Origin of the sequence: Kosakonia sp. CCTCC M2018092 (assembly GCF_003864115.1) — a bacterium.
In the GTDB taxonomy this organism is placed as follows: domain Bacteria; phylum Pseudomonadota; class Gammaproteobacteria; order Enterobacterales; family Enterobacteriaceae; genus Kosakonia; species Kosakonia cowanii.
Genome location: NZ_CP034225.1, coordinates 2,690,193 through 2,747,863 on the forward strand (window position 1 = coordinate 2,690,193; position 57,671 = coordinate 2,747,863).

At 51.2% G+C, this 57,671-nt stretch carries 53 protein-coding genes and 3 pseudogenes (2 of these 56 cut by a window edge); 22 read left to right on the forward strand and 34 right to left on the reverse strand.

Features of this window, described 5'->3' with window-relative positions; genetic code table 11:
• The 5 genes from rplT to fumD all read right to left on the reverse strand — a co-directional run.
• Positions 1-187 carry the 5' portion of a 50S ribosomal protein L20 gene (gene rplT / locus EH164_RS12810; protein ID WP_007374646.1) on the reverse strand. It extends 170 nt beyond the left edge of the window, so 187 of the gene's 357 nt are visible here — the first part of the coding sequence; the start codon lies at positions 185-187; the stop codon falls past the left edge of the window.
• Positions 188-232: 45 nt separating this feature from the next.
• On the reverse strand, positions 233-430 hold the full coding sequence (gene rpmI / locus EH164_RS12815; protein WP_001124225.1) for a 50S ribosomal protein L35: 198 nt from the start codon (positions 428-430) through the stop codon (positions 233-235).
• Between the two features lie 92 nt (positions 431-522).
• A complete protein-coding gene (gene infC / locus EH164_RS12820) occupies positions 523-1,065 on the reverse strand; it encodes a translation initiation factor IF-3 (protein WP_071789579.1) in 543 nt (180 codons plus the stop codon).
• Between the two features lie 3 nt (positions 1,066-1,068).
• On the reverse strand, positions 1,069-2,997 hold the full coding sequence (gene thrS, locus EH164_RS12825; protein WP_124968489.1) for a threonine--tRNA ligase: 1,929 nt from the start codon (positions 2,995-2,997) through the stop codon (positions 1,069-1,071).
• Positions 2,998-3,546: 549 nt separating this feature from the next.
• Positions 3,547-3,759, reverse strand: a complete 213-nt coding sequence (gene fumD, locus EH164_RS12830) for a fumarate hydratase FumD (protein WP_023481640.1) — start codon at positions 3,757-3,759, stop codon at positions 3,547-3,549.
• A 227-nt stretch (positions 3,760-3,986) separates the two neighbouring features.
• Between fumD and EH164_RS12835 the strand changes: the two genes are divergently transcribed.
• On the forward strand, positions 3,987-5,432 hold the full coding sequence (locus tag EH164_RS12835; RefSeq protein ID WP_124968490.1) for a flagellin: 1,446 nt from the start codon (positions 3,987-3,989) through the stop codon (positions 5,430-5,432).
• 163 nt (positions 5,433-5,595) lie between these two features.
• On the opposite strand, the gene EH164_RS12840 is transcribed toward EH164_RS12835, so the two are convergent.
• Entirely contained in the window at positions 5,596-5,799 is a 204-nt protein-coding gene (locus tag EH164_RS12840; RefSeq protein WP_023481611.1) for a hypothetical protein, read from the reverse strand.
• Positions 5,800-6,044: 245 nt separating this feature from the next.
• On the reverse strand, positions 6,045-6,800 hold the full coding sequence (locus EH164_RS12845) for a YdiY family protein (protein ID WP_023481849.1): 756 nt from the start codon (positions 6,798-6,800) through the stop codon (positions 6,045-6,047).
• Positions 6,801-7,086: 286 nt separating this feature from the next.
• Here EH164_RS12845 and pfkB point away from each other — a divergent pair, with 286 nt between their 5' ends.
• The 3 genes from pfkB to EH164_RS12860 all read left to right on the forward strand — a co-directional run bounded on the left by pfkB (position 7,087) and on the right by EH164_RS12860 (position 9,360).
• Positions 7,087-8,019 carry a 6-phosphofructokinase II gene (gene pfkB, locus EH164_RS12850; protein WP_124968491.1) on the forward strand — a complete coding sequence of 311 codons (933 nt, stop codon included), beginning with the start codon at positions 7,087-7,089 and terminating at the stop codon, positions 8,017-8,019.
• 84 nt (positions 8,020-8,103) lie between these two features.
• On the forward strand, positions 8,104-8,394 hold the full coding sequence (gene ghoS, locus EH164_RS12855; RefSeq protein ID WP_124968492.1) for a type V toxin-antitoxin system endoribonuclease antitoxin GhoS: 291 nt from the start codon (positions 8,104-8,106) through the stop codon (positions 8,392-8,394).
• Between the two features lie 105 nt (positions 8,395-8,499).
• Complete coding sequence (locus EH164_RS12860; protein WP_124968493.1) at positions 8,500-9,360, forward strand: fructosamine kinase family protein; 861 nt, start codon at positions 8,500-8,502, stop codon at positions 9,358-9,360.
• Between the two features lie 50 nt (positions 9,361-9,410).
• Here EH164_RS12860 and EH164_RS12865 read toward each other — a convergent pair whose 3' ends face one another.
• Positions 9,411-9,947, reverse strand: a complete 537-nt coding sequence (locus tag EH164_RS12865) for a YniB family protein (protein ID WP_023481664.1) — start codon at positions 9,945-9,947, stop codon at positions 9,411-9,413.
• Positions 9,948-10,093: 146 nt separating this feature from the next.
• On the opposite strand from EH164_RS12865, the gene hxpB reads away from it, so the two are divergent.
• The 4 genes from hxpB to EH164_RS12885 all read left to right on the forward strand — a co-directional run bounded on the left by hxpB (position 10,094) and on the right by EH164_RS12885 (position 13,878).
• Positions 10,094-10,762: a hexitol phosphatase HxpB gene (gene hxpB, locus EH164_RS12870; protein WP_124968494.1), complete on the forward strand. Its 669-nt coding sequence runs from the start codon at positions 10,094-10,096 to the stop codon at positions 10,760-10,762.
• A 146-nt stretch (positions 10,763-10,908) separates the two neighbouring features.
• Entirely contained in the window at positions 10,909-11,670 is a 762-nt protein-coding gene (gene kduD / locus EH164_RS12875) for a 2-dehydro-3-deoxy-D-gluconate 5-dehydrogenase KduD (RefSeq protein ID WP_124968495.1), read from the forward strand.
• Positions 11,671-11,767: 97 nt separating this feature from the next.
• Positions 11,768-12,358 carry a metal-dependent hydrolase gene (locus EH164_RS12880; protein WP_124968496.1) on the forward strand — a complete coding sequence of 197 codons (591 nt, stop codon included), beginning with the start codon at positions 11,768-11,770 and terminating at the stop codon, positions 12,356-12,358.
• Between the two features lie 128 nt (positions 12,359-12,486).
• Positions 12,487-13,878, forward strand: coding sequence for an L-cystine transporter (locus EH164_RS12885; RefSeq protein WP_023481542.1), 1,392 nt, complete (start codon positions 12,487-12,489; stop codon positions 13,876-13,878).
• Between the two features lie 46 nt (positions 13,879-13,924).
• Here EH164_RS12885 and cedA read toward each other — a convergent pair whose 3' ends face one another.
• Positions 13,925-14,164, reverse strand: coding sequence for a cell division activator CedA (cedA, locus tag EH164_RS12890; protein WP_023481475.1), 240 nt, complete (start codon positions 14,162-14,164; stop codon positions 13,925-13,927).
• A 209-nt stretch (positions 14,165-14,373) separates the two neighbouring features.
• On the opposite strand from cedA, the gene katE reads away from it, so the two are divergent.
• Positions 14,374-16,632 (forward strand): catalase HPII, encoded by a 2,259-nt coding sequence (gene katE, locus EH164_RS12895; RefSeq protein ID WP_124968497.1) that lies wholly within the window; start codon positions 14,374-14,376, stop codon positions 16,630-16,632.
• Between the two features lie 57 nt (positions 16,633-16,689).
• Here katE and osmE read toward each other — a convergent pair whose 3' ends face one another.
• Positions 16,690-17,058 carry an osmotically-inducible lipoprotein OsmE gene (gene osmE, locus EH164_RS12900; RefSeq protein WP_042716978.1) on the reverse strand — a complete coding sequence of 123 codons (369 nt, stop codon included), beginning with the start codon at positions 17,056-17,058 and terminating at the stop codon, positions 16,690-16,692.
• Between the two features lie 252 nt (positions 17,059-17,310).
• Here osmE and nadE point away from each other — a divergent pair, with 252 nt between their 5' ends.
• On the forward strand, positions 17,311-18,141 hold the full coding sequence (gene nadE / locus EH164_RS12905) for an ammonia-dependent NAD(+) synthetase (RefSeq protein WP_023481665.1): 831 nt from the start codon (positions 17,311-17,313) through the stop codon (positions 18,139-18,141).
• Between the two features lie 163 nt (positions 18,142-18,304).
• Complete coding sequence (cho, locus tag EH164_RS12910; protein WP_124968498.1) at positions 18,305-19,168, forward strand: excinuclease Cho; 864 nt, start codon at positions 18,305-18,307, stop codon at positions 19,166-19,168.
• On the opposite strand, the gene ves is transcribed toward cho, so the two are convergent.
• The 7 genes from ves to EH164_RS12945 form a co-directional block, all read right to left on the reverse strand.
• Positions 19,165-19,719, reverse strand: a complete 555-nt coding sequence (gene ves / locus EH164_RS12915; RefSeq protein WP_023481716.1) for an environmental stress-induced protein Ves — start codon at positions 19,717-19,719, stop codon at positions 19,165-19,167. The genes cho and ves overlap by 4 nt on opposite strands.
• 308 nt (positions 19,720-20,027) lie before the next feature.
• On the reverse strand, positions 20,028-20,510 hold the full coding sequence (spy, locus tag EH164_RS12920; protein ID WP_124968499.1) for an ATP-independent periplasmic protein-refolding chaperone Spy: 483 nt from the start codon (positions 20,508-20,510) through the stop codon (positions 20,028-20,030).
• A gap of 311 nt (positions 20,511-20,821) precedes the next feature.
• Positions 20,822-21,787, reverse strand: coding sequence for a succinylglutamate desuccinylase (astE, locus tag EH164_RS12925; protein WP_124968500.1), 966 nt, complete (start codon positions 21,785-21,787; stop codon positions 20,822-20,824).
• An 11-nt stretch (positions 21,788-21,798) separates the two neighbouring features.
• The gene (gene astB / locus EH164_RS12930; RefSeq protein WP_124968501.1) at positions 21,799-23,124 is read right to left on the reverse strand and encodes an N-succinylarginine dihydrolase; all 1,326 of its coding nucleotides are present in this window, start codon (positions 23,122-23,124) and stop codon (positions 21,799-21,801) included.
• Positions 23,121-24,599, reverse strand: coding sequence for a succinylglutamate-semialdehyde dehydrogenase (gene astD, locus EH164_RS12935; RefSeq protein WP_124968502.1), 1,479 nt, complete (start codon positions 24,597-24,599; stop codon positions 23,121-23,123). Before astD ends, astB begins: the two co-directional genes overlap by 4 nt.
• A complete protein-coding gene (gene astA, locus EH164_RS12940) occupies positions 24,596-25,645 on the reverse strand; it encodes an arginine N-succinyltransferase (RefSeq protein WP_124968503.1) in 1,050 nt (349 codons plus the stop codon). Before astA ends, astD begins: the two co-directional genes overlap by 4 nt.
• Entirely contained in the window at positions 25,642-26,862 is a 1,221-nt protein-coding gene (locus EH164_RS12945) for an aspartate aminotransferase family protein (RefSeq protein WP_124968504.1), read from the reverse strand. The genes astA and EH164_RS12945 overlap by 4 nt, the downstream gene beginning before the upstream one ends.
• 433 nt (positions 26,863-27,295) lie before the next feature.
• Here EH164_RS12945 and xthA point away from each other — a divergent pair, with 433 nt between their 5' ends.
• Together xthA and EH164_RS12955 are read left to right on the forward strand one after the other, a co-directional pair.
• Positions 27,296-28,102 (forward strand): exodeoxyribonuclease III, encoded by an 807-nt coding sequence (gene xthA / locus EH164_RS12950; protein ID WP_124968505.1) that lies wholly within the window; start codon positions 27,296-27,298, stop codon positions 28,100-28,102.
• Positions 28,102-28,521 (forward strand): pyrimidine (deoxy)nucleoside triphosphate diphosphatase, encoded by a 420-nt coding sequence (locus EH164_RS12955; protein ID WP_124968506.1) that lies wholly within the window; start codon positions 28,102-28,104, stop codon positions 28,519-28,521. Before xthA ends, EH164_RS12955 begins: the two co-directional genes overlap by 1 nt.
• Here EH164_RS12955 and EH164_RS12960 read toward each other — a convergent pair.
• A complete protein-coding gene (locus tag EH164_RS12960; RefSeq protein WP_023481322.1) occupies positions 28,487-28,774 on the reverse strand; it encodes a DUF1496 domain-containing protein in 288 nt (95 codons plus the stop codon). The genes EH164_RS12955 and EH164_RS12960 overlap by 35 nt on opposite strands.
• A 236-nt stretch (positions 28,775-29,010) precedes the next feature.
• On the opposite strand from EH164_RS12960, the gene gdhA reads away from it, so the two are divergent.
• Complete coding sequence (gene gdhA / locus EH164_RS12965) at positions 29,011-30,354, forward strand: NADP-specific glutamate dehydrogenase (protein ID WP_124968507.1); 1,344 nt, start codon at positions 29,011-29,013, stop codon at positions 30,352-30,354.
• A 432-nt stretch (positions 30,355-30,786) separates the two neighbouring features.
• On the opposite strand, the pseudogene EH164_RS12975 reads toward gdhA, so the two are convergent.
• From EH164_RS12975 to EH164_RS12990, 4 genes and pseudogenes are all read right to left on the reverse strand, one after another.
• Positions 30,787-32,406, reverse strand: a pseudogene (locus EH164_RS12975) (DNA topoisomerase III); the annotation flags it as partial.
• Positions 32,407-32,527: 121 nt separating this feature from the next.
• A complete protein-coding gene (locus tag EH164_RS12980; protein ID WP_124968509.1) occupies positions 32,528-33,709 on the reverse strand; it encodes a response regulator in 1,182 nt (393 codons plus the stop codon).
• Entirely contained in the window at positions 33,706-34,164 is a 459-nt protein-coding gene (locus tag EH164_RS12985) for a response regulator (protein WP_124968510.1), read from the reverse strand. The genes EH164_RS12980 and EH164_RS12985 overlap by 4 nt, the downstream gene beginning before the upstream one ends.
• Positions 34,154-37,441, reverse strand: coding sequence for a hypothetical protein (locus EH164_RS12990; RefSeq protein ID WP_124968511.1), 3,288 nt, complete (start codon positions 37,439-37,441; stop codon positions 34,154-34,156). The genes EH164_RS12985 and EH164_RS12990 overlap by 11 nt, the downstream gene beginning before the upstream one ends.
• 384 nt (positions 37,442-37,825) lie before the next feature.
• Between EH164_RS12990 and EH164_RS12995 the strand changes: the two are divergent.
• Positions 37,826-38,928 (forward strand): annotated as a pseudogene (locus EH164_RS12995) (IS3 family transposase).
• 69 nt (positions 38,929-38,997) lie between these two features.
• On the opposite strand, the gene EH164_RS13000 reads toward EH164_RS12995, so the two are convergent.
• The gene (locus EH164_RS13000; protein WP_124968512.1) at positions 38,998-39,321 is read right to left on the reverse strand and encodes a helix-turn-helix domain-containing protein; all 324 of its coding nucleotides are present in this window, start codon (positions 39,319-39,321) and stop codon (positions 38,998-39,000) included.
• A 103-nt stretch (positions 39,322-39,424) separates the two neighbouring features.
• On the opposite strand from EH164_RS13000, the gene EH164_RS13005 reads away from it, so the two are divergent.
• Positions 39,425-39,898 (forward strand): hypothetical protein, encoded by a 474-nt coding sequence (locus EH164_RS13005; RefSeq protein ID WP_124968513.1) that lies wholly within the window; start codon positions 39,425-39,427, stop codon positions 39,896-39,898.
• A gap of 58 nt (positions 39,899-39,956) precedes the next feature.
• On the opposite strand, the gene EH164_RS13010 is transcribed toward EH164_RS13005, so the two are convergent.
• The 7 genes and pseudogenes from EH164_RS13010 to selD all read right to left on the reverse strand — a co-directional run bounded on the left by EH164_RS13010 (position 39,957) and on the right by selD (position 48,791).
• Positions 39,957-41,879, reverse strand: a complete 1,923-nt coding sequence (locus EH164_RS13010; protein WP_124968514.1) for a DNA topoisomerase III — start codon at positions 41,877-41,879, stop codon at positions 39,957-39,959.
• On the reverse strand, positions 41,876-42,352 hold the full coding sequence (locus EH164_RS13015) for a hypothetical protein (protein WP_124968515.1): 477 nt from the start codon (positions 42,350-42,352) through the stop codon (positions 41,876-41,878). Before EH164_RS13015 ends, EH164_RS13010 begins: the two co-directional genes overlap by 4 nt.
• On the reverse strand, positions 42,349-44,226 hold the full coding sequence (locus EH164_RS13020; protein ID WP_124968516.1) for a site-specific integrase: 1,878 nt from the start codon (positions 44,224-44,226) through the stop codon (positions 42,349-42,351). The genes EH164_RS13015 and EH164_RS13020 overlap by 4 nt, the downstream gene beginning before the upstream one ends.
• Positions 44,226-46,010, reverse strand: coding sequence for a site-specific integrase (locus EH164_RS13025; protein ID WP_124968517.1), 1,785 nt, complete (start codon positions 46,008-46,010; stop codon positions 44,226-44,228). Before EH164_RS13025 ends, EH164_RS13020 begins: the two co-directional genes overlap by 1 nt.
• 2 nt (positions 46,011-46,012) lie before the next feature.
• A complete protein-coding gene (locus EH164_RS13030; protein ID WP_124968518.1) occupies positions 46,013-47,344 on the reverse strand; it encodes a site-specific integrase in 1,332 nt (443 codons plus the stop codon).
• A gap of 81 nt (positions 47,345-47,425) precedes the next feature.
• A pseudogene (locus EH164_RS13035) lies at positions 47,426-47,743 on the reverse strand (toprim domain-containing protein); the annotation flags it as partial.
• 4 nt (positions 47,744-47,747) lie between these two features.
• Entirely contained in the window at positions 47,748-48,791 is a 1,044-nt protein-coding gene (gene selD / locus EH164_RS13040) for a selenide, water dikinase SelD (RefSeq protein ID WP_124968519.1), read from the reverse strand.
• Between the two features lie 263 nt (positions 48,792-49,054).
• Here selD and phoC point away from each other — a divergent pair, with 263 nt between their 5' ends.
• Positions 49,055-49,801 carry an acid phosphatase PhoC gene (gene phoC / locus EH164_RS13045; RefSeq protein WP_124968520.1) on the forward strand — a complete coding sequence of 249 codons (747 nt, stop codon included), beginning with the start codon at positions 49,055-49,057 and terminating at the stop codon, positions 49,799-49,801.
• A gap of 99 nt (positions 49,802-49,900) precedes the next feature.
• Here phoC and EH164_RS13050 read toward each other — a convergent pair whose 3' ends face one another.
• On the reverse strand, positions 49,901-50,452 hold the full coding sequence (locus EH164_RS13050) for an NAD(P)H nitroreductase (protein WP_023481722.1): 552 nt from the start codon (positions 50,450-50,452) through the stop codon (positions 49,901-49,903).
• 162 nt (positions 50,453-50,614) lie between these two features.
• On the opposite strand from EH164_RS13050, the gene sppA reads away from it, so the two are divergent.
• From sppA to pncA, 3 genes are all read left to right on the forward strand, one after another.
• Positions 50,615-52,468, forward strand: coding sequence for a signal peptide peptidase SppA (gene sppA / locus EH164_RS13055; protein WP_023481306.1), 1,854 nt, complete (start codon positions 50,615-50,617; stop codon positions 52,466-52,468).
• 63 nt (positions 52,469-52,531) lie between these two features.
• Positions 52,532-53,548 carry an asparaginase gene (gene ansA / locus EH164_RS13060; RefSeq protein ID WP_124968521.1) on the forward strand — a complete coding sequence of 339 codons (1,017 nt, stop codon included), beginning with the start codon at positions 52,532-52,534 and terminating at the stop codon, positions 53,546-53,548.
• A 10-nt stretch (positions 53,549-53,558) separates the two neighbouring features.
• On the forward strand, positions 53,559-54,200 hold the full coding sequence (gene pncA, locus EH164_RS13065; RefSeq protein ID WP_124968522.1) for a bifunctional nicotinamidase/pyrazinamidase: 642 nt from the start codon (positions 53,559-53,561) through the stop codon (positions 54,198-54,200).
• 216 nt (positions 54,201-54,416) lie between these two features.
• Here the strand turns inward: pncA and EH164_RS13070 are convergent, their stop codons facing one another.
• A complete protein-coding gene (locus EH164_RS13070; RefSeq protein WP_023481791.1) occupies positions 54,417-54,692 on the reverse strand; it encodes a YeaC family protein in 276 nt (91 codons plus the stop codon).
• A gap of 38 nt (positions 54,693-54,730) precedes the next feature.
• A complete protein-coding gene (gene msrB, locus EH164_RS13075) occupies positions 54,731-55,144 on the reverse strand; it encodes a peptide-methionine (R)-S-oxide reductase MsrB (protein WP_054802950.1) in 414 nt (137 codons plus the stop codon).
• A 342-nt stretch (positions 55,145-55,486) separates the two neighbouring features.
• On the opposite strand from msrB, the gene gapA reads away from it, so the two are divergent.
• Together gapA and EH164_RS13085 are read left to right on the forward strand one after the other, a co-directional pair.
• Complete coding sequence (gapA, locus tag EH164_RS13080) at positions 55,487-56,482, forward strand: glyceraldehyde-3-phosphate dehydrogenase (RefSeq protein ID WP_023481291.1); 996 nt, start codon at positions 55,487-55,489, stop codon at positions 56,480-56,482.
• A 74-nt stretch (positions 56,483-56,556) separates the two neighbouring features.
• The gene (locus tag EH164_RS13085; RefSeq protein ID WP_124968523.1) at positions 56,557-57,441 is read left to right on the forward strand and encodes a D-hexose-6-phosphate mutarotase; all 885 of its coding nucleotides are present in this window, start codon (positions 56,557-56,559) and stop codon (positions 57,439-57,441) included.
• 44 nt (positions 57,442-57,485) lie between these two features.
• On the opposite strand, the gene EH164_RS13090 is transcribed toward EH164_RS13085, so the two are convergent.
• Positions 57,486-57,671: the end of an aldo/keto reductase gene (locus tag EH164_RS13090; protein ID WP_124968524.1), read on the reverse strand. 669 nt of this gene lie beyond the right edge of the window; the window shows 186 of its 855 coding nt (coding positions 670-855); its start codon lies off the right edge, out of view; its stop codon occupies positions 57,486-57,488.

A 57,671-nucleotide genomic window follows, 5' to 3' on the forward strand; every position in this document is an offset into this window, starting at 1 on the left:
CAATCCACAGCTGACGGAACTGACGCTTTTTCTGACGACGGTCACGATAAGCGTACTGACCAGCTTTGATAACAGCCTGGAAGGCAACACGGTAAACGCGTGAACGCGCGCCGTAGTAGCCTTTAGCTTGTTTCAAAATTTTCTTATGACGTGCACGTGCAATCACACCACGTTTTACGCGAGCCATATGCTCTCCTGTATATTCTAATTAAAAAGTTAAAAGGTTAACGACTTATGCGTACGGCAGGCACGCGATGACCAGGCCCAGATCGCCTTTAGAAACCATGGCTTTCGGACGCAGGTGACGTTTACGCTTGGTAGCTTTTTTGGTCAGAATATGACGCAGGTTAGCATGCTTGTGCTTAAAACCACCTTTACCGGTTTTTTTGAAGCGCTTAGCAGCACCGCGTACGGTTTTGATCTTTGGCATTTTTCAATTTCCACTTCGCATTGTTAATAAACGAAACAAAGGCGAACTAAACCCGCGAGCACGAGGCCCACAGGTTTAATTACTTGATGGCCTTACTGTTTCTTCTTAGGAGCAAGCACCATAATCATCTGGCGGCCTTCGATCTTCGTAGGGAAGGATTCGACAACTGCCAGTTCGACCAGATCTTCTTTCACGCGGTTAAGCACTTCCATACCGATCTGTTGGTGGGCCATCTCACGACCGCGGAAACGCAGCGTGATCTTGGCCTTATCGCCCTCTTCAAGAAAGCGAATCAGGCTGCGGAGTTTTACCTGATAGTCGCCTTCATCTGTACCAGGTCGGAATTTGATTTCCTTGACCTGAATAACTTTTTGCTTCTTCTTCTGTTCCTTAGAAGATTTGCTCTTTTCATAGAGGAACTTGCCGTAGTCCATTATACGGCAAACGGGCGGCTCGGCGTTAGGGCTAATTTCGACTAAATCAACCCCGGCTTCTTCAGCTTTTTCCAGAGCTTCTCGCAGACTCACAATACCAAGCTGCTCGCCTTCCAGACCAGTTAAGCGAACTTCCAGGGCGCGGATCTCGCCATTAATACGATTGGGACGCGCCGTTTGAACTCGTTTTCCGCCTTTAATACCTTATTCCTCCAGTTGTTTAAGACTGCGGCTGCGAATCTCTTGTTGCAGCTTCTCGATAACTTCATTTACGTCAAGGCTACCCAGGTCTTTACCGCGACGGGTACGCACAGCAACTTTGCCGGCTTCAACCTCTTTGTCACCACAAACAAGCATATAAGGGACACGACGTAAAGTGTGCTCGCGGATTTTAAAGCCTATCTTCTCGTTTCTCAAGTCTGCTTTTACACGAATGCCCGCATTTTGCAGTTTCTGGGTCAATTCGTTGACATATTCAGACTGTGAATCAGTAATGTTCATGACTACGACCTGCACCGGCGCGAGCCAGGTCGGGAAGAAGCCAGCGAACTCTTCAGTCAGGATGCCGATAAAGCGCTCCAGTGACCCAAGAATTGCGCGGTGAATCATAACTGGAACCTGACGCTCGTTGCTTTCGCCTACATAAGAGGCGTTCAGACGAGCCGGCAGGGAGAAGTCCAGCTGTACCGTTCCGCACTGCCATGCACGATCGAGGCAGTCATAAAGGGTAAATTCAATTTTCGGACCGTAGAATGCGCCTTCACCCAGTTGATATTCAAATGGGATATTGTTCTCTTCCAGCGCAACTGCCAGATCCGCCTCAGCACGATCCCACATCTCGTCACTACCGATACGTTTCTCGGGACGGGTGGAGAGTTTAACAACGATTTTTTCGAAGCCAAACGTGCTGTACATATCGTAGACCATACGGATGCAGGCGTTCACTTCATCGCGAACCTGCTCTTCCGTACAGAAAATGTGCGCATCATCTTGCGTAAAACCGCGCACACGCATCAGACCGTGCAACGCGCCCGAAGGTTCATTACGGTGGCAGCTACCGAACTCCGCCATACGCAGCGGCAGGTCGCGGTAGGATTTCAACCCCTGGTTGAAAATCTGCACATGTCCCGGGCAGTTCATCGGTTTGATGCAGTACTCACGATTCTCTGACGATGTCGTAAACATAGCATCTTTGTAGTTGTCCCAGTGGCCGGTTTTTTCCCACAGCACACGGTCCATCATAAACGGGCCTTTCACTTCCTGGTACTGATACGCTTTCAGCTTAGAGCGTACGAACGTTTCCAGTTCACGGAAAATGGTCCAGCCATCGTTGTGCCAGAAGACCATACCCGGCGCTTCTTCCTGCATATGGTACAGGTCAAGCTGCTTACCGATTTTACGGTGGTCGCGTTTTGCGGCTTCTTCCAGACGCAGCAGATAAGCGTTAAGCGCTTTTTTATCTGCCCATGCGGTACCGTAAATACGCTGCAGCATCTTGTTGTTGCTGTCGCCGCGCCAGTAAGCGCCCGCCGTTTTCATCAGTTTGAAGTGGTGGCAGAAACGCATATTCGGTACGTGCGGACCACGGCACATATCGACGTATTCTTCATGATGATACAAGCCTGGCTTGTCATCATGGGCAATGTTTTCATCAAGAATGGAGACTTTGTAGTTTTCACCGCGTGCGACAAACGTTTCACGCGCTTCCTGCCAGCTCACTTTCTTCTTGATAACGTCATAGTTGGATTCGGCGAGCTCGTGCATACGTTTTTCGAGCGCGTCGATATCTTCCTGAGTCAGGGTGTGGTCGAGATCAACGTCATAATAGAAGCCATTGTCGATAACCGGACCAATCGCCATTTTAGTATGCGGCCACAGCTGCTTGATCGCATGGCCCAACAGATGCGCACAGGAGTGGCGGATAATCTCCAGCCCTTCCTCATCTTTTGCGGTGATGATAGCAAGGCTTGCATCACTGTCGATGATATCTGAAGCATCGACCAGTTCACCGTTGACACGCCCGGCGATGCAGGCTTTCGCCAGACCAGGGCCAATATCAAGCGCAACATCCAGGGGACTTACGGCGTGGTCATAATGGCGTTGACTGCCATCAGGAAGCGTAATTACAGGCATTTCATTTCCTTAATTTGCAGTGGTGCGCCACACGAAAGAGCACATGCAAAATGAGATTTCAAAGATATAACAGCAACTTAGATAAGTTTTCTCGCTTCACTCTGCGGAATATGTATCGAACGGTGATGACCGCACTTTACCCTTACCCGCTGCTGTTAAGTACCCGACAATAGTACACATTTGCACTCGGCGTTGAAAGGGCTAGTGTGACGGGGATCATTTTTGCGCCCTTTTCCGTCGCTATGGAGCAGAGTCGCCATTTAAGCGTGGTTGCGCAACGAAGGTATTATCTGATTTTTCGTTTACATCTTGACACAACAGGGGTAGAAGCAGTCTATTTGGCTTCCCAGCAACCCCTAACCCACTGATAAATCATGGTAATAGTTTATATCTTAGCCATTATTCTGTTGATTGCTATCGTTATTTTTGCCTTCTACAAACACAGCAAAGTGAAATATTCACAAACCCTTCCGGTTTCACCGAGAAAACGACGCTAGGGCTTTCGCTTCTCCCGGGCACGCAGCAATGCGTGCCCTGTTGAAATCCGGCTCAGGCGTCAAAACCAAGGGCACGGATCACCTCTTCCATCGCCGCTTCTGTTAGTTCGCTACGTTTAATTCTCTGATTAGCCAGCATGGTTCTCACCACACCCGCGATAACAATATGCTTAGGCTCCTGCCCCAGGTCACGCATCTCAAGCACCACCTTGCCCACTACCCGGCACATCTCATCGTACAGTGCCGCATCATTTAACTTGCCCATATTGCCCCACTTTTTTCATTAGAAAGCCTTGAGTAACACGCAACCTGTCCTTATACCCGTTGCCCGTAAGTGTGCCACAACACAGCAAATCTATAGTGAAAATGTAAAAGGACTTGTTTTTTATACAGTTGCACAAAGTTAAATTTCCTTATCGATTTACCTTAAAGAAACTCGCTACTGTTGCCGATAAATAGAGCATTCGTGGTTTGAATGATATAGCGACGGTAATGCAAGCGATCAATTACAACGAGATGACGGGATTGAACCTGACGGTTCGCAAAACAACCTCATCGACTCTGCAGGAGTCAATTGAGCGTTTATCGTCAGGCTTACGAATCAATGGCGCAAAAGACGATGCGGCAGGCCAGGCCATTGCTAATCGTATGCGTTCAAACAGTAACGCAGACACCGTGGTTTCCCGCGGGCTTGATGACGCCATCAGCATGGCGCAGACCGCCGATGGCGGCCTGAGTACGATTAGCGAACGGCTGATCCGCGCTAAAAGTCTGGCTATCCAGGCCGGTAACAGTACGCTTTCTGAAAGTGACAGACAAAGTATCCAGAACGAATACAAAAGTATTCTCGATACCATTCAGTCGATTTCCGAAGGCACCGAAATTTTCGGCTCTTATCCCCTGGCAACGGACGCCCCGGAACTTCCACCAGCGCTTATCGGCGATGTTCCGCCGCTGAGTACTAAATTTCCGGTGAGCGGAACGGACTATTCGTTCAGCTCCGGTATCGTCTCGCTGGCCTATATTCCGGCGGGGGCGAAAAATATTGCTATTACCATCGACTCATTGGGCCTTGATGACGACATCCAGCTCTTTACGCGCGACGGTAAACATCTGGCGGGCACGCCAATTAACGGTAGCGATCCGGATTACACCTGGAAAAGCCGCGGCATCACAGATTCAGCGAAGGCGACCAGCCGCGTATTGACCGCATCGAATGGTTTTAAGAGTGGTGCCACTTACGATGACTCGCTGTTGATTGAAGGGGGTTCTTCCTGGGCATTAAATGGCAGTGCAACGCTCTCCTACAACGGTATGACCATCAAATACAGTGGCGATGGCGATCGTTATGAATCCGCTGCGGCCTACAATGACGGCAGCAACGGTTCGAACCGCCTTGAGCGATTAAAGATTGATGACGTTACCGAAGATCTTGTCGTCATGGTCGTCGGTAGCGGCTCTTTTACCAGCAACCTGACCTGGGGCGATCTGCCAAAACCGACCATCACACCGGAAGAGCCGCCTAAGCAGAGCAGGCCGTGGGAAGTGGTGACCAGCGCCACTGTCGGGGATGAGATCAAATCAACGACCATTCCAGCCACGCCCGCAGATGTTAAATCTCTCGGCTTAACCAGCACGGATCTGCTGTCGGAAACCACCGCTGGCATGACGATGGGTAAACTCGACCAGGCGCTGGAGAAAGTGAGCGGGTATCGGGCGCAATATGGCGCTTTTATTAACCGTTTTGAATCAAACAAATCGGTGCTGGCGCAGCAAAGTGTCGCCACGCAGGCGGCAAGAAGCCGGATAGAAGATGCGGATTATGCGCTGGAAGCGAGCAAGATGGCCAAAGCGCAGCTTTTACAGCAGGGCCAGGATGCCGTATTAAAAGTGGCTAACCAGGCGGCGGAGAATATTCTCTCGCTCCTGCGTAGTTGATGGTCTGAGATTTAACGCAACCAGAAATAAGCGTTATTAGCGCACCTTTTGCAAATAAGCTGTCAGAAACAACTCATTCTTAAACCTCTCTTGCCAACTTTAAAAACCGGTACCACACAATCCGGTTTTTAAAATAAGCAGATGAAACGGCTAAGAATAATCTTTATTCCCACTCACCGGCTACCAGCGTATGCGCATTAAAAGCAGCGGCGTTAGAGCCGTTTACTGCATGCGTACCGGGGATCATGTTTGAACCCGCTTCGATGGTGGTGACGTGATTAGTAGATTGTGCAGGCTGTGCCGCGAATACGCTAAAAGAGAGCGCAGAAATAACCAGCGCGGCTGCGGTTGTTTTGATTGTTTTCATGATCAAATTCTCTTGCTTAAATAGATTTAACTGGCCGGGCAGCAAAATGCCCACAGCAAGAATTGTAGATCTGGATCACACTTTTTCCCAGTCAATTTATTTAGCCGTTCGTGTCAAATAAACTGAATATGTTTCTTAAAGAGGAAATGTGGAGAGAAAATGCAGGAGCGGACTTAAATAAAACTAACTGACGAACTGCGCACTTCACGTAAATAAAAACGGGCCGGATAACCCGGCCCGTCCAATTAAATTTTGTAGCCTAAGGTAATCGACGTTCTGCGATCGGTATGATCCGGTGCCGATGACGGCGGCTCAGAGTTCCAGGTCACGTTATAGGCGACCTTCAACGCGAAGTGGGAGTTAATCGCCACGTTCAGCGCGGTTTCGGAGTTGACGGTAGTATCGTCCGCACCAAATACCGAAACGCCCTGGGTAAATTTCGCATTGTCAGAGAACTGCCACGCGTAGGTACCAGACGCATAGCCCAGCGCCGTCGTTTTGGTATCGCCGTTTGTGTACTTGTCATAACGCACACCCGGACCGAATTCGAGACGGAAGCTGTGAACCGGGCCATTCAGGAACTGACGACCATAACCGGCGGTAGCGATGTCACGGGCATGGTAACCGTTGTAGCGATCGGTCAACCAGCTCGCCTGGCCGAACAGGTAGTCGTAGTCAGTCATGTTATAACGGCTACGGCCACCAACAGCATACTTCTCGGAAGAACGTTCGTCGTTAGACGAGGTATTACTGGCGTTGCCCCACAGGGACCAGGCCGTAGAATCGCCATACCATGTCAGGGTAGAGTCGGCCGTCAAAGAGGAACTCTTTGTGTTGCCTGACTGACCGAGATAGCCACCGTTGACATTACCTTCAAACGGTTTTTTCGCGGAGGCGGGGTCATCCATGACAGTAAAAACGGTATCATCTGCGACAGCATTCATCGACGCAAGCACGCCCGCAGCCATAACCAGCGCGGGTACTGTCTTAAAAAGCTTCATTTTTTTAAATCCGTACAGTAAATGAGACCAACACGGTCCCGGAAACTTTCTTATGGATCAATGACCAACGGTCCGCAGAAAGGTAACAAATTATAAAAAGACCGCTTAAACATATCAATGAAATCTTATTTGATTTTTTGAATAAGAGAGATCTCAGAATAATTGTTATAGATTCCGAAATATCACTATAAAAATAATATCGTATTTAAAATCATACTGTTATTTACTTTCCCTTCACTGTAAATGGTGCCAGGCTTACTGCACGCTACGTAACAGGAGGTCAAATATGGTACCGATTTATACGCTTACGCTCGCGCCATCCCTCGATAGCGCGACAATAACGCCGCAAATTTATCCGGAAGGAAAACTCCGTTGCACCTCGCCGGTATTTGAACCGGGCGGCGGCGGCATTAATGTTGCCCGCGCCATTGCCCACCTCGGGGGAAAAGCCACCGCGATTTTTCCGGCGGGCGGCGCAACCGGTGAACACCTGACTGCCCTGCTCGCCGACGAACATGTCCCGACCCTCAGCGTGCAGACCGCCGACTGGACGCGACAAAACCTGCATGTGCACGTTGAGGCGAGCGGCGAGCAGTATCGCTTTGTGATGCCCGGTGCCGCCCTCAGCGAAGATGAGTTCCGCCAGATTGAAGAGAAAGTGCTGACCATAGAGAGCGGCGCGATTCTGGTCATCAGCGGCAGCCTTCCGCCGGGTGTCCAGCTTGAAAAGCTGACGCAGTTGATTACCGTCGCGCAAAAACAGGGGATTCGCTGCATTATCGACAGCTCTGGCGACGCGCTGGCCGCTGCGCTGGAGATTGGCAATATCGAACTGGTCAAACCTAACCAGAAAGAGCTCAGCGCGCTGGTGGGCAGACCGCTCAACCAACCCCATGACGTGCTGCGCGCGGCGCAGGAGATCATTACCAGCGGCAAAGCGCGTCGCGTGGTGGTCTCGCTCGGGCCGCAAGGCGCGCTGGGGGTGGATCGACAGGGCCATGTGCAGGTTGTGCCGCCACCAATGAAAAGCCAGAGCACCGTTGGCGCGGGCGACAGCATGGTCGGTGCCATGACCCTTAAGCTTGCCGAAGATGCTCCGCTCGACGATATGGTGCGCTTTGGCGTCGCGGCTGGCAGCGCGGCCACCATCAATCAGGGCACCCGCCTGTGCGCCAGCGAAGATACGCAGAAAATCTACGACTATCTACGCGGTGCTTAAGCGCAGCGGAATCTGCGGCATCCAGTCGACAAATATTTGTCGCCGACTATGCTAAAAAAATTTGCATTAACAACGAGGTGAAATATGAGTAACGATGGCATCACCCGCTACGTCGTGACGGTGAAATTTCACGATGAGACGTTAACGGACATTAATGAGCTAAATAACCACTTTACACTTGCGGGCTTTCTTATCACCATGGCGGACGACGATGGCAAGGTGCACGATCTCGGCACTAACACCTTCGGCTTGATTAGCGCCTTAAATGAGCAAGAGGTTCATGAGCTTGCCAGCGGCCTGGCGGAAAGTGCCGTCGGGCGAAAAACAGACGTTACGGTTTCCACCTGGGAGACGTGGCGGCAACAAGAGCAATAAGTGCCATCCTGCGCCGTGCGTGCGCCTGGTGTGCGTTAAGTCGAATTTTTTCACAGCTTTAGTGCGCTAACCTAATGATCTGGCTGATTACATGGGAGAAATATCATGTGGCAAGCGATAAGTGGTCTGTTAAGCGAGCAACTGGGTGAAGGCGAAATTGAACAACGCGATGAGCTACCGGGCGGTGAAATTCACGCTGCATGGCGCATACGTTACGCAGGACGCGACTGTTTCGTTAAATGTGATGAACGCGCCCTGCTTCCCATCTTCACTGCCGAAGCCGATCAGTTGGCGCTGCTGGCGCGCAGCAATACGGTAAGGGTGCCTGAGGTGTGGGCAGTCGGCAGCGACCGCGACTACAGCTTCCTGGTGATGGAGTATCTTCACGCCCGCCCGCTTGATGTGCATAGCGCCTTTTTACTGGGTCAGCAGCTTGCCCGGCTCCATCAGTGGAGCGATCAGCCGCAGTTCGGTCTCGACTTCGATAACGATCTCTCCACCACGCCGCAGCCCAACGCATGGCAGCGCCGCTGGTCGACCTTTTTCGCCGAGCAGCGTATCGGCTGGCAGCTTGAGCTGGCAGCGGAGAAAGGGCTACAGTTCGGCAATATCGACGCGATTGTTGAGCATGTTCAGCAGCGTTTAGCTGGCCACCAGCCGCAGGCCTCTTTACTGCATGGCGATCTCTGGTCCGCCAACTGCGCGCTCGGCCCGGACGGCCCCTATATTTACGATCCCGCCTGCTACTGGGGCGACAGGGAGTGCGATCTGGCGATGCTGCCGCTCCATCCGGATCAGCCGCCGCAGATCTACGACGGTTACCAGTCCATCTCCCCGCTCCCGCCCGACTTCCTTGACCGCCAACCGATTTACCAGCTTTACACCCTTTTCAACCGCGCCATTCTCTTCGGCGGTGAACATTTAATGAATGCACAGAAGGCGCTGGATCGGGTATTGGCCGCGTAAAAGTGAAAGGCTAACAAGCCCGATCGCGAATGCCATCGGGCGCTGTAACTTTACAGAAAGCCGAGCAGCTTAAAGAAGAAGTAGCCCGCCACGATAATGATCGCTGGCAGCACGTAAAGCGGGAAAATCTGCAGGAAAATGGTGTGGTTTGGCACGTTAATGCGCGCTTCGATCTGCTCGCGGCTAAGCCCCTCATCGCCTTTGGCTTTTTCGAGGATCAGCTGGTTTTCCACCCCTTCGCGCACAAAGCGCGCCTGGCGGCTCATGCGCGCGCCGGAAGCCTGTAGAGCCAGGCCAACAAAGATCAAGGCGAAGATAATCCAGAAGAGAACGTTCAGGCCCTGCTGAAAATGGGGCGTCGGCGAGTTGTACCAGAAGAGATTGAGGAATGGCGTATTGAACCGCATCATCTCAATCATTACATGGGCAAAATCGAGCATCACGGCGTTAATGCCGGGCTGTTTATCACTATGCTCATACATAAACTTCAGGATCGAAATAACGGTCGAAATAACGGCCGGAATAAAAATCACCCAACCCAGAACGCGTTTCAGTACGGCGATGCGTCCAGCTTGTTGATACGTCATGGATTCCCCTTGTTGTTGACGCACTGTTTGTGCCTTAGTCTACCTGCTGATAACTATTTTCGCCTGATTTTTAAAGACGCCAGGGTGAACGCATTGCCATACTCACTACCTTCACCCTGTTTTATTTCGCTAACCGGAGAGGTGTTATGTCTGCCCCGCGCCAAACAGTTGCAGCAATTTTTGATATGGATGGTTTATTAATTAATTCGGAACCGCTGTGGGATCGCGCCGAACTTGAGGTGATCTCAAGCCTCGGCGTCGACATCTCGCGCCGCGGCGAGCTGCCTGACACGCTGGGCCTGCGCATCGATATGGTGGTTGATTTGTGGTATGCGCAACAGCCGTGGAGCGGCCCGTCCCGCCAGCAAGTGACCGCACAAATTATTGAGCGCGCTATTGCGCTGGTAGAAGCAGAGCGTCCGCTGCTGCCGGGCGTGCGTGAAGCGCTGGCGCTTTGCAAAGCGAACGGTCTGCGCGTTGGGCTGGCCTCCGCATCGCCGCTACATATGCTGGAGAAAGTGCTGGCGATGTTCGACCTGCGTGACAGCTTCGATGCACTGGCCTCCGCCGAAAGCCTGCCTTACAGCAAACCGCACCCGCAGGTTTATCTCGACTGCGCAGCGAAACTCGGTGTCGATCCCTTAGCCTGCGTGGCGCTGGAGGATTCCGTTAACGGGATGATTGCCAGCAAAGCGGCGCGTATGCGTTCGATTGTCGTTCCTGATGAGGAGCATCGCGCCGATCCGCGCTATGTGCTGGCGAACGTCAAACTCGAAAGCTTGCAGCAACTGACTGCCGCCCATCTGCTCGGTTAAAAATGTGCAGGAGCGGTGCAAAGCCGCTCCTGCATCACAAAAATATTGAAACATCATTTCATTTGTTTGTATTTTGCGCTCCCGCCTTCTATTCTGATCCGCAGGCATTGACGCCCGTCACGACATGACATCACGCCGGAGTAGATATGATACTGGATGCTTTTAAGCTAACGGGTAAGGTGGCTCTTGTAACCGGATGCGATACCGGTCTGGGCCAGGGAATGGCAACAGGGCTGGCGGAAGCGGGCTGCGATATTGTCGGTGTTAACCGGAAAATCCCCCATGAAACGGCACAACGCGTCGAGGCGCTTGGTCGGCGTTTTCATGCGATTCAGGCCGACCTGCGCGACCATCAGCAACTGACGTCGATTGTCGATGAAGCGGTAGCGAAGATGGGGCACCTCGATATTCTCATCAATAACGCCGGAACAATCCGCCGCTGCGACGCCATCGATTTCAGTGAAAAGGACTGGGATGAGGTGATGGATCTCAACCTCAAATCGCTCTTCTTCCTCTCGCAGGCTGTCGCCCGGCAATTTATCGCCCAGCGCAGCGGCGGCAAAATTATCAATATCGCCTCAATGCTTTCATATCAGGGCGGCATCCGCGTTCCCTCTTATACCGCCTCAAAAAGCGGCGTGATGGGACTGACGCGTCTGCTGGCAAACGAGTGGGCGAAGCACAATATCAACGTCAACGCGATTGCGCCCGGCTATATGGCGACCAACAACACCCAGCAACTGCGCGAAGATGCAGAACGCAATCAGGAGATCCTTGATCGCATTCCCGCGGGCCGCTGGGGTACGCCGGAGGATTTGCAGGGCGCGGCGGTTTTTCTCGCCTCTTCAGCGGCGGACTACATAAATGGTTACACGCTGGCGGTCGATGGCGGCTGGCTGGCGCGTTAAATTAGCAGGATTGTGACAAAGAGTTACACCGTCACCTCTTTCGCCTACTGTACAAACATCCTATACTGTATGCATCGACAGTTTAGCGAGTTTGATCATGACGGCGGAAGGACACCTGCTTTTCTCCATAGCCTGCGCGGTGTTTACCAAGAATGCCGAATTGACGCCCGTGCTTGCACAGGGCGACTGGTGGCATATTGTGCCTTCAGCCATTCTCACCTGCCTGCTGCCGGACATCGATCACCCGAAATCCTTCCTCGGCCAGCGGCTAAAGTGGATCTCAAAACCCGTTGCGCGCGCCTTTGGTCACCGCGGGTTCACCCATAGCCTGCTGGCGGTTTTTCTTGCGCTTACCCTCTTTGCCTTAAAAGTGCCTGACAGCTGGATCCTGCCGGCGGATGCGCTGCAGGGGATGGTGATCGGCTATCTCAGCCATATCGTTGCAGATATGCTCACACCCGCCGGTGTGCCGCTGCTGTGGCCCTGCCGCTGGCGCTTTCGCCTGCCGATCCTCGCGTCGCAAAAAGGTAATCAGATGGAGCGTGTACTCTGCATGGCGCTGCTCACCTATGCCGTATGGATGCCGCAAACCCTGCCCGAAAATGGTGCAATCCGCTGGTCATCTGAAGCGATAAATATCCTGCAAAGTGAGTTCAATCGCTTTATTGATCGCCAGTCTGCACGATAAATAGTCGATTTCGAACACTTCGCTATAAAGCATTCCATTTGGATATAAGCCGCCCCGGGCACTTCTGCTAACCTTGCGCCACAGGATGACCTCGATGTCATCAATATAATGAAATCAGGAGAACGGGGATGAATTTTCCATTAATCGCGAACGTTGTCGTGTTCGCAGCACTGCTGCTTTTGCTGGCGCAGGCGCGCCACAAACAGTGGAGCCTGGCAAAAAAAGTACTGGTTGGTCTCGGGCTTGGCGTGGCGTTCGGCCTCGCGCTGCAGGCCATTTACGGAGCCGATAATCCGGTGCTGAAAGAGTCTATTCAGTGGTTTAACGTCGTCGGTAACGGCTATGTGCAACTGCTGCAAATGATTGTGATGCCGCTGGTTTTCGCCTCGATCCTCAGCGCCGTTGCGCGCCTGCACAACGCGTCGCAGCTGGGCAAAATCAGTTTCCTTACCATCGGCACGCTGCTGTTTACCACCCTTATCGCCGCGCTGGTCGGTGTGCTGGTGACCAATCTGTTTGGTCTTACCGCTGAAGGACTGGTGCAGGGCAGCGCGGAAACCGCGCGTCTGAATGCCATTCAGAGCAACTACGTTGGAAAGCTGGCCGATCTGACCGTGCCGCAGCTGCTGCTGTCGTTTGTGCCGAAAAATCCGTTTGCCGATCTGACTGGCGCAAGCCCGACGTCGATCATCAGCATCGTTATCTTTGCCGCTTTCCTCGGCGTTGCCGCGCTGAAGCTGCTGAAAGATGATGCGCCGAAGGGCCAGCGCGTGCTGACCGCCATCGACACGCTGCAGAGCTGGGTGATGAAGCTGGTACGTCTGGTGATGCAGCTGACGCCGTACGGCGTGCTGGCGCTGATGACCAAAGTGGTTGCGGGCTCCAACATCCACGACATCATCAAGCTGGGCAGCTTTGTTATCGCCTCTTACCTCGGCCTCGGCATTATGTTCGTGGTACATGGCGTGCTGCTGGGCGTGAATGGCGTAAGCCCGCTGAAGTTCTTCCGTAAAGTATGGCCGGTGCTGACCTTTGCCTTTACCAGCCGCTCCAGCGCAGCCTCTATTCCGCTGAATGTGGAAGCGCAGACCCGTCGCCTTGGCGTACCGGAGTCGATCGCCAGCTTCTCCGCCTCCTTTGGTGCGACCATCGGCCAGAATGGCTGCGCCGGTCTCTACCCGGCAATGCTGGCGGTAATGGTAGCGCCGACAGTTGGCATCAACCCGCTGGATCCGATGTGGATTGCAACGCTGGTCGGCATCGTCACCATCAGCTCTGCCGGTGTGGCGGGCGTGGGCGGCGGTGCAACGTTCGCCGCGCTGATTGTGCTGCCGGCGCTTGGCCTGCCGGTTACGCTGGTTGCGCTGCTGATCTCCGTTGAACCGCTGATCGATATGGGCCGTACCGCGCTGAACGTCAGCGGCTCAATGACCGCCGGGACGCTGACCAGCCAGTGGCTGAAGCAGACGGATAAAACCATTCTCGATAGCGAAGAGCACGCAGAACTGGCACATCGCTAAGCTTCCCGCGTAAAAACAAAAACGCCTGCACACTGCAGGCGTTTTTTTATTCCTCTATCTCGCCTTCCTGGCGCATCTGCGTCGCCCAGCGCTGCGCCGCATCAGGCGTAGTGAAAGTCGGCGAGCGGCGAAAATGCTCGCCCATCAACACAAACGCGACATATTTAGCGCGCAGCCTCCAGACATCACGATAACCTTCGACCTTTGACGCATGGTCGGGTGGCGCCGGTTCGACGCGCGGGACATAGCTGATAATGACTCGATTCTGTTGACGAAGCGTTTTCATAAGCGATGCATTCACTAAAGACAAATTTCACACACACACGAAATCCAATGATAGCCGATTGTGACCCCGCGCGTCGCGCCCGGCGTGAGCTTCTGCGCGTTTTCCAGGCGCGGCCGGTAAACGGGCGCGGGCGGGACATTGTTCTATAGTTAGAAGGGTTAATGGCAACAACCTGCCTTTTTAGTCATGGAAAACAGGAGACGAATTCAATGTCGCAGCATGAGAAAGAGACGCAACCTTCCCGCGCCCCGGTTGATGATGAAAACGAAGCCCGCCCGGGACTGGACTCCCTCGCACCATCCGATAATTCCCACCGCCCTTCGCCAAAACCGACCGCACCCGGCGAAGAGCCCACCGCCCCAGGCAGCCTGAAATCACCCGATACCGCCAATGAGAAATTGAATGCGCTGGAGCCGTTCCGCAAGGGCGGCGAGAATGCCGCGCTAACCACTAACCAGGGCGTGCGCATCAGCGACGATCAGAACTCGTTGCGCGCAGGCTCACGCGGCCCGACGCTGCTGGAAGATTTTATTCTGCGCGAGAAGATCACCCATTTTGACCATGAGCGCATCCCTGAACGTATCGTGCATGCGCGCGGCTCGGCGGCGCACGGTTACTTCCAGCCCTACCGCAGCCTGCAAGATGTCACCAAAGCCGATTTCCTCTCCGACCCGGAGAAGATCACCCCGGTGTTTGTGCGCTTCTCAACGGTACAGGGTGGTGCCGGTTCAGCGGATACCGTGCGTGATATTCGCGGTTTCGCCACTAAGTTCTACACCGAAGAGGGTATCTTCGATCTGGTCGGCAATAACACGCCGATCTTCTTCTTGCAGGATGCGCACAAATTCCCCGACTTTGTCCATGCGGTGAAACCGGAGCCACACTGGGCTATTCCGCAGGGCCAGAGCGCGCACGACACCTTCTGGGATTATGTCTCCCTGCAACCGGAAACGCTGCATAATGTGATGTGGGCGATGTCCGACCGCGGCATTCCGCGCAGCTATCGCACCATGGAAGGGTTTGGTATCCATACCTTCCGCCTGATTAACGCTGAAGGAAAAGCGACCTTTGTGCGCTTCCACTGGAAACCGCTGGCGGGTAAAGCCTCGCTGGTGTGGGACGAGTCGCAGAAGCTGACCGGGCGCGATCCGGACTTCCACCGCCGTGAACTGTGGGAAGCGATTGAAGCGGGCGACTACCCGGAATATGAACTGGGGCTGCAACTGATCCCGGAAGAGGACGAATTCAAGTTTGATTTCGACCTGCTCGACCCGACCAAGCTGATCCCGGAAGCGCTGGTGCCGGTGCAGCGGGTCGGCAAAATGGTGCTCAATCGCAACCCGGATAACTTCTTTGCGGAAAACGAACAGGTTGCCTTCCATCCGGGCCATATTGTGCCAGGGCTGGATTTCACCAACGATCCGCTGTTGCAGGGGCGTCTCTTCTCCTATACCGATACGCAGATCAGCCGTCTCGGCGGACCAAACTTCCACGAGATTCCGATTAACCGCCCGACCTGCCCGTACCACAATTTCCAGCGTGACGGCATGCACCGGATGGATATCGACACCAATCCGGCCAACTATGAGCCGAACTCGATCAACGATAACTGGCCGCGCGAAACGCCGCCGGGGCCGAAACGCGGCGGGTTTGAGAGCTATCAGGAGCGTGTTGAAGGGCATAAAGTGCGCGAGCGCAGCCCCTCATTTGGTGAGTACTACGCCCATCCGCGCCTCTTCTGGCTGAGCCAGACGCCGTTTGAACAACGCCATATCGTCGATGCCTTCAGCTTTGAGTTAAGCAAAGTGGCGCGTCCCTATATCCGTGAGCGCGTGGTCGACTTGCTGGCGCATATTGATGTCAACCTGGCGCAGTCCGTTGCCGAAAACCTGGGTATTACCCTGACGGAAGAGCAGTGCAACATTACGCCGCCGCCTGCGGTAAATGGCGTGGAGAAAGATCCCTCCCTCAGCCTGTATGCCATTCCGGATGGCGATGTGAAGGGCCGTGTGGTCGCAGTGCTGCTGCATGACAATGTTCGCGCGCAGGATGTGCTGACTCTGTTGCAAGGGCTGAAGAATAAAGGCGTGCACGCCAAACTGCTCTACTCGCGCATGGGCGAAGTAATGGCTGATGATGGCTCCCGCCTGCCGGTGGCGGCAACGTTCGCCGGTTCGCCGTCGCTGACGGTGGATGGCGTCTTTGTGCCCGGCGGCGATATCAGCACGCTGCTGCAAAACGGCGATGCGAAATACTACCTACTGGAAGCCTATAAGCACCTCAAGACTATCGGTCTTGCCGGTGATGCCCGCCAGTTTAAAGGGGTGATCCACGTCAACCCGCAGGGTGAAGAGGGCATTATCGAAGGCGATATCGCCTCGACCGCGCTGGTGGAGGATTTTATCGAGCAGCTTTCAGCGCACCGTGTCTGGTCACGTATCAGCAAGATCGATAACGTGCCGGCATAAGGCATAAAAAAACCGGCCAGTTGGCCGGTTTTTTGTGTGCTCAGGCGAATCAAAAAATTACTGGAAAGGTTTTTTCTGCTGAGACTGCTGCTGCGGTGCCTGCGGGTCGGTGTCGTATTCAGAACAGGTCTGATAACCCGAGTTCAGCACGTGACCGGTTTCGTCCAGTGCAACGAAGTAGGTTTCAGTTTTGCCGTTACGCTGGCCCAGGATATAGGTCTGGCAGGTACCACGTGCGTGAACCATGCTCACTTCTGATGACGGACGGCCTGCAATCTGCATTACCTGCTGGCGGCTCATCCCTTTTTTCACATCTTTAACGACCGGCTGACTAACCTGATCTTTCGCGCGATCGTAAGCGGTACAACCTGCCAGCATAGTCAGTACTGCTGCGGCGCCCAGAATTCCTGCGATATTCTTATTCATATTCCATCCTCTTTAGTATCCGCTTCTGTATCAGCGTGTTAACTAAGCCTGGAATATAATATTGGAATTTTCAACTCAGGACAGAAAATGATATATCTTTCAGAAAAATCTAATAAAAGTGCGTAAACGACCTGAATCGGCGCAAATTACGGCACGTAAAACTGTGAACCTTGTCGTTTTCCCACGAAGGGGTTAGCTTTAATGAATAACAATTTGCAACCTGCACAGCAGGATTCAACAACGGAGGGGTTAATGGCTCTGCAACAAGAGATTATTCAGGCACTGGGCGTCAAGCCAACCATCAATGCCGAAGAAGAAGTTCGCCGCAGCGTGGATTTTCTGAAAACGTATCTGAAAACCTATCCCTTTATCAAATCACTGGTGCTCGGCATCAGCGGTGGCCAGGACTCGACGCTGGCGGGGAAAATCTCCCAGTTAGCCATCTCGGAACTGCGTGAAGAGAGCGGCGACAGCGAGTTACAGTTTATCGCCGTGCGTCTACCCTACGGCGCGCAGGCGGATGAGCAGGATTGCCAGGACGCAATTGCGTTTATCAAACCTGACCGCGTGTTGACCGTCAATATCAAAGCATCAGTGCTGGCAAGCGAGCAGGCGCTGCGCGATACCGGTATTGAGCTGAGCGACTTTGTGCGCGGGAATGAGAAAGCGCGCGAGCGTATGAAAGCGCAGTACAGCATCGCCGGGATGTGCAAAGGGATTGTTGTCGGAACTGACCACGCGGCTGAAGCGGTCACCGGCTTCTACACCAAGTATGGCGATGGCGGTACCGATATTAACCCGCTGTTCCGCCTGAATAAGCGTCAGGGCAAACAGCTGCTGGCGCACCTTGGCTGCCCGGAGCATCTCTATAAAAAAGCACCAACTGCCGATCTGGAAGATGACCGCCCTTCTCTACCCGATGAAGCCGCGCTCGGCGTAACCTACGAGAATATCGACGATTATCTGGAAGGCAAAACGCTGGATGAAGCAACCGCCCGCATTATTGAGGGCTGGTATGTGAAGACCGAGCACAAGCGCCGTCCGCCGATCACCATTTTCGATGATTTCTGGAAAAAACAGTAAATCGTGACGCCCGCTCAGGCCTACAGATCTGCTGTAGGCCTGCTAAGCGAAGCGGTGACTGCTCTCACCTTCCGCCCGCACTTACCAGATCTTTCCAAATGTTTCTTTTTTAACCTGAAGTAGCCTGCTATACTGTACAAGTAACCAGTATCAGGAGTTCCGTGTGGCAAGGCGTCAATCAGCCCCGCGTCTTTCATTTGAGGCGGCGGCAATCTATGAATACCCCGAACATCTGCGTCAGTGGCTTGAGGCGATGCCTAAGCACCCTGGCGTTTATATTTTTCATGGTGACAGCGAGGCGATGCCGCTTTATATCGGCAAAAGCGTCAATATTCGCAGCCGGGTGATGTCCCATTTCCGCACCCCGGATGAAGCTTCCATGCTGCGCCAGTCCCGGCGCGTTAGCTGGATCTGCACTGCCGGTGAGATTGGCGCGCTGCTGCTGGAAGCCAGGCTTATTAAAGAGCAGCAACCGCTGTTTAATAAACGCCTGCGCCGTAACCGCCAGCTCTGCTCACTGCGCGTGGAGGAAGGTAAGCCGCAGATGGTTTACGCCCGCGAAGTGGATTTCTCCTCTTCTCCCCATCTTTTTGGTCTGTTTGCCAACCGGCGCACGGCGCTGCAATCGCTGCAAGCCATCGCCGATGAGGAGAAGCTCTGTTACGGCTTGCTCGGGCTTGAGCCGCTCAGCCGTGGCCGTCCCTGTTTTCGCTCGGCGTTAAAGCGCTGCGCCGGTGCCTGCTGCGGAAAAGAGAGCATTGAAGAGCACAATAGCCGTTTTCTCGCCGCGATGGCGCGCATGCAGCTGGTGTGCTGGCCGTGGCAGGGGCCGATTGGGTTAAAAGAGAGCTTCGGTGAGATGACGCAGTATCACATCATCCATAACTGGCTCTGGCTGGGTTCGGTCAATACGCCAGGCGAGGCGGCAGCGTTGCTGCGCACCCCCGCCGGCTTCGATCACGATGGCTATAAAATTTTGTGTAAACCGCTGCTGTCGGGCGAGCATGAGATTGTAGAACTGGCTTAGTGCCCGGCCAGCCAGGTGATTTCGCTAAAGAGTAACTGCCCTTCGGCGCGGAGCAGCCGCAGGGTCTGCCTCCCCTCCTGCCAGCACGCGCCCTGATCGGCGGTGAGCAGTTTATCACCCAGCTGCCATGCACCGCTCAGCACGAACACCACCCCACCGCGCGAACCGAAGGTGGTGAAGGTGCGATCGGCGATGCGCACGTTCGCCTGACAGCGATCGCGGCGGGTCATAATATTAAAATCCATCGACATACGACCTTCGCAAAGCTCGGCCTTGACCGGCTGATCCCCTGCGAACGTAAAAGGCTGGTGGCGCTTCAGGGTATGGCGCACACTGCCGCCGTTGAGCGTCACTTCCCCGCCTTCTATCAGCGTGATCACGCGATCAACGCCGGGGAAAGGCGTAAATTCGCCGTTCCCGGCCAGCGAGGCAATGCTGGCGCGCCAGTTAAATTCGCGGGTAGCGGGCGGAAAGCAGCAAATCTCGCGCGTTTCGCCTGCGCCATTTCGCCAGAGATTGACCGGCATTTTGCGAATATCAAAGAATTCCATCATCACTCCTGAATAGCACAGCGATACGCTGCGCCGCTGCTTCTGAAACAGCGTGCATTCTTGTTCTTGTTCACATTGCTATAAACAGGTTATCGGCAGCCAGGCAGCGATGCCTTAGGCTACGACGTAACCAGAGATGTAAAAAAGTATAAACTTCAGATAAGTAGCAACTTCGGGCACACAGGAACAACGAGGATACCGCGCCGGTAGCGGCTGGCAAGAGGCAGGCGAGAAAAAACCGCCGGTTCTGCCCATCATGTGCTACTGGCGATGGGCAAAACCGGCGGTCTTAAGAAGGGTCGACTAAATTATTCAGCCGGTGCAGGAGGCATTTTATCGCCTGCGGCAGGACGTTCTGTCAGACGCTTCTCAAAATTGGCATTGAACTGTTTTTTCTGATCCGGCGTCAGAATGTTGTAAATCTTGTTCTGCGTTTCCATATGTTTGAGCATGTCGGCTTTGCGCTGCTCATCCATCTTATTGATTTGCGCTTCAGCTTTGGCTTTATCGAAGCTGTCGCTGGCGACAATCTCATGCATCGCGCGCAGTTCTTCCACTGGCGGACGCTTCATCTCTTCACGCTGGCTCTTCATGATGTCGCGGATTTGCGCTTTCTGCGCATCGGTCAGGTTAAGACCCTGGAACATCATCTCATGCGGCCCTTTTCCTTTGTGATGATGCATCATCGGTTTGGCATCAGCCGGTGCAGCCGGAGCATCATCAGCGTGCGCAAGGCTTGCAGCACCAAACGCCAGGGTAGAGGCAACAAACAGGGCAGTCAATTTACGCATAATATTCTTCCTTACTTCAGTTTTATATACGGCGGTTGCCGTGTTGACGCTAATCACTTTAGCGCTTCAAGCGTCAATTAATCAGAGCGATGGTAAAACAGTGAAAGTGTAAAAGTGAGATTTTAATCAAATATGAAGGAAATAAGGATAAACGGTGAAGAGTGGAAATAAAAATAAACAAGCCGCTGAAATATAAGTTTTTTATGGAGATAAGTAAAACCTGAGTATGCTATTTTTTTCAGCACTCAACAAGATAATTCCGTAATAAGTTCAGAGAGTAAAAAATAAGCCCTGCGGTGCAGGGCTTAACGCTACGCTATTTTTTCCAGCATTAATCCGGCGCGTAATCCAATTTCGACATTGGGGTTGGGAAATAGCACATACTCCTGCGGGTGCGTCACCAGATAGCGCTCGCCGCGATCCTCCGCCAGCAGCGTCCCCTCGCTGAACGGGGTAAAGTTCAGCGTCTCATTGTCCATATAGAGGGTAAACGCCTCACTGCGCCGGGTGAGTTGCTGCACCACCCGGTAACGCAGCGGAGGATGCTCGGTATCAGGCGCGGGTTCGCCGGCAAGCAGTGCCGCCAGCGCCCAGGCGGTGCGCTGAAACTGGCTGAGATCGTTGGCACCAAAGGGCAGCGCTTTGCCCAGCTCCAGCGTGCAGGCGAGCGCGTCGAATGATTCACAGCTGAAGTGGGTAAAAGTTCCACCGGGTGCCTGGTGGAACACCAGCGCTTCAAGCCCGGCCGCGCCGAGCCACGTCAGGAAAGCTTCATCCCACGGCGTGGCGCGCTGCGGCAGAACGCCAAAGCGCACATGGTGCGAGCCGCGAATGGCGGTATGCAGATCGAGATGCCAGCGCGTCTCGTCGCCCTCGGAGAAAAAGTGCGTCACCGCGCGCTCAAGCTGCGCCGCGCGGATGGTTTCATCACTCGGCGGAAGCTGCTGCCAGCGCCCGCCGAACATGCGGTTGAGATCGCTTTTGATATAGCGCTTGCCCTGCGCCAGCGCCTGCGGATTGCCGAGAATAATCAGCAATCGCCAGCTCAGCGGCTGCTCACCGGAGAAGAGGTTGTGCAGCAGTTGATCGATAAGCTCCACTGGTGCCGTCTCATTACCGTGAATGGCGCAGGAGATCACCAGCGAACGCCCTACCGGCTGCGGCGGCACCAGCTCGAGGATCCCCTGCTCATGCCACAACCAGTGAATTCCGCCCGCTTCACCGGACATCTTGCGTGGAATATCGCCCGCAATGGTTGCTGCCAGAAAGTTCTCCATACCGCCTCCGCTTAACGCTGAAAAGGATAAACCGACCCGAGATCCAACAGTTGAGTGAGACGATCCAGCGCTTCACGCCCTTCGCGCAGCAGCTGCGGATCGGCCAGATCGGCCTGCGTAAGACGGTCGCGATAGTATTTGTCTACCCACGCATTAAGCGCGGCAAACAGCGTATCGTTCATCATCACCGCCGGGTTTACCGCCCGCTGTTCCACCTCGCTCAACACCACCCGCAAACGCAGACAGGCTGGCCCGCCGCCGTTCGCCATACTTTCGCGCAGATCGAAGACCTGAAGGGCGCTAATCGGGTTATCCTGCGCCAGCAGGTCATTGAGGTAACGCCAGACGCCTGCATGCTCCTGCGACTCCTGCGGTAACACCAGCGTCATGCGGCCATCATCATGGCTCAGTAATTGACTATTAAACAGGTAAGTTGCCACCGCGTCTGTGACCGATACCGCCTGTTGCGGCACTTCGATCGCCATAAAGCCCGGCACTTTTGCCGCAAGCGTAGCCAGCAGCTGAGGCTGCCCGGCAAACGCCTGCTCGTGGCAGAAGAGCAACTGGCGGTTGGAGACCGCAATCACATCATTATGGAATACGCCCAGATCGATAACCTCCGGGTTTTGCTGAGCATAGACCACCTGATGCGCGCGCACCTGGTTTGTGCGGGCCACCGCCTGGCTTGCCTCCAGCGTCTGGCGTGCCGGATAACGTCCGGGAGCCAGTTCATTGCCCTCTTCGCGGCCATAAACAAAGAGCTGCACGCCCGCATCGCCATACTCGCCGCCGAAACGGTTATGGTTGGCAGCGCCTTCATCGCCAAAACGCGCCACCTGCGGCAATGCGCCATGCACGCTGAAGGTGTGCGGATCGCGGAAAATTGCCCGCAGCAGCGCTTCAGTAGTCGGCGCTTCGATTGAGCGGTGGAACTTGTTGTTAAGGTTCGCCACCGTCAGGTGAACTTTGCCATCCTCAGCGTCCGCCGACGGGCAGACGGTGGCGGCATTCGCCACCCACATCGCCGAGGCCGAACTGGCAGCGGAGAGCAGTTCCGGCGCCTGTGTTGCCGCTTTTTCAACGACCTGCTCATCGCTGCCGCGAAAGCCTAACTGGCGTAACGCAGCAACGTTCGGCCGCTCGTGAGGCGGAATAACCGCCTGCGGAAAGCCGGCGTCCGCCAGCGCTTTCATCTTCAAAAGCCCCTGCTTCGCCGCCAGCTTCGGGTTGGAGCGCTGAAAACGGTGTTTGGTCGAGGCTTCATTACCAAAGGATAAGCCCGCGTAGTGGTGCGTCAGCCCGACCAGGCCATCAAAGTTTACTTCACGCGCGCTCATGGCTGCTCCTCACGCAAATGGCTAAGCCCCGGGCTGAGGCTCTGCGGCAGAGAGAGATCCTCCGTCTCAAGGCTCGCCATCGGCCAGGCGCAGTAATCCGCCGCATACCAGGCGCTGGCACGATGGTTGCCGGACGCGCCAACGCCGCCGAACGGCGCAGTGCTCGCCGCACCCGTTAACGGCTTGTTCCAGTTAACGATCCCGGCGCGCGCCTCCAGCAGCAGGCGATCGAACTTCTCCCGCTGCGGCGAAATCAGGCCGCAGGCCAGGCCATAACGCGTGTTGTTCGCAAGCGTAATCGCATCGTCGAAGTCGTCATAGCGCCAGACGCAGAGCAGCGGGCCAAACACCTCTTCATCAGGCACGTTGCCCACCGCGGTCATCTCAATAATGCCCGGCGTCAGCAGAGAGGTGCCCGCCGCCAGCAGACGCGGAGCCAGTAACGTTTTGCCGCCGCGCGCTTCATGCTCCTGCCAGGCGTGATAGACCTGCTCCGCCGCCTGGGGTGAGATCAGCCCGCCGAAAAAGGGCTGCGGCTCGGCGTCCCAGGCAGCCGGTATCAGCTTGCTGGCAACCTCCACCAGCCTTTTCAGGAAGGCGTCGCCCGCTGCCGAGCGTTTCACCAGCAGCCGCCGCGCGCAGGTGCAGCGCTGACCAGCGGTCACAAAGGCGGACTGGATCGCCAGATGCACCGCGGCATCAATATCGTCCGGATCTTCAACAATCAACGGGTTATTGCCGCCCATCTCCAGCGCGAGGATCTTCTCCGGCTGACCCGCCAGTTGGCGATGCAGCTGATAGCCAGTGTTAGCACTGCCGGTAAACAACAGCCCGTCCAGCCCCGGTAGCGCGCTCAGCGCCTGGCCGGTCTCACGCCCGCCCTGCAACAAGTTGAGCACACCAGCCGGTAAGCCCGCCTGCTGCCACAGTTTCACCACCGCCTCGCCGATCCACGGCGTCAGCTCGCTCGGTTTAAACAGCAGCGTATTGCCCGCCAGCAGTGCCGGGATAATATGCCCGTTGGGTAAGTGACCGGGGAAGTTATAGGGGCCAAATACCGCCAGCACGCCGTGCGGGCGATGACGCAGGGTTGCTGCACCGTCCGCCATCTCCGTCTGCTGCTCGCCGGTGCGCGTGTGATACGCCTTCACCGAGATCGCCGCTTTGTTGATCATCGCAGTGATTTCGGTGGCGGCTTCCCAGCGCGGTTTGCCGGTTTCGCGGGCGATGATCGTTGTCAGCTCTTCTTTATTACTCTCCAGCAGCGCGGCAAATTTCTCCACGATCGCCTGGCGGGCGCTGAAGGGCTGGCGCGCCCAGGCGGGGAAAGCGGCGCGCGCGGCCTGGTAAGCCGCCTCGACCTGGACGCTATCCGCATCAAAGCCCTGCCACAGCACCTCATGATTCACCGGGTTGGTTTTCTCCCGCCGTGCGCCCTGGCCCTTTATCCACTCACCGTTGATCCATAAACTCATTGCGCTCTCTCCTCACCACTCTTCTCTTCCGCACACAGGCGCACCAGCCGGACGCTATCGCCGGGCTGACACTTCAGCGCATCCATTTCGCCCGCCGACAGCAGCAGCCGTTCGGTCTGCGGGTCGACGTTGATCAGCATCGCGCGAAAATCGTCATAGCGCTCATTCGACACCATGCAGGCTGGCCACTCGCCCGGCGCACGCTGCCCTTCGCCAATTGCCACCAGCCGGCTTTTGCGGATCGCCCGCACGCGGTCGATATCGCACTCCAGCGTCGGCCCACCATCAAAAATGTCGACATAGTTACGGTAGCGGAACCCCTCTTTCTCCAGCACAGCTCGCGCAGGCGCGGTCTGCGGATGAACGTGACCGATCACCGACTGCGCCTCTTCTGAGAGGAAGTGGGTATAGATCGGATGTTTCGGCATCAGCTCGGCAATAAAAGCTTTCTGCCCGGTGCCGCAGAGATAATCCGCGCGGCTAAACTCCATCGAGAAGAAGCGCTTACCAACGCTCTCCCAGAAGGGGGAGTAACCATGCTCATCAATCATCCCGCGCATCTCGGCAACCACTTTCTCATTGAAGCGATCGCGAAACGCCGCCATAAACATAAAGCGCGATTTCGACAGCAGGTAGCCGTTGCCCGCTTTGCGCCAAGCGGGGTCGAGAAACAGCGTGCAGAGCTCGCTACTGCCGGTGTGATCGTTACTGAGGAACAGCGTTGGCAGCGCGTTGTAGACATTCAGCTCTTTCGAGGCGTGCACCTGGGTACCAACGCGGTAGTTGTACCAGGGATCATTTAGCCCGACGGCGACCTCAATGGCGCAGATGCCGCCCACGTCGCCGCTCTGCGTATCTTCCAGCACAAAAACATAGCCCTGCTCACCCTTCGGCAGCGTGCCTTGCCAGGTCTGGCGGGCGCGCTCAATACGCGCCGCCAGGGTTGCCTCATCGGCGGGCAGCGAGGTTAAACCGCCGCCGGTTTTGCCAGCGAGTTTCATCAGGGCTGCGAGATCGCTTGCCGCGACCGGACGAATCACCATCATGTTGTGCTCTCCGAGAGGAATTTTTCACAGGCGCGGGCGAAGCGCTCAAGGCCGATGCGCACCTCCTCTTCGCTGATGTTCAGCGCCGGGGCGAAACGCAGCACGTTGCCACCGGCAATCAGCACCATCACCCCTTCTGCTGCTGCCAGCTGGGAGATCTGCTTCGCTTTACCGCTAAAGGCGGGCACCAGCTGGCAGCCGATCAACAGCCCAAGGCCGCGAATATCGCTGAACAGCAGATGGCGGGCGTTGATGGCGTTAAGTTGTTCGGTAAACCACTCATGGCGCTGTTTGACGCCGTTGAGCATCTGCGGGGTGTTGACGGTATCAAGCAATGCGCCTGCCACCGCGCCCGCCAGCGGGTTACCGCCATAGGTGGTGCCGTGAGTGCCGACATTCATCACTTTGCCGAAGGTCTCAGTGGTGAGCATCGCGCCAATCGGGAAGCCACCGCCGAGCGCTTTCGCGGTGGTTAACACATCCGGCGTCACGCCATAGTGCATATAGGCATAGAGTTCCCCGGTGCGACCGACGCCGGTTTGTACCTCATCAAAAATCAGCAGCGCATTGTGGCGGGAGCAGATCTCGCGCAGCCCCTGTAAAAAGGCCGGATCGGCAGGCACTACGCCGCCCTCGCCCTGCATCGGCTCGACAATAACCGCGCAGGTGTCGTCGTTAATCATGGCGCTGGCAGAAGCGAGATCGTTAAAAGTGGCATGCTGGATCTGCGGCGGCAGCGGCGCGAAATCCTGCGAATAGGCGGGCTGACCACCGGCGCTAACGGTAAAGAGCGTGCGACCGTGGAAGGCATTTTTAAAGGCGACAATGCCGCTCTTCTGCGCGCCGAAGGTATCGTGGGCGTATTTACGCGCCAGTTTTAGCGCCGCTTCGTTGGCTTCCGCCCCGGAGTTACAAAAGAAGACGCGGTCGGCGAAGGTGGCATCAATCAGCCGTTTCGCCAGCCGTAGCGCTGGTTCGTTGGTGTAGCCATTGCCGGTATGCCAGAACTTCGCCGCCTGCTCGCTTAACGCTTTGCACAGCACCGGGTTAGCATGGCCCAGCGCGTTAACCGCAATGCCGCCAGCGAAGTCGATATACTCCGTGCCCTGCTGATCCCACAGACGTGAGCCCTCACCGCGAACCGGGATAAACGGCGCAGGCGCATAGACCGGCAGCATCCATTGATCGAAATTTTCACGCGTAACAGACAGAGACATAGCGACCTCACCGGTAAATAAATAGTTGAATAAATGTTAATAAAAATGACGTTTTCGCCCTTAATGTAGATTGCACGCTTCGTGCCAGCCAGAGGGAAAAATGCATAAAAGGGGTGCATTAACGTTATTTCAATAACTTACAACCGACCGCTATTCACTTATCATGCATAAAAAGTGAATAATTTTAGATATTGCGGCCAACCAGGGCGGGATTTAGCGATAGTTTATGCATTTATAAAATTTAATTCTGGAACTGTGACTGTCCTCGAAATTAATTCTGCCAGAACGCCCCATTTTGGCGCAGCGCGCCCTGAAAAGAGGCAGCTGGCCTGATTTTTGCGCAGGCGCGATGAGCTTCGGAATAAGTGGCAGTGATTGAAAGTAAACTCTGATAACATTCCTGCATCTTTCACTCCCTTAAGTGGCTGCGACTATGAAATTTGTCTCGTTCAATATCAACGGCCTGCGCGCCAGACCCCACCAGCTTCAGGCAATCGTCGAACAACACCAGCCCGATGTGATCGGCTTGCAGGAGACGAAAGTCCATGACGATATGTTCCCCCTCGAAGAGGTGGCGCGTCTGGGTTACAACGTCTTTTATCACGGCCAGAAGGGTCACTACGGCGTGGCGCTGCTGACCAAAGAGACGCCTGTAATGGTGCGTCGCGGCTTCCCGGACGACGACGAAGAGGCACAGCGCCGCATCATCATGGCGGAGATCCCCTCCCCGCTTGGCAACATCACCGTTATCAATGGCTACTTCCCGCAGGGTGAAAGCCGCGACCATCCGACCAAGTTCCCGGCAAAAGAGAAGTTCTACCAGGATTTGCAACACTTCCTCGAAAACGAACTGAAGCGCGAGAACCCGGTGCTGATTATGGGTGATATGAATATCAGCCCGACGGATCTGGATATCGGCATCGGGGAAGAGAGCCGTAAACGCTGGCTGCGTACCGGCAAATGCTCCTTCCTGCCGGAAGAGCGTGAGTGGATGGAACGCCTGAAAAACTGGGGGCTGGTGGATACCTACCGCGAAGCCAACCCGGACACCACGGATCGCTTCTCGTGGTTTGACTACCGCTCAAGAGGCTTTGATGACAACCGCGGGCTGCGTATCGATCTGCTGATGGCGAGCCAGCCGCTGGCAGAGCGCTGCATTGAGACCGGCATCGATTACGACATCCGCGGCATGGAAAAACCCTCTGACCATGCACCGGTCTGGGCGACCTTCAAACTCTGATGACGCAGACGCTAAAAAGCATCGACGTGGTCGCCGCCATCATTGAGCGCGACGGCCATATTCTGCTGGCGCAGCGCCCACCGCACGCGGATCAACCCGGGTTATGGGAGTTCGCGGGCGGCAAGGTGGAAGCGGGTGAAACACAGCCGCAGGCGCTGGTGCGCGAGCTGCGTGAGGAGTTGGGTATTGAGGCGGTTCCGGCGTGCTTTGTTGCCAGCCACCAGCGGGAAGTTTCCGGGCGGCTGATTACGCTTCACGCCTGGCACGTGCGCACCTTTGCAGGCGAGCCAACGCGCCATTATCACGCCCAGCTTGCATGGGTGACACCCGCCGAGGCGCTCAACTATGCGCTGGCTCCGGCGGATATCCCCCTGCTGGAGGCGTTCAGGGTTTTACGCGACGCCAGACCAGCGGATTAGTGGAGATCGTGCGTTCATCGCGCTGGCACTGCAACAGCACGCCTTCCATTTTAATGACCGACCCTTCGCTGTAATTCTGATTACCATAGACGCAGCACTGCATGCAGGGCTGTGTCGTTTGCGTCTGCCCGCCGCTGCTGAATACTTCAGCCGGGACATTCACTTCCACACCCGGCGACGGGTAGCGATCCGCGAGCGCGCTGCCCGATGCGACCAGCAACAACGCGGCGGCAACGCCTGTAAATCGGCTCATAGCCTCTCCTTTTTGATTGACTGCATTAATTACTATAACGGATCTATTCCCCGGGACTTTAGTTCCCCCCTTCATCGTTTTTCATTATGACCGTAAACAGGTTCTTAATTTCTCTGATGAGCGAGATTTTCCCTTGCGGCGTGGCGTAGCGCCGGTGTTATAGTCGAAAAGCGCCCGTTTTTTGCGCATTGCAAACACAACAACACTCATCAACACAATAAGAGACGCTTATATCTATGGATCAGACCCCCTCTCTTGCAACATTCCTTGATACCGTTCATCAGCGCGATCCGCACCAGCCGGAGTTCTCCCAGGCCGTTCGCGAAGTGATGAGCACCCTCTGGCCCTTTCTCGAAGCCAACCCGCGCTACCGTCAGCTTTCGCTGCTTGAACGTCTGGTTGAGCCGGAGCGCGTAATTCAGTTCCGCGTCGCCTGGGTGGACGATCGCAACCAGGTGCAGGTTAACCGCGCGTGGCGCGTGCAGTTCAGCTCCGCCATCGGCCCCTATAAAGGCGGCATGCGCTTTCACCCTTCGGTGAACCTCTCGATTCTTAAGTTCCTCGGCTTCGAACAGACCTTCAAAAATGCCCTCACCACGCTCCCGATGGGCGGCGGTAAAGGCGGCAGCGATTTCAATCCTAAAGGCAAAAGCGATGGCGAAGTGATGCGCTTCTGCCAGGCGTTGATCACCGAACTTTATCGTCACCTCGGCGCGGATACCGACGTGCCTGCAGGCGATATCGGCGTGGGCGGGCGCGAAGTGGGCTTTATGGCCGGGATGATGAAAAAGCTCTCCAACAACACGGCCTGCGTCTTTACCGGAAAAGGCCTCTCGTTTGGCGGCAGCCTGATCCGCCCGGAAGCGACCGGCTACGGCCTGGTCTACTTCACCGAGGCGATGCTGGAGCGCCACGGCCTTGGCTTTGAAGGGATGCGCGTGGCGGTTTCCGGCTCCGGTAACGTTGCCCAGTATGCGATTGAGAAAGCGATGTCGCTCGGCGCGCGAGTGATTACCGCCTCCGACTCTGCGGGAACGGTGGTTGACGAAGCGGGCTTCACGGTGGAAAAACTGGCGCGCCTGTGTGAGATCAAGGCGAGCCGCGACGGCCGGGTAGCCGATTATGCGCGCGAGTTTGGCCTGACCTATCTGGAAGGGAAACAGCCGTGGTCGGTGCCGGTCGATATCGCGCTGCCCTGCGCCACGCAGAATGAACTGGACGTTGAGGCCGCACAGACGCTTATCGCCAACGGCGTCAAAGCGGTGGCCGAAGGGGCCAATATGCCGACCACCATCGAAGCGACGGATCTGTTCCTCGACGCGAGCGTGCTGTTTGCCCCGGGCAAAGCGGCGAATGCTGGCGGCGTGGCGACATCGGGCCTTGAGATGGCGCAGAATGCGGGCCGCATCAGCTGGAAAGCTGAAGAGGTGGATGCCCGTTTGCAGCACATCATGCTGGATATTCACCAGGCCTGCGTGGAGTACGGCGGCGAAGAGAAGCAGACGCATTACGTGCGCGGCGCGAATATCGCGGGCTTTGTTAAAGTCGCCGACGCGATGATCGCCCAGGGCGTGATTTAACCGCAGCGCACTGCCGGATGGCGGCGTAAACGCCTTATCCGGCCTACGGGCTGTCATGCTGTTGTAGGCCTGATAAGCGCAGCGCCATCAGGCAGGGGTTCAGGCACGGTGCGCATTGCCGGATGGCGGTATAAACGCCTTATCCGGCCTACGGATCGGTACGCTGTTGTAGGCCTGATAAGCGTAGCGCCATCAGGCAGGGTTTCAGACACGGTGCGGATTGCCGGATGGCGGCGTATCGCCTTATCCGGCCTACGGATCGGCATGCTGTTGTAGGCCTGATAAGCGCAGCGCCATCAGGCAGGGTTTCAGGCACGGTGCGGATTGCCGGATGGCGGCGTATCGCCTTATCCGGCCTACAAAACCGTAAGCCCGATAAGCGCGGTTTTGTAGGCCCGATAAGCACAGCGCCATCGGGCATTGATGACGGAATTACGAGGCAGGTGCTTCCGCCGCGGGCGGGCGTTTCTTACTCTTTCCTTTGGCGAAGGATTTTTTCTTATCGCCGCCGGGTGCCACCAGGCCGCGGAACTGTCGTACAGGGGTGCTGCGCGCCTGGTGGATCAGCTCATGCAGCGTGCCGACCAGCGGCTGCATAAAGTCCTGGTAACGGCACTCTTTTTCGCTGATCTGTGTCAGCACCGACTCCCAGTGCGCGGTCATATCCGGCCGCGCCGCCATCTCCGGCAGCGAGTGAATCAATGCCCTTCCTGCGTCGGAGGAGTGAATATAGCGCCCTTTCTTCACCAGAAAGCCGCGCTTAAACAGCAGTTCGATAATGCCCGCGCGCGTCGCTTCTGTGCCTAATCCATCGGTGGCGCGCAGGATCTTTTTCAGATCCTTATCCTGCACAAAGCGCGCAATACCGGTCATCGCAGAGAGCAGCGTCGCATCGGTAAAATGGCGCGGCGGCTGCGTCTGGCGCGCCACCACTTCGCCCTTCTCACATAACAGCTCATCGCCCTTTGCGACCACCGGCAGCGGCGTGCCGTCATCATCTTCATCACGCTCTTTCGCGCCAAGCAGCGTCCGCCACCCCGCTTCCGCAAGGAAACGCGCTTTGGCGATAAACTTGCCGTTGGCGATATCGAGATCGATCTGGCACTTGCGGAACACCGCATCCGGGCAGAACTGCATCAGATATTGCCGCGCAATCAGGTTGTAGACTTTGGCTTCGTTATCGCTGAGGCTTACCTTCGAGCTGCGCGCGGTCGGAATGATGGCGTGGTGAGCATCCACCTTTTTATCATCCCAGCAGCGGTTGCGCGTATCGGGGTTAACCACCGGCTGCGGCAGCAGATCGGCGGCATGCACACCAATCGCGTTCAGCACCGCATGGCGACCGGCGAAGTGCTCCTCCGGCAGATAGCGGCTGTCGGAGCGCGGATAGGTAATTAATTTGTGGGTTTCATACAGCTTCTGGCAGATATCGAGCACGTTCTGCGCGCTCAGGCCAAAACGCTTCGCCGCCTCAATCTGCAGTGATGAGAGGGAGAACGGCAGCGGTGCCAGTTCTGATTCCCGTTTATCGTTATAGGCGGTGACCATCGCCGGTTGACCGCTGATGCGGTTAACCACGTGCTCCGCCAGCGCGCGATGGAGTAGACGCCCCTCTTCATCCTGGTAAGGCTCACAGGAATCGCTCGGCTGCCAGAGGGCGGTAAACCGCTCCCCGGCGGGCGTCACAATGTGCGCTTTCACTTCAAAAAAATCTTTCGAAACGAAGTTTTCAATCTCTTCATCGCGCCGCACCACCAGCCCCAGCACCGGCGTCTGGACGCGCCCAACGGAGAGCACCCCCTGATACCCGGCGTTGCGGCCTAAAAGCGTATAGGCGCGGGTCATATTAATGCCGTAAAGCCAGTCTGCGCGGGCGCGGGCCAGCGCGGAGACGCAGAGCGGGATAAACTCGCTGTTAGCACGCAGCCGCCCAATCGCTCTCTCCACCGCCTGCGGGTTGAGATCGTTAATCAGGCAGCGCTGCACATGCTGGCGCTTTTCCGCCGGCAGTTGCAGGTAGTCAATCACCTCATCGACCAGCAGTTGCCCTTCATCATTACTGTTACAAGTTTTTCTTGAGAAAAAACTAAATTATAAATATTGGAATGATATTTTTTCTCATAGTCATTTATAAACACATCAAAAATTTTACAACCTATTGAAAAAGAAGATATTAAAGCAAAAAAAACACATAAGCTAAACTTATCAGTCCCGTGACATAAACGATCTCTTTAACTTTTCCTAATAGTGATATGCTTTTCTCTATAACAACATTTGACATTGATTCTTTTTTTCTGTTATCCACAAATTCAATGGAGGAAGGGTTTCCAATCAAAGGAAGCCAGTGTTTTTCCATGAAGTTATCTGTTTCAAAATAATGGCTGTGACCACCCCGAAAAAAACGATTTACAAATCTATTATTGTTTAGACCATAAAAACCAACTCTTCCTGCCATGCCCGTATTTGGTACTAAAGCCTGTGACAAAAATAAAACACTATCATCAGAGCCACAATCGTTGACAATTCTGGCATTTGTTTTATCTAATATAAGCTTAAAATTAAAAGTCGATGGCAAAACGGTACCAGAAAGAACAATGAGACTAACATTAATATCTTCATTCTTTTTAAGTAAAAAATCATTTATAGCTTTGACAACAATGTACGTTCCGAAGCTATGGGAAAAAAACATCATTTCTTTATTTTCAGGGCTGCGGTCCCTTATATCTTTCAATTGTCCAGCAAAATGCTTTAATTTCAAAGTCCTTAGAAATGGAATGAAAAATGATATAACAGTAAAGTAGCCGTATTTATAAGATTGAAATTCAACCGTATCAACCTTAGATTCAACAACCTTTTTAAGCCTTTCTTGCCATGCCCCATAGGTCCTGATACCGTGGACAGTAATACAGATTATATCCTTTCCACTAGTATAGTTCGAAACCTTTCTTGTTGATTCAAATTCTACTGCTTTGAGTAATGAACCTTTCCATGCTTTGTTGCGTATTGATGCCTCGATAAGTACTTCGCAATGTTCATCAAACTGTCTTCGAAATAGTTCAATATCATCGAAATGTGCTGTAATCCCTACGATTTTACCTGGTTTTTTTATTGCTGGCCTACTTTTAATATCATTTAATAATTGCAAGCCAAAATGTGCCCTTGGAGATTCATCTCTTTTTGGAAGCACGACGTCAAGTATTAGAAAGTCGAAACATACATTTCTTAAATACCCCTTTGCCGTTTGTGTATTCTTTGCACAATAAATTTCGTTATCTGACAAGCCGAAATTTGTAGCGAGCAAATTTTTTATTTCTAATTGGCGAGTTATATTATCATCAACAATTAATACTTTCATTTTCTGAGTCCTTGAATTGAACCAATGAGTTCCTCTCTCCATTCACTTTTAGTGTTGCTATATAAAACAAAACCCAAACAATCTTCGGAGTATTGCTTTAGAAGCTCGTCTTTTAAAGTTTCATATGAGTATGAATTAATATTATCACTAAAATTTTTATACTGCGTTATGAATATGAATTTAGACTTTTTATTTCTTTTACTCATCTTTCGAGCAAGTTCTTTCCCACCAAAAACACGAAAATCCCCTCCAGAATTGCTAGTGCTTTTATCGAATGTCGGCAAACTCATATCAAACAAGATTAAATCGTAATTTTCTTTAGTAATCATTTTCCAAGCTGATGTGAATGAATAACACTCTGATAACCTGATATCTTCCAGTTCAGTCTGAATAACTTCTACAATTCTTTTTCTTTTAAATTCATTATCCTCCACAATTAATATATTAATATCCATACGACACCTCAACTTTAAATGATCCTGCAGTATGGCTGGGCTGTATGTTATATAATTTAGAAACGTTCTTCAATGCATGAAGACATTTATATAACCCGGATCCTCCATTATTCAAAAGAAGATCGTTGTCATTCATATTTATGAGTTTTAATCTTATGTTTTCATAATGACCATTGTTTATAAGCTCTAGCGCACGCTCTGACATTTCATTCGATATGGAAATTTTAAAACATCCACTTTCATTGCCAGAAATTTCAATTTTAACGGCAAAGTTTTCTTTGGAAAACTTATAACTATTATTAAGAAAGTTTATTAGACACAATACAAGAACATATAAATGAGTTCCGGGAATGTAGTGACTCGAAGCTTTCTTAATTTCAACATTAATTTCGCAATTATTTATCTGTTGAAAACACTTGATTGCCAAGTGAACCAACTTCTCAAGTTCAATGCTATTTAAGTGAGTACTTTTCTTTAATGAAAACCATTCGCAAACGGTACGAATATGCTCTTTCACCTCTGTGTTTGAGATCCTTATCTCTTCCAAAAGATTACTCATAGATGTGCCTCTTCTAGCATGGCTTATCGACTCTAATAAATCTGAATAAAGATCATCTATACGAGCTGCAAATATCAAGTTCAATTTACTCTTCATTGAATCCAAGCATTCATCAAGCTTATTATTGAACATCTTGAATATGTCAAAAGCTATCTGCTCCACTGAGCAATTGCTATCGAGCATTGATTTCACACAAGCAAAGTCTATTAAAGAAATTTCAAAGAAAAACACTCTATCTGCATCGTCTCCATTTAAAGAAGTTTTCATCCAGTTTTCTGCTACATCAATCAACTTATTGAAATCAGAGCTGAACTTGATTAAAACATTATCGACATCGTTGAGGATATTGTCATTAATCATATGATAATACTTAAGCCAATACGCATTTGACTTATAGTTCCCACTTTCATCCAGCTCTGTAATTAGGTGTTTACTTTGAGGAGATGAACAAATTAAATTCCCAAAGAAACCATGTCGAATCTCAGAGCTTAAGTTAATGTCGAGACCAACTTCTTTATTGTTAAAATAATCGACCAACAGTGTATTTATTATTCTAACTATTATAGTGTTTTTGTCCCCTTTTATAACTGTCATATCCTCAATCTGATACATTAAATCTTCATCAGAAATTTCCACTTCACTATCGCTGTAATACTTAGATACTAGAACTTCTATATCCTGCTTCCTCTTATCATAAATATGTTTTGTATCAACAAATATTTTTGCATTATTGAATCTAGCTGCTTCACTATCAATAAGTATGCCATCGACAATATATTTACACTCCTTATCAATTTCAGATTGATTTAAGTATCCTTGTGATACAAGCTTATTCAATATTTTTATTCTTTCAATCTTAAGGTCGTTATCATCATCAAAACAACCTAAATAGTCCATCACATCTACTTTTGCAATTTCATAGAGAAACTTAACTTCCTTTCTATCCAAATCACTTTTTAACAACTCGCTGGGTCTATCGATACCTCTTTCTATTATATATTCTTCAAAAAACTCATTTATAACTTCGCTTTTATCTTCTTTGCTATATAAATTATAATAATAAGCACAAATAACAGAATCTAAAGAGTATATTTTTTTAGAGTTTATAAAACTTACAATTTTTTCAAGTGGCAAGCAAATATTTGAATTGATGTTTTTAATCAACTCATCGCTAGAGAAAGAAATTAGGCTCATGAAATCATTATTTTTAAGATAATACTCAACCCTCAATTCGATAGAATCTTTGCGGATTTTTGAAGCGTATTCATATGCCTCAATGAATTTAATGGCACTGGAATCAGAGTTAGCTATTGCCACAATAGCATCACGTTTTAATTTTCTTATTGAATCCATTTGCGTTAAGGAACCATCAATATATAAAGATGGTGGGGATTCCAAATTGCATGCAAGCGGCGTCAATTTAGTATGAAAAAAATTAGTTTTATTAATAACTTTGTTTTTTATTTTTTCATCCAAGAAAAAAGGCGCTGACTTCATAATACTAATGAGTATATGATCAGATATCTCAAAATTTGAATAAATTATTGATATATTAACAAGTTGCAAAATTGCCTGATTGGAGTCCTTTAAGGAATAAATAGAGATTAGGTTGTTGATTATATCATATAACAAAGGTGGAAGAGATTTAGGTTTGCGTGATGTATATATATATGACTTAGCTATCAAGTTTACTTTAGTAATAATATTTTTTACAGAGCCAATATTTTCTTCTACCCTATCCAGTATTGCAGAGTATTGACCAGCAGTATATTCGCACACTTCTTTGTCTATTTCTATTTCAGTATTATCTAATTCTATTCCTTTCAGCCTTGATATAAGTTTTTTTAATGTTTCAGAGTCTATTTTTTTACTGATATCTTCAAAAATGGTCAGGGAGTTTACTACATCATGTTCTGTCATCTCCCCCTTTCCAAAACCATATATAATTATTTTTTGCAGAGCGTCATACAGATCAATTAAAGGAAGCTTCTGTAGCCAATATGAAGAATAACCTAAATCAACATCATCATAGAGAGGATATTGTAAACACATTACAGAATAAAAAGCAGCTATGTCTAAAGCGCCACCTTCAATGTACTCCTTACTAGATCTTCTTACCATTGTTTCTATAGCTATGCTTGCTTCAATGCTATGTGATTTCCACCCACATACCCTTATAACTTCATAAAGTGTTTCTGATATTTTCTTTGTTTTCCATTTTTCGACTAAATCTTCAATAAGATTAAATTCATTTTTAGCAGTTAATACAGCTATCCTGCAGTGCATTTCCCATAAAGAAAGACCAATTAAATTATTCACTTCATCTAACTTTGAACAAACTTCCTCAAACTTCCCCTTTATAAATAAATCTTCCAAATTGAAGCGAATTTTGTTAATTTCATTCAATTTAGCAGACTCTCTCAACAAAACTGACCTAAAGAGCATAATTAGACGATTATGCTTAAAATCGTTTTGCCTTATTGTATCTTTTGTTATTATTTCCCCACTAGGCATTTTTGACTGATTGAGAAAACCAAATACACCTTCATCTCTCAATATCACATCTAATGAGCTTTCATATTCCTTATCTGTCGATCTTGCTAAGAAATAAAAAAATGCATCAATCTTTTCTTTCTGTAATGGCTTCAATACAGAAGCTACGACTTCATGTGTTTTTTTAGTTCTGTTCCTAGGATTATGAATTCTTATTTTTCTCATGACTTTCTCTTTTTCAAAAAGGGTTATAAGTTTTCAACAAAACACAAGGGATACCATAAAGGGATTATTATATATATGTTAATAATAACATAGCTAAACTATATGAATGCGCTACCGCCATAAAAATGCAACTAAATATTAAAATACTTAACATTTAATGTCTATAGGTAAGGTTATCTTCGTTAGTACAGCTTTTTTTTAGAATAAGACTTAACTAGCAAAATTAAACATAACTTCTTATGTTGGCCGACTTGATGCCCTTGCAATAACCAGCCTTACCTGACCCGAAATTCTGCTCCATTTAGAAAAATAATTCCGTAATGATGATAACTCCCCCGAGCGAAGGTTGCGCCGATGAAAAAATCACGATTCATCGAAGAGTAGATTGTCTTTGCTCTGAAGCAGGCTGAACTGGGGTCGTCCGTGCCCGAAGTCTGCCGCAAGCTGGGCATCTCCGACGCCACGTTTTACAGCTGACGAAAAAAATACGGCGTGCTCTCTCCTTCAGAGCTAAACACATGCGGCAGCTTGAGGAAGAGAAACGCAGGTTGAAGAAGCTGGCTGCCGATCTGAGCCTCGACAAGGCCATGCTGCAGGATGTGCTGACAAAAAAGAGCTAACGCTGGCGCGTCTGAGCGAATGGGACCAAGGCCTGCAGGCACGCTACAGAGCCAGTGAGAGGCAGGTCTGTTTTGCGCTACGGGTCAGCCGCAGCTCTTCCCGCTACCGTTCTGTGGCAACAGACGCCAGTGCGCTACGCCTCCGTATCAGTGAGATCACCGAAACCCGGGTCCACTATGGCTGCCACAGGGTTCACGTCATGCTCAGGCGGGAGGGCTGGCGGGCTGGCGGGCTGGCGGGCTGGCGGGATAATCATAAACGTATTTACCGACTCTACAGCGAGCATGGGCTGTCCCTGCGTCTCAAACGCCCACGCCGGAATTAAACCGGCACAGCGCCGACAGCTCCAACCTCAGGGGATGTATAAGAATCATGTCTGGGGCATGGACTTTGTTTCTGACGCCTTATTTGATGGGCGTCGGTTACGTCTGCTGACAGCCATAGATCTCTACACACGCGAATGTCCAGGGATCTGCGCGGGCCAGAATCTGCGCTCAACTGAAGTCACAGATATACTGAACACCATTGCGCTCAGACGTCCCTTACCACAATAGCTGGAAACCGTTAACGGCTTTGAATTTGCGGGAAAAAAGCTTGATAAATGGGTATATGAACGCGGGATCCGTATCGATTTCTCTCGACCGGGAATACCGACGGACAATTCCAGAGTGGAATCGTTCAATGGGAGGCTGCGACAGGAATGCCTGAACGAGAACTGGTTCATGTCTCTGGAGGATGCACGGTGCAAAATCGAGGACTGGCGCAAACACTATTATGAGAGTCGCCCACATTCTGCATTGGGCTGGATGATCGCATCCGAATTCGCCGAAAAATCTGCCAGTTGCCAGAATAAGCAACCAACCTGAAGCTGGTTATTCCTGATTATTACTAACTGATCTTTGTATCTAATACTGGGGGCAGGTCAAACAATCACGTTATTCTTTATAACCAGTACTAACCTTTTTACGCAATGTAGAAATCAAACTTAACTTTGTGCTTTCATCGAGATTTTCGAAAAGACATACGAGTTCGGCACTCAATTCATCTTCGCAAAAAAAGTAGCTCAAGGGTACGCCAAGTTCACTTGCTATCTTTTTTAGCATGTCCACATCGGGCAAATGACGTCCTTTCTCATAATGATTCATACGCCCGCTAGCCGAGCTTTCATCCATACCAACTCTGATCCCCAAGTCTTTTTGAGACAGGCCAACTTTTTTTCTAGCCAGCCTAAGTCGTTCTGGGAAGGGATTATTCTGCAAAGTATTTTCATCATATTGTTTCTCGGATGCATAGATTGTCTAAGTTTCGCTTACTCCTGTATACTTAGCAATCCTAAGTTTATGATTTCGAGTTTCTACAGATATGAATCACAAGACTTCATTTCGGCGTAGTAAAAAGTTCCGTAGAATATTAAGTAAAGCTACTTGTGAGACAATATCACGTAAAACATTGATAAATAATGCAATTAACAGCTTAGAGTTATCCGAGAAGCAAGCAGCAGGGCTTGTTGACCGAGGTGTTTGTGAGTTAAAAAAGCAAGGCTTGGTAATATCAACTAGGAGCCGAAAACACACAACTTACGTGTTCTCTACATCGCTCATAAACCATCAAAAATTACATGAAGTTAATGATGCTAAGTCTATGCTTTATCGTGAAAAAAAAACCTTAGAAAAAGAGTTGTCTCTAATTCATTACGAACTTGAAGCGTATCAAGAACTGATAAAAAAAATCCCTCAAAAAAAGTATAAAATCAATAAGTTACAGATAGACACAACAGAAAGAGCCCAGAAACTGAATGGAAAATTACGTGCAGTTAATCAGTTGCTATCCCTTTAAGAGAAGGAGGCCAAGCAAGTGGCCTCTTTTTGACTTTGACTTACTAGAATCTAACCTGTCATTGGCTCCGTTTGTGTACATTTTTAGAATATGGCTTTTTATATGAGGAACTTCCCAAGCCTCTGAGTCCATCAAAACGGATTTTATCGACCTGATTAATGAATATATGCAGCCCATCTATCATGGGTTGCATAAACTGACCATACCTTAATTTTTTTTCGGAAATAGCTTCTAGTTGTGACTCCCAGTGTGCAGTCATATCTGGTTTGGTCATGGCTTCTGGCAGGGACAGAATCAATCGTCGGCCAATATCCGTAGCATGGATTTCTTTGCCTTTTTTGGTCAGATAGTCGCGCTTGAACAACAACTCAATGATGCCTGCTCGGGTTGCTTCTGTTCCGAGGCCATCGGTCTCTCTAAGTACCTTTTTAATCGTTCTGTCGGTCACGTATCTGGCAATGCCCGTCATAGCTGATAACAAAGAAGCATCGGTAAAGTGGCGTGGCGGTGAGGTCTGTTTTTCATCGAGTTTGCCATCAACACAGAGTACCTCCTCCCCTTTGATAACATCTGGCAACCTTACGGCTGAAAACTCGGGATCATCAGATGATGTTTTCCGCTCCGGTAATAGTGCCTTCCAGCCTTTATCCACAACCTCTTTCTGCCTGCTGATAAACAACCCGCCACCGACTTCGGTATCAATCTGCTTTTCCTGATATTGAAAAGGCGGATAGAACTGCATCAGATATTGTCTCGCCACTAGTTCATAAACGTTCTGCTCCTCTAATGACAGGCGACTGGTATCTATCCCGCGACTAGTGGGGACAATGGCATGGTGCGCGCTGACCTTTTCATCATTCCACGCCTTGGACTTGAGGGAGAAATCAGCAATACCCACTGCTAGTGCCAGTCCTGGGATTGTTTTAGCGATTGCTTGAGTGACCCCATGAGTATCACCAAAGTGTCCAGTGGGTAGATAACGACAATCTGAACGAGGGTAGGTGATCAGCTTATGCTTTTCATAGAGCTGCTGACAAACATCTAGAGTCTTCTGGGCATTGAGATTAAAACGTCTGGAAGCATCGATTTGCAGCGCGGACAGGTTATAGGGCAATGGCGGGGCTTGCTTCGCCCGCTCTTCCGTTACCGCAACCACAGTTCCTGGCTGGCCTATGACCTTCTTCAAAACGGTTTCAGCCAGCTTTTTCAGTACAAGTCGCCCCTCTTCATCCATATAGGGTTCACAGGCGACACTAGGTTTCCATTTTGCCGTATATATTTGTTCTTTATCAGTCTTGAGAACGATGAACACATCGTAGAAGGGTTTGGAGACAAAATTCTCTATCTCTAAGTCACGATTAACTACCAGACCAAGCACCGGAGTCTGTACACGCCCTACAGAGAGAACACCATTGTAACCCGATGACTGCCCTCGCAGTGTGCATAAACGGGTCATATTGATGCCATACAGCCAGTCAGCACGCGCCCTTGCTAGGGCTGAAGTAGCTAAAGGAATAAAGTCAATATTTCTGCGCAAGTCATTTAACGCCCTTTGGATAGCGTCAGCGTTCATATCATTGATTAAGCAACGCTTAGCCGCTTCCCGTTTCTCTTTTGGGACACCACAATAATTAATAATCTCATCAACTAGGATTTGACCGACCCTATCGGGGTCGCCCATATTGACCAAAACATCGGCTTCGTTAATCAGTTTTTTTATAACGTTAAATTGCTTCTGCGTGGCGGGCTTTACCGAGTGTTTCCACTCCACAGGCACAATAGGTAGGTGTTCCCTACGCCATTTTTTGAATTCAGGATTATAGACATCAGGCTCGGCCTGCTCGAGTAAATGGCCAATACACCAAGTCACCACATCACCGTTGGCGGTTCTAATAAACCCGTCACCCTTTTGATGCGGTTTAGGCAGAACATCAGCGACCGCCCTGCCCACGCTTGGTTTTTCAGCTATGTACAAAATCACTGACTTCTCCTGCTATTGATATCAAGAATCTTGAGTGCTGATACTTCCCTTTCCAAGGCATCGATCTTATCGAATGCTTCGAACAAAGAGAATTCTAACTGGGCATTTTTAGCAATAATCTTATCACAGAAGGCTTTGATATCATCTCTTTGCGACTTATAACGTTCTTTTATCTCGCGCTCCCTATCTCTTTGTGCGCGCATTTTATCCACCGAGGCTTTACCTGAAGCAACAGTGGACACAGCGTGGTCGATTTTTCTTTCATGAATAGCTCTTTTAGCTTTCTGAACAAATTCATCATAATAGTAGATCCCTCCCGAACTTAGACCCGCTTCCTGATTGATACGGCTCAGATTTACTCTCCCATCGTGGGGAGTCAGTTCCGGAACGCCGTTTAGTAAACGTTCAAGAGCCTGCTCAAGTCTTATTATAGTTAATTTACCTCGCTCAGAGAGCGTTTCTTCATTATTCATAAATAAGTGTCCTTTTTATTGAAAGCAACATACTCAAGATGATGCTCGGATAAAACTTGTTCAATCGCTCTGATTTCGTAAAATATTTTCGAGATGATATTCGGCATATCCAGGCCAGCTGCAATAAGCACATTATGTTTTATGATTAATTTTTCTCTAATCGGGATAAATGATTTAGCCTTGTCTTTTGTAACAATCTTGTACTGACAAGTCGTCATATCACAAATACGATCACAATTTGGATTCGTGCAATACCCTCCAGGATGCTCCACAAGAGAAAGCTGTCCATCCTGAATTTGCTTACGAATCTCTTCTCGATTTAAGTAAATACGCGCGTGCCCCTCAGCTCGAAGGTTTTTAATTCTTTTCCCTTCATTCCCTCCTAAATTTTCAGCCTCATTATAAATATGATAAAAAACATCTGTCATATAGTTCTGGTTTTCACCCGCAATCTCATCCTGGAGCTCTTTATCAATCATCATATCAGTAAAAGAAGCGATATTGGCTTGATTTGCGTACCAAGATGTCATAGTCATATTCATATGCTTAAACTGATATTTAATATCCAACAAAGATGCCAGCTTATTACGCACTAGATAAACAGCAAAGGTTCGGCGGAATGCATGAGGATGGACTTTCAGCATCTGCCCTATTTTAAGCTCACCTTTTCTGGAAGGATTTAATAAGTCGAACTCTTCGACATCAACTTTTGTAGCATGATAGCCAACGGATTTAATGAAGGTGTTGAGCGAGTGAGCCAGTGATTGCCTTCCAGCCTCGGGACGATGCCCGTGCATATAGGGAAGTGTAATAAACAAACTGTCTACTTTTTTAAGCAAAGCCTTTCTTTCATCAGAATGTACAATTGTGGCCGCTTTTTCTCTCCATTTTTCACGCGCAAAGTTAAATGCACTCCAAAGCAGTAATATGGCCTTTTGAACACTCGGTATCGTCACCCATGAAGTATGACGAGCGACCCCGCCTATATTAGGCTTGGTATCAACACCATGTACGACAGGAATTGTCATTTTTCCATATATTTTCTCTTGATAAGAATCTATCCTGAAAGACTTTAACTCACCATCTCGACAACCAGTAAATGCCGCAATAACGGTGTAACAGGCACCACGCAGCCAAGATAACCATGAGCCACTATAGTCGAATTGAATGTCAAAGTTTTCTGGCAACTGTTTAATATTCTTAAGAGCGTATTTTCTTGCAGAAATATTAGACTTATAGCGTTTTGATGATTCGAAATACTCAGTAATATAATCATTATAGCATGAAGATATTTCATTTCTATATGGATAATAAGCATCAACAATTCGTAGAGCCTCACCATAGTATGCAGATGCAATAGATTCTGGAATACATACTGCTTGTGAGACCGATGTACCACTCACAGATAAATACAATGCTAACTCTTCGTAATTCCTTATCTCTCTGGTGATGACTTTTTCATTAAACAAATGCGATAAAAAAATAAGATTATTTTTCCATGTCTTAAATTTCAATCGCTTACTTTTGGCCTCAACTAACAGTCGTCTATAACACTCATCATCATCAATAAAATCATATGATACGCCATTACAACTTGTGATGCATTTTTCAAAAATAACAGCACCCTCAATAATATTTTTTATGGCACTTTTTTTTGAATTTAAGCTATCATTTGATATGACTTTGTGAACTAGGTATTTTACTGTCGACCTGAATGAACCAGATAACCTAGAGAAAGAAACGTTAAAGCCTAATGTCCAGAAATGCCAATTATCAGAGCCATAGTAGCTATATGGATGACCTTCCGTGTCAAAAGAAACGATCAGATCATCAAAAGTATTATTACTATCAATAAATTTAAGAAGTTCTTTCATCAGTAAACACCCAGCATCAATTCCAGATCATTTGTATCCTGCCAAAGGGGATGCACTCCATTTAGGTATTTATCATAAGCTTGGCTATACACCGCAGCATGCTCCCTTTTCATTCGTTCTATAATGACCTGAATAGTATTACTTACCTTACTCAGTAAATTTGACGGGCGGGAATTAATCGCTGGTCTTGCGAATGATTCCAGAATTACATCGTTAAATGAGAGCAAAAGCCAGATATCATCAATCTCGGCAATAATTGCGTGATGCCTACATCCAAAACACTCAAGAAATTTATGACAAGCCACCACATCATGATTTTTGGCCAGACCATTTTTGACCAGAGCTTCTTTTACTTTTATGGCTTTATCCTTAAAAGCTCCACCGCATCTTAAGCCATTGGTCAGCTTTTTGAATTCTTTGCTTACTTCGCTCTCTTTAAGCGGGTCGTGGAACAGGAATGCATGCTCAACGATAACCTTATCTAATGGTTTCCCCAAGGCAGTCTGCTCTCTTATATAAAGTGCGGAAGCCAGTGAAAACTCTGTAGTGACCGGGTTACCATCTGCATAATGTTTTGCTACCGTTTCGACAGAATTATTGAGCCCTTGGGAAACAAAGAATACACTCTCAGTTGCCCTCATAATTAATGAAGCTTTCGTTTTTCTAAAGCGCTGACTACTCAAAGCAGGTAGCCCAAGATCAACTAAGGTTTTATTTAAAATACCCATGCCAGTATCAGTCATATATGATTTATTATTAATTGTTGGATTTGGGAACAAAAACCCATCTTCATCATTATTTATTTTTTTGCTAATATACATCCAACTTTCAAAGAAAGATCTAGCTTCCTTAGTAAATCCAACATCAATTTCATTCACGCGCCCTGATTGCCTTCCTTTTTTTGTTCTTAATTTAAATACTTTTCTATTAATATTTTTAAATAGTTCTTCGGTAAAATCTGACAACTTTAACTTTAATAATGATGCTGAATTTGCTCCAGTATAGAAACAAGTGATAAAATATGCCACTCGAACCAAGTCAGTTACCCATACAGTATCACTATTACGATATGATACTGTTCTTTCTGAGGATGTTTTATTTTTATATTGATAATTACCTTGCAGATCTTTTAACTCATAAAGAGGAAAAGCTTTTGGTTTAGTATCATTTTCGATATGCATCGAATAACAATTGTATATGAATTTCAAGGCTGATAATAAATCTTTAATTTCATTGTCAGTATAGGGAAGAGTTGCCTGTGTATCTGATGGAAAAGAAAAAAAACTATCCTTACATTGTTTGAAAAGCTCATAATCCAAAGCTTTTAATAAAGCTTTAAGGGAATTTTGACGGCCAGACAACGTTTTCCCTTTACTTCCCTTATGATATAAGCTAACGAGGCTTTTTATATACATTGATATTGTGTCAATGCAGAAAACATTTTTAATGTTTTGTTCATCTGTCATTTTTAAAAAACGGACGGTTTCATTAAAAACATTCACTTTAGTTCGGTCGGTTGCATCTAGGCTGTGTATTGCATTACAAATGCGTACTACAAGCAATTGTCTGTCTGCATCGATAATTTCTGGTTGATTAATTGGAATAAGAGATCGCCTCCCTGCAACAGGAAGAACTGGACAGTTTTTATAAAGTAAACGTTCGAAATTTGCCGAACCATGACCGTCTGTTATTGATTTATCCTGCAAGCTAATATTTATTACTGTATCAGTATTGATAAATGATGGCGGTGCTATTTTACGTTTTTTATCTCTTAAAAAGGCCATAGTTATTTATCGCTCTTAAGGATAATATTGATAGCCAGTTCATGTATTTCATTCGCCGTCATCGTCTCCTCCTCGCAGAGTCTAAGGTAGCTCAATAAAGTTGTTCGACTTTTATGCCCCATTACAGATTGCAGGTAATCAAGCGCTTTTCCCTCTTTTAGCCCAGCATTTAGTAATTCCTTCAGCCTTTCCACTGCATAGGTTGAACGTAAATTATGAAATTTATGACTAAAATTGGGTAACTCTTTTCTAACCGCATTTCTGATTTCACCCCAGCGGGCATCCAGTGTTTTTGCCGCATAAGGTTTGCCATTCTGATTTAACAATAGTGGCGGGTTATCTTTGTTTTCAGGGTATAGCTCTTGGTATCTCTTTCTACGCTTAATATATCTGGGTGAATTAATATAATCATACAAGGTCTGCATTAGTTCAGAATGAATCTCAGCGGTGCGTATTGTTCCATTCTTGGTTTCAACACCGTGTTGGGGATCAAGTAGTAAACCATCAGTATTGATAAGATATTTTTTCTTAAGCTGCTCAGCGTTTGGCTTATAAATTTCTTTTGCTCTAAGCGTGATAATTTCTGATCTTCTCAGCCCAGAGTATCGACTTAGTTCAATTGCAAGTTTACATTCATCAGACAATGGCACTTCCTTAAACCCACCTACACTATTTGAAATGCCCATACCACGAATTTTGTATACTGACTCGACAACTTGCCATTCTTTACTGTTTAAGGGAATAAGTTTTCGTGATAACCCAAAATGACGGGTATCACTAGGCAGTTTCAATCTTAAATCCGTAGTATCAACATGAATAAAATGACTTCTCATATATTCTTGAGATGAATTTCTATTTAATCGTACCACTTCATAATTAAAGGGCGGATATGCAAAAAAATGTTCGCGAGCCAGATAGAATTTATAAAAATTAATCACTGATCCCATATAACTGCTAGCAGTGCTCCGTGCCAACTCACCACGTTTGAACATGTCTCGCAAATGCTTACGAAAAGCGTAGGTAGGACGTAATCTGAGAGCTATTGGCATCTCATCCCAAGAGATACCAACATCATGAAGAAAGGTAAAATAATGCAGTAATGCCTGAGCCTGCGTATTGACCTCTTTTTTACGTAAATTAGCCTTCAGATGAATCAGCCAATTATTGGCGACTCTAATACTGCTGCCGTCTTCCGCAAATAATAGCGGAAGCTTTCCTAAATGCTGACCTTCACCTACAAAATTTACCGATAACTCGCCAGTGTTAGTATCAATTTCCCTATTAATCTTCTGGTCAACAACAAAGTCAGGAACTTCCCAAAGAATGATGCTCATACGAGTACCTGCCGGATGATTTCATAAGTTCATAGATTATCTATGTAACAATCTAATTCAATGAGAACATCGTAACAGTACGCGATCCGGGTCACCGGCATGTACCACTTCGTCGGCGTCGGCAAGCAGACGCTTAATAACGTTAATCTGCTTGAGCACCGACGGGCGCGGCTGCAGCTGCCACTTCTCCGGCACGATAGGCAAGTCCGCCAGGTTCCAGCGCGCATAGCGGCTGTCATAGACATCCGGCTGCGCCTGCTCCAGCAGGTGACCAATACACCAGGTCACCACCTGGCCATTACCGCACTCAATGTAGCCGTCGCCTTTGCGATGCGGCTTGGGCAACACATCGGCAATGGCGCGCGCCAGACTGGGCTTTTCGGCAATAAATAACCGCATCGACTTATCGGATCTCAATCATCGGGCGACCGCCGCGGGCGGTAACCAGTTCGCCAATGGCGCTCAGTTCAATGCCGTACTCCGCCGCCGTGGCTTTCACCTGCGCTTCGGCCTCCGGCGTCACCGCCAGCAGCAGACCGCCGGAGGTTTGCGGATCGCAGAGCAGATTGCGCACCGCGTCCGGCATCTCGCCCATCAGGTGGCCGTAGCTGGCAAAGTTACGCTGCGTGCCGCCCGGTACCGCGCCCTGAGCAATATACTCCTCCACGCCTGGCAGCTTTGGCACATCGGCGTAGGTAAGTTGCGCCTGCACGCCCGCGCCCTGGCACATCTCGCTCAGGTGGCCGAGCAGACCAAAACCGGTGACATCGGTCATCGCTTTTACCCCCTCAATATCGGCAAACGCCGCACCGGCGAGGTTCATCCGGCACATCACTTCCGTTGCCAGCCCGACATGCTCCGGCTTAAGCAGCGATTTTTTCTCGGCGGTGGTCAACACGCCAATGCCCAGCGGTTTGGTAAGGAAGAGTTTGCAGCCCGCCTGCGCGGTGCTGTTTTTCTTCACGCGCTCGGTTGGTACCACGCCGGTGACAGCGAGGCCAAAAATCGGCTCCGGCGCGTCAATCGAGTGGCCACCGGCCAGCGCAATGCCCGCCTGCTGGCAGGCAAAACGCCCGCCTTCGATCACTTCGCGGGCAACCTCCGGGGGCAGCTTATCGAGCGGCCAGCCGAGGATAGCGATCGCCATAATCGGTTTGCCGCCCATCGCGAAGACGTCGCTGATGGCATTTGTCGCAGCGATGCGGCCAAAGTCGAAGGGGTTATCGACGATCGGCATAAAAAAGTCAGTGGTGCTGATTACACAGGTGCCATTACCAAGGTCGTAAACCGCGGCGTCGTCACGCGTCTCGTTGCCGACCAGAAGGTTGGGATCGAGGAATTTCGCCTGCTCGCTGTGCAGAATGGTGTCCAGCACTTTGGGGGAAATTTTACATCCGCAACCGGCTCCGTGGCTGTATTGCGTTAAACGAATAGCTTGCTCGCTCATGGAGATCTCCTGTCTTTGCAATGGCGCTATGGTAGCGCCCAAACCGTAAGGTGGTAAGTGTGACTATCCGATTTCGCATCCCGTTGCTCATTAAGCGAACGAAACAGTGGAATCCACTGGTTATATCTTGAGCAATCGCTACCACTAAACTCCACTCAGGCGCGGTTTTGCGATTCACCGCAACGTCATTTCCTAAGAATTATGACAAAAAGATGACAACAGCCACTTATGGCTGTTGCAGTCAAAAATCTAAGGAATCTCTAATGAAAAAAAGCCTTATTACCCTCTGTCTTGCGGGTTTACTTTCTGCCAACGCCTTTGCTCTTGTACCGACTGGAAATGATGCCACCACCAAACCGGATCTCTACTACCTGAAAAACGACCAGGCGATAGATAGCCTCGCGCTGCTGCCACCGCCGCCGGAAGTGGGCAGCATCGCCTTTTTGAACGATCAGGCGATGTATGAGCAGGGTCGTTTACTGCGCAATACCGAGCGCGGCAAGCTTGCCGCAGAAGACGCCAACCTGAGCAGCGGCGGCGTGGCCAATGCCTTCTCCGGCGCGTTCGGTTCTCCGATCACCGAGGAAGATGCGCCGCAGTTGCATAAGCTGCTGACCAATATGATTGAAGATGCGGGCGATCTGGCGACGCGCGGCGCAAAACAGAAGTACATGCGCATCCGGCCTTTCGCCTTCTACAACGTGCCAACCTGCAATACCAAAGATCAGGATGAGCTGTCGAAGAATGGATCTTACCCGTCAGGCCATACCTCGATTGGCTGGGCCACGGCACTGGTGCTGGCGGAAATCAACCCGCAGCGGCAGAACGAGATCCTCAAGCGCGGCTTCGACCTGGGCCAAAGCCGGGTGATTTGTGGTTACCACTGGCAGAGCGACGTGGACGCCGCGCGCGTTGTCGGCTCGGCGGTTGTCGCCACCCTGCACACCAATCCGGCTTTCCAGCAGCAGTTGCAGAAAGCCAAAGAGGAGTTTGCCGCGAGTCATAAGTAACCCTGCTGCCGGATGACGGCAGCGTTTAATCCGGCCTGCAAAACCTGCGTGGTGGCCCAGGCCGGATTAGCGTTTAACGCTATCCGGCAAAAGCGGCACTCAGAAGTGGGTAACGAACGGCGTATGATCCGGCACGGTCACCGTGGTAGAGGCTTTCAGTTGCGGGGTACCGAGGTAGAGGAAGCCAACAACCTGATCCAGTTCACCACAGTTAAATGCCTGGCGAACCTCGGGGCTGTTGGTCAGCGGGCCGGTGCGCCAGATGCCGTTAAAGCCCTGCGCCAGCGCCGCCATCTGCATCGCCATCACCGCACACCCGGCGGAGAGCAACTGCTCCCACTGCGGCACTTTGTGGTGCTCCTGACACTTTGCCACCACGGTGATAATCATCGGGGCACGAAACGGCGAGGTGCGCGCTTTCTCAATGCCCTTTTCATCCTGGCCTGCAGCACGCGCCGCCTGCTCCATCGTCTGGCTGAAGCGCTCGCGCCCTTCCCCTTCAATCACAAAAAAGTGCCACGGTTGCAGCGTGCCGTGGTCTGGCGCACGCATGCCGGCGCGCAGAATGTTATCCAGTTGCTCTCCAGCCGGAGCCGGTTCTGCCAGGCGAGAAGCACTGCGTCGGTTGACGAGAAGTTCAAGTGCGTCCATTAGTTAACCTCTTGTTGTGAAATTTGTTCATAAAATTAACATGGGCGTAGAAATTGTTACAGCGCCGGAGGCGATTCCTGCTGACAAGAGGCAGCGGGATAATTAGGATAACCACACTTTGCCGCTCGGGCAGCGGTGGCCGTTAACTCGCAGGGAGAATACATGCAAACCCTTTGGCGCATTATTGCCGGATTTTTTAAGTGGTGCTGGCGACTGCTGAACTTTACCCGCAACCTGGTGATGAACGTTATCTTCATCGTGTTGATCTTAGTGGCAGTCGGCGTATGGATGCAGATGAGCGACAGCAAAGCGGAGCGCAGCGGGCGCGGCGCGCTGCTGCTGGATATCTCCGGCGTGGTGGTTGATAAAACCTCCGCCAGCGGCCGCCTCGGTGCACTGGGTCGCCAGCTGTTCGGCGCCAGCTCCGATCGTCTGCAGGAGAACTCACTCTTCGATATCGTCGAAACCATCCGTCAGGCACAGCAGGATCGCAACATTACCGGTATTGTGCTCGATCTGAAGAATTTCGCCGGGGCCGATCAGCCCTCAATGCAGTACATCGGTAAAGCGCTGCGCGAATTCCGCGACAGCGGCAAACCGGTCTATGCAGTGGGCGATAACTACAGCCAGGGCCAGTACTACCTTGCGAGCTTTGCCAATAAGATCTGGCTCTCGCCGCAGGGCGTGGTCGATCTGCATGGTTTCGCCACTAACGGCCTCTACTACAAAGCGCTGCTCGACAAACTGAAAGTGACGACCCACGTCTTCCGCGTCGGCACCTACAAATCCGCCGTTGAGCCGTTCATTCGCGACGATATGTCCCCTGCCGCGCGCGAAGCGGACAGCCGCTGGATCGGCGAGCTGTGGCAAAACTACCTTAACACCGTGGCGGCTAACCGCCAGATCACCGCCCAGCAGGTCTTCCCTGGCGCGCAAGCGATGCTCGATGGCCTGCGTAAAGTGGACGGCGATACGGCGAAATATGCGCTGGATAACAAGCTGGTTGATGAGCTGGGCTCTGCCGCCGACGCAGAAAAAGCGATGGTGAAACAGTTTGGCTGGAGCAAGGAAGATAAAAACTTCCGCGCCATCAGCTTCTATGACTATCAAACCAAAACACCGGCCGATGTAGGCGGTACCGTGGCGGTGATCTTCGCCAACGGCGCAATTATGGATGGCGAAGAGACGCCGGGGAACGTGGGCGGTGATACCACCGCGGCGCAGATCCGCGATGCGCGTCTGGATGATAAGGTCAAAGCGATCGTCCTGCGTGTCAACAGCCCGGGCGGCAGCGTTAGCGCCTCCGAGGTGATCCGCGCTGAACTGGCCGCTGCCCGTGCGGCAGGCAAACCAGTTGTCGTTTCGATGGGCGGCATGGCAGCGTCTGGCGGGTACTGGATCTCAACACCAGCCAACTACATTGTTGCCAACCCAAGCACCCTGACCGGCTCTATCGGCATCTTCGGCGTGATCAATACGCTGGAGAACAGCCTCGACAGCATCGGTGTGCATACGGATGGCGTTGCCACTTCGCCGCTGGCGGATGTGAGCATGACCAAAGCGCTGCCTGATGAAGTTCAGCAGATGATGCAGTTGAGCATTGAGAATGGCTATAAGCGCTTTATCACGCTGGTGGCGAAGTCGCGCAACAGCACGCCGGAGCAGGTAGATAAAATCGCACAGGGCCACGTCTGGACCGGTCAGGATGCGAAAAACAACGGTCTGGTCGATGCGCTGGGCGACTTTGATGACGCGATTGCTAAAGCCGCAGAGCTGGCGAAGCTGAAACAGTGGCATGTTGATTACTACGAAGAGGAGCCAGGCTTACTGGATCGCGTGGTGGACAGCATGACCGGCTCGGTGCGCGCGATGCTGCCGCAGGCGTTGCAGGCTTATCTGCCGGCTCCGCTGGCCAGCGCAGCGCAGGAAGTGAAAGCCGAAACGGATAAACTGGCGGTGTTTAACGATCCGCAGAACCGTTATGCGCTGTGCCTGAACTGCGCCACCGTTCGCTAATTTTTCCTTACGCATCCCCTCCGCCGGAGGGGATTTTTTTGATTCAGTCAGAACCTACTTACCATGCAAAAAAAATCCATTTACGTAGCCTACACGGGCGGCACCATCGGCATGCAGCGTTCAGAGCATGGCTATGTGCCGGTTTCCGGTCATCTGCAACGCCAGCTGGCGCTGATGCCTGAGTTCCATCGCCCGGAGATGCCCGACTTCACCATCCACGAATATGCCCCGCTGATGGACTCCTCCGATATGACGCCGGAAGACTGGCAGCATATTGCGGATGATGTGAAAACGCACTACGACGAGTATGACGGTTTCGTGATCCTGCACGGCACCGACACCATGGCCTACACCGCGTCCGCGCTGTCGTTTATGCTGGAAAACCTCGGCAAGCCGGTTATTGTGACAGGGTCACAAATTCCGCTGGCGGAGCTGCGCTCCGACGGGCAGATCAACCTGCTTAACGCGCTCTATGTAGCGGCGAATTTCCCGATTAACGAAGTGACCCTCTTTTTCAACAACCGTCTCTATCGTGGCAACCGCACCACTAAAGCCCACGCGGATGGTTTTGATGCTTTTGCCTCACCGAATCTCTCGCCGTTGCTGGAAGCGGGTATTCATATTCGCCGTCTCGGCACGCCGCCCGCGCCGAGCACCGTGGGCGAACTGATCGTTCATCCGATCACCCCGCAACCGATTGGCGTGGTCACTATCTACCCGGGTATTTCTGCCGATGTGGTGCGTAACTTCCTGCTGCAGCCGGTAAAAGCGCTGATCCTGCGCTCCTATGGCGTCGGCAATGCGCCGCAAAACCGCGAGTTTCTTAAGGCACTGCAGGAAGCGAGCGAGCGCGGCATCGTGGTCGTCAACCTGACCCAGTGCATGTCCGGTAAGGTCAATATGGGCGGTTATGCTACCGGTAACGCCCTCGCCCATGCAGGCGTGATTGGCGGCGCGGATATGACGGTCGAGGCGACGCTGACTAAACTGCACTATCTGTTAAGTCAGGATCTGGACGCGAATGCGATCCGCACCGCGATGACGCAAAACCTGCGCGGTGAACTGACGCCGGACGAGTAAGGAGTTGACGATGAAAGCACGCGCTCTGCTGTTGGTCGATCTGCAAAACGATTTTTGTGCCGGTGGCGCGCTGGCCGTCGCGGGCGGCGACAGCACCGTGGATGTGGCAAACACCCTGATCCCGTGGTTTAAAAGCCGCGGCGAGCCGGTGCTGACCAGTATGGACTGGCATCCGGCGAATCACGGCAGTTTCGCCAGCCAGCACGGCGTTGAGCCGTTTGTCACCGGCGAGCTGGAGGGGCTGGCGCAGACTTTCTGGCCCGATCACTGTGTGCAAGGGAGCGAGGGCGCGGCGCTGCATCCGCTGCTCGATCGGCAGGCCATCGATGCGGTGTTCCACAAAGGGGAAAATCCGCGTATCGACAGCTACAGCGCCTTTTTCGATAACGGCCACCGTCAGCAGACGGGGCTTCACGATTGGTTGCAGGCGCATGGCATTCGCGAACTGGTGGTAATGGGTTTAGCCACCGATTATTGCGTGAAGTTTACGGTGCAGGATGCGCTACAGCTTGGGTATGAGGTGAATGTGATCACCGACGGCTGCCGCGGCGTAAACCTGCATGCCGACGACAGCGCGCAGGCGTTTATGGCGATGGCAAGCGGTGGCGCAACGCTCTATACGCTGGCGGACTGGTTGGAGACGCAGGGATAAGCGTTGCTGATTTCCGCGCGCTGCCTGATGGCGGCTGCGCCTTATCAGGCCTACAAAAGCGTGGCACTCCGTAGGCCGGATAAGGCGTTTACGCCGCCATCCGGCAATCCGCTTCGGAGCCCAAAACCTGCCTGATGGCGTTGCACTTATCAGGCCTGCAAAAGCGTGCGAACCCGTAGGCCGGATAAGGCGTTTACGCCGCCATCCGGCAGATCGTCAGGATTTGAAGGTGGCGATCGGTTTGGGCGTGATGCCAAACTCCTCTTTCAGCTGCTGTTTGCTCTTCATCACCATTTGTCCGTTGGTATCGATGGTCATATGCTGCGCCTGCACGTTATTGCGCGCCTGCCATAACATCACCAGTTGCAGACTGTTCTCTTTCTGCTCCGGCGTCAGCGCCACGCCGTCGGGCCATTTTCCCAGCTCAACTGCCGTTGCCAGACGCTGGTAGATCTCCGGCGTCATGTTGCTCACGATCTCATCAATATTCATCTTACTCTGCTCTCTGGAATAATCGCTGAATCGATTTTTCAACCGCGGGTCTGGTCGCCATTCTCTTCATCGGTGAAGCTCAGCGACGCGGAGTTGACGCAATAACGCTCGCCGGTTGGCTGCGGGCCGTCCGGGAAAACGTGCCCCAGATGCGCATCGCACTTACCGCAGCGGATTTCCACCCGCTGCATGCCGTGGGAGTAATCATTGATATAACGAATCGCCTCTTCGCTCACCGGCTCGTAGAAGCTCGGCCAGCCGCAGCCAGAATCATACTTGGTCTCGGCGCTGAAGAGCGCGGCATCGCACACCAGGCAGTGGTAAACGCCATCGCGCTTGTTGTGCAGCAGGCGTCCGCTAAACGGCGGCTCGGTGCCATGATTTTGCGTTACGTAGAACTGCATTTCGGTCAGATCGTTTTTCAGATCGTCCTGGGAAGAATTATTCGCCATTTGTTTACATCTCGCGGTCATGATTCGACAACTTATCAGCCTGATTCTAACAAAACATTAACACTCAGGGCTCGACTTTTGTTCTAAACTTAGCAGTTGCGATAAAGCAGCCAGGGAATTGTGATGAGTCTCACACTTTTATCTTTAGTGACCTTTAAAATCTTGGGCGGCACCCCATATGGGGAAGATGCTCAAAGGGAAAGTGAGATTAATCAGTCTGACCACGGACATGCGGATGATTGATTTGTCGCAATGATTGACACGATTCCGCTTGACGCTGCGTAAGGTTTTTGTAATTTTACAGCCAACCTTTTATTCACTAACAAATAGCTGGTGGAATATATGACTATCAAAGTAGGTATCAACGGTTTTGGCCGTATCGGTCGCATTGTTTTCCGTGCTGCTCAAGAGCGTTCTGACATCGAAATCGTTGGTATCAACGATCTGTTAGATGCGGATTACATGGCGTACATGCTGAAGTACGACTCCACTCACGGTCGTTTCAACGGCACCGTTGAAGTGAAAGACGGCCACCTGGTTGTTAACGGCAAAACCATCCGTGTTACTGCTGAGAAAGACCCGGCTAACCTGAAGTGGAACGAAATCGGCGTTGACGTTGTTGCTGAAGCTACCGGTATCTTCCTGACCGACGAAACTGCTCGTAAGCACATCACTGCCGGCGCGAAAAAAGTTGTTCTGACCGGTCCGTCCAAAGACAACACCCCGATGTTCGTGCGTGGCGCTAACTTCGAGAAATATGCAGGCCAGGACATCGTTTCCAACGCTTCCTGCACCACCAACTGCCTGGCTCCGCTGGCGAAAGTTATCAACGACAACTTCGGCATCATCGAAGGTCTGATGACCACCGTTCACGCGACCACCGCAACTCAGAAAACCGTTGATGGCCCGTCTCACAAAGACTGGCGCGGCGGCCGCGGCGCAGCTCAGAACATCATCCCGTCCTCTACCGGCGCTGCTAAAGCAGTAGGTAAAGTTCTGCCGGAACTGAACGGCAAACTGACCGGTATGGCGTTCCGCGTTCCGACTCCGAACGTATCTGTTGTTGACCTGACCGTTCGTCTGGAAAAAGCAGCGTCCTACGAAGAGATCAAGAAAGCCATCAAAGCCGCTTCTGAAGGCGAAATGAAAGGCGTTCTGGGTTACACCGAAGACGACGTTGTTTCTACCGATTTCAACGGCGAAGTTTGCACTTCCGTGTTCGATGCTAAAGCAGGTATCGCACTGAACGACAACTTCGTGAAACTGGTCTCCTGGTACGACAACGAAACCGGCTACTCTAACAAAGTTCTGGATCTGATCGCTCACATCTCCAAATAAGTTGAGATGGTAAGCTTTCTGAAAGGGCGACTTCGGTCGCTCTTTTTTTGTTTTGAAGACAGAGGATTGCGTTAATGATTAATAAAATTTTTGCACTTCCGGTAGTCGAACAAATCACGCCGACGCTCTCGCGCCGCACGCTGGATGAACTCGACGTGCTGGTTGTCGATCATCCGCAGGTCAAAGCCGCGTTTGCTTACCAGGGCGCGCACCTGCTGTGCTGGAAACCGCAGGGTGAAGAAGAGGTGCTGTGGCTGAGCGGCAATACGCCGTTTAAAGAGGGTGTGGCGATCCGTGGCGGTGTGCCGATTTGCTGGCCGTGGTTCGGCCCGGCGAAGGAGCAGGGTCTGCCGGCGCACGGTTTTGCCCGCAACCTGCCGTGGGCGTTGCAGGCGCATAACGAAGATGAGAGCAGCGTAGTGCTGACCTTCGAACTGCAAAGCAGCGACGCGTCGCGCCAGCACTGGCCGCACGACTTCACCCTCTTCGCCCGCTTCAAACTGGCAGCAACCTGCGAAATGGAGCTGGAAGCGCACGGTGAGTTTGAAACCACCTCTGCGCTGCACACCTACTTCAACGTTGGCGATATTGCGGACGTTAAAGTAAGCGGCCTGGGCGATCGCTTTATCGATAAAGTGAACGACGCCAAAGAGGATGTGCTGACCGACGGCGTGCAGACCTTTCCGGATCGCGTCGACCGCGTCTACCTCAACGCCGAAGGATGTAGCCTGATCCATGATGCGAAGCTGAACCGCGCGATTGAAGTGACCCATCACCACAATGCCAACGTCGTTGCCTGGAACCCGGGCCCGGCGCTCTCTGTCAGCATGGCCGACATGCCGGATGATGGCTACAAAACTTTCGTCTGCGTCGAGTCGGTCAATGCGACCGTGGCGCAGAAAGCGAGCGAAGAGAAGCCCTCCCGCCTCGCGCAGACCATCCGCGTCGTTAAACGCTGATCGCCCTGCCTCCCCTCTCCCGTCGGGAGAGGGAATTGCCTGCCTTACACCACATCAAGCGCGGTTTTGCCCTTCGGTGCCGGAAACGCCGCGTCCAGCTGTTGCATTTCCTCTTCACTGAGCACAATAGCGAGCGCTGCGGCATTCTCTTCCACATGCTTAATGCTCGATGCTTTCGGAATCGCCATCACGCCCTGATGATGAATAACCCACGCCAGTAAGATTTGCGC

Bases quoted from the DNA above. Each gene is read 5' to 3' on its own strand.
- rpmI (WP_001124225.1), bottom strand. From the start codon at position 430: ATGCCAAAGATCAAAACCGTACGCGGTGCTGCTAAGCGCTTCAAAAAA.
- thrS (WP_124968489.1), bottom strand. From the start codon at position 2,997: ATGCCTGTAATTACGCTTCCTGATGGCAGTCAACGCCATTATGACCAC.
- fumD (WP_023481640.1), bottom strand. From the start codon at position 3,759: ATGGGCAAGTTAAATGATGCGGCACTGTACGATGAGATGTGCCGGGTA.
- EH164_RS12835 (WP_124968490.1), top strand. From the start codon at position 3,987: ATGCAAGCGATCAATTACAACGAGATGACGGGATTGAACCTGACGGTT.
- EH164_RS12840 (WP_023481611.1), bottom strand. From the start codon at position 5,799: ATGAAAACAATCAAAACAACCGCAGCCGCGCTGGTTATTTCTGCGCTC.
- EH164_RS12845 (WP_023481849.1), bottom strand. From the start codon at position 6,800: ATGAAGCTTTTTAAGACAGTACCCGCGCTGGTTATGGCTGCGGGCGTG.
- pfkB (WP_124968491.1), top strand. From the start codon at position 7,087: ATGGTACCGATTTATACGCTTACGCTCGCGCCATCCCTCGATAGCGCG.
- ghoS (WP_124968492.1), top strand. From the start codon at position 8,104: ATGAGTAACGATGGCATCACCCGCTACGTCGTGACGGTGAAATTTCAC.
- EH164_RS12860 (WP_124968493.1), top strand. From the start codon at position 8,500: ATGTGGCAAGCGATAAGTGGTCTGTTAAGCGAGCAACTGGGTGAAGGC.
- EH164_RS12865 (WP_023481664.1), bottom strand. From the start codon at position 9,947: ATGACGTATCAACAAGCTGGACGCATCGCCGTACTGAAACGCGTTCTG.
- hxpB (WP_124968494.1), top strand. From the start codon at position 10,094: ATGTCTGCCCCGCGCCAAACAGTTGCAGCAATTTTTGATATGGATGGT.
- kduD (WP_124968495.1), top strand. From the start codon at position 10,909: ATGATACTGGATGCTTTTAAGCTAACGGGTAAGGTGGCTCTTGTAACC.
- EH164_RS12880 (WP_124968496.1), top strand. From the start codon at position 11,768: ATGACGGCGGAAGGACACCTGCTTTTCTCCATAGCCTGCGCGGTGTTT.
- EH164_RS12885 (WP_023481542.1), top strand. From the start codon at position 12,487: ATGAATTTTCCATTAATCGCGAACGTTGTCGTGTTCGCAGCACTGCTG.
- cedA (WP_023481475.1), bottom strand. From the start codon at position 14,164: ATGAAAACGCTTCGTCAACAGAATCGAGTCATTATCAGCTATGTCCCG.
- katE (WP_124968497.1), top strand. From the start codon at position 14,374: ATGTCGCAGCATGAGAAAGAGACGCAACCTTCCCGCGCCCCGGTTGAT.
- osmE (WP_042716978.1), bottom strand. From the start codon at position 17,058: ATGAATAAGAATATCGCAGGAATTCTGGGCGCCGCAGCAGTACTGACT.
- nadE (WP_023481665.1), top strand. From the start codon at position 17,311: ATGGCTCTGCAACAAGAGATTATTCAGGCACTGGGCGTCAAGCCAACC.
- ves (WP_023481716.1), bottom strand. From the start codon at position 19,719: ATGGAATTCTTTGATATTCGCAAAATGCCGGTCAATCTCTGGCGAAAT.
- spy (WP_124968499.1), bottom strand. From the start codon at position 20,510: ATGCGTAAATTGACTGCCCTGTTTGTTGCCTCTACCCTGGCGTTTGGT.
- astE (WP_124968500.1), bottom strand. From the start codon at position 21,787: ATGGAGAACTTTCTGGCAGCAACCATTGCGGGCGATATTCCACGCAAG.
- astB (WP_124968501.1), bottom strand. From the start codon at position 23,124: ATGAGCGCGCGTGAAGTAAACTTTGATGGCCTGGTCGGGCTGACGCAC.
- astD (WP_124968502.1), bottom strand. From the start codon at position 24,599: ATGAGTTTATGGATCAACGGTGAGTGGATAAAGGGCCAGGGCGCACGG.
- astA (WP_124968503.1), bottom strand. From the start codon at position 25,645: ATGATGGTGATTCGTCCGGTCGCGGCAAGCGATCTCGCAGCCCTGATG.
- EH164_RS12945 (WP_124968504.1), bottom strand. From the start codon at position 26,862: ATGTCTCTGTCTGTTACGCGTGAAAATTTCGATCAATGGATGCTGCCG.
- xthA (WP_124968505.1), top strand. From the start codon at position 27,296: ATGAAATTTGTCTCGTTCAATATCAACGGCCTGCGCGCCAGACCCCAC.
- EH164_RS12955 (WP_124968506.1), top strand. From the start codon at position 28,102: ATGACGCAGACGCTAAAAAGCATCGACGTGGTCGCCGCCATCATTGAG.
- EH164_RS12960 (WP_023481322.1), bottom strand. From the start codon at position 28,774: ATGAGCCGATTTACAGGCGTTGCCGCCGCGTTGTTGCTGGTCGCATCG.
- gdhA (WP_124968507.1), top strand. From the start codon at position 29,011: ATGGATCAGACCCCCTCTCTTGCAACATTCCTTGATACCGTTCATCAG.
- EH164_RS12980 (WP_124968509.1), bottom strand. From the start codon at position 33,709: ATGAAAGTATTAATTGTTGATGATAATATAACTCGCCAATTAGAAATA.
- EH164_RS12985 (WP_124968510.1), bottom strand. From the start codon at position 34,164: ATGGATATTAATATATTAATTGTGGAGGATAATGAATTTAAAAGAAAA.
- EH164_RS12990 (WP_124968511.1), bottom strand. From the start codon at position 37,441: ATGAGAAAAATAAGAATTCATAATCCTAGGAACAGAACTAAAAAAACA.
- EH164_RS13005 (WP_124968513.1), top strand. From the start codon at position 39,425: ATGAATCACAAGACTTCATTTCGGCGTAGTAAAAAGTTCCGTAGAATA.
- EH164_RS13015 (WP_124968515.1), bottom strand. From the start codon at position 42,352: ATGAATAATGAAGAAACGCTCTCTGAGCGAGGTAAATTAACTATAATA.
- EH164_RS13020 (WP_124968516.1), bottom strand. From the start codon at position 44,226: ATGAAAGAACTTCTTAAATTTATTGATAGTAATAATACTTTTGATGAT.
- EH164_RS13025 (WP_124968517.1), bottom strand. From the start codon at position 46,010: ATGGCCTTTTTAAGAGATAAAAAACGTAAAATAGCACCGCCATCATTT.
- EH164_RS13030 (WP_124968518.1), bottom strand. From the start codon at position 47,344: ATGAGCATCATTCTTTGGGAAGTTCCTGACTTTGTTGTTGACCAGAAG.
- selD (WP_124968519.1), bottom strand. From the start codon at position 48,791: ATGAGCGAGCAAGCTATTCGTTTAACGCAATACAGCCACGGAGCCGGT.
- phoC (WP_124968520.1), top strand. From the start codon at position 49,055: ATGAAAAAAAGCCTTATTACCCTCTGTCTTGCGGGTTTACTTTCTGCC.
- EH164_RS13050 (WP_023481722.1), bottom strand. From the start codon at position 50,452: ATGGACGCACTTGAACTTCTCGTCAACCGACGCAGTGCTTCTCGCCTG.
- sppA (WP_023481306.1), top strand. From the start codon at position 50,615: ATGCAAACCCTTTGGCGCATTATTGCCGGATTTTTTAAGTGGTGCTGG.
- ansA (WP_124968521.1), top strand. From the start codon at position 52,532: ATGCAAAAAAAATCCATTTACGTAGCCTACACGGGCGGCACCATCGGC.
- pncA (WP_124968522.1), top strand. From the start codon at position 53,559: ATGAAAGCACGCGCTCTGCTGTTGGTCGATCTGCAAAACGATTTTTGT.
- EH164_RS13070 (WP_023481791.1), bottom strand. From the start codon at position 54,692: ATGAATATTGATGAGATCGTGAGCAACATGACGCCGGAGATCTACCAG.
- msrB (WP_054802950.1), bottom strand. From the start codon at position 55,144: ATGGCGAATAATTCTTCCCAGGACGATCTGAAAAACGATCTGACCGAA.
- gapA (WP_023481291.1), top strand. From the start codon at position 55,487: ATGACTATCAAAGTAGGTATCAACGGTTTTGGCCGTATCGGTCGCATT.
- EH164_RS13085 (WP_124968523.1), top strand. From the start codon at position 56,557: ATGATTAATAAAATTTTTGCACTTCCGGTAGTCGAACAAATCACGCCG.